Annotated in this window: 52 protein-coding genes, 9 tRNA genes and 1 other annotated feature; of the genes, 41 read left to right on the top strand and 20 right to left on the bottom strand. The window is 34.1% G+C overall.

Translation table 11 applies throughout. The annotated features are described in order from the left end of the window. Positions 1-356 precede the first annotated feature (356 nt). Positions 357-1,454, bottom strand: coding sequence for a M56 family metallopeptidase (locus FYJ55_RS03165; protein WP_154555601.1), 1,098 nt, complete (start codon positions 1,452-1,454; stop codon positions 357-359). Further along, on the bottom strand, positions 1,454-1,819 hold the full coding sequence (locus tag FYJ55_RS03160; protein WP_229771059.1) for a BlaI/MecI/CopY family transcriptional regulator: 366 nt from the start codon (positions 1,817-1,819) through the stop codon (positions 1,454-1,456). The genes FYJ55_RS03165 and FYJ55_RS03160 overlap by 1 nt, the downstream gene beginning before the upstream one ends. Positions 1,820-2,603: 784 nt before the next feature. Here FYJ55_RS03160 and FYJ55_RS03155 point away from each other — a divergent pair. Next, the gene (locus tag FYJ55_RS03155; RefSeq protein WP_229771058.1) at positions 2,604-2,768 is read left to right on the top strand and encodes a hypothetical protein; all 165 of its coding nucleotides are present in this window, start codon (positions 2,604-2,606) and stop codon (positions 2,766-2,768) included. Positions 2,769-3,799: 1,031 nt separating this feature from the next. Beyond that, positions 3,800-4,462: a hypothetical protein gene (locus FYJ55_RS03150; RefSeq protein WP_195836645.1), complete on the top strand. Its 663-nt coding sequence runs from the start codon at positions 3,800-3,802 to the stop codon at positions 4,460-4,462. A 431-nt stretch (positions 4,463-4,893) separates the two neighbouring features. Here FYJ55_RS03150 and FYJ55_RS03145 read toward each other — a convergent pair. The 7 genes from FYJ55_RS03145 to FYJ55_RS03115 all read right to left on the bottom strand — a co-directional run bounded on the left by FYJ55_RS03145 (position 4,894) and on the right by FYJ55_RS03115 (position 5,527). Beyond that, a tRNA-Phe gene (locus FYJ55_RS03145) sits at positions 4,894-4,969 on the bottom strand. 3 nt (positions 4,970-4,972) lie between these two features. Continuing rightward, a tRNA-Met gene (locus tag FYJ55_RS03140) sits at positions 4,973-5,049 on the bottom strand. Positions 5,050-5,066: 17 nt separating this feature from the next. Continuing rightward, positions 5,067-5,157, bottom strand: a tRNA-Ser gene (locus tag FYJ55_RS03135). A gap of 11 nt (positions 5,158-5,168) precedes the next feature. After that, a tRNA-Ile gene (locus tag FYJ55_RS03130) sits at positions 5,169-5,245 on the bottom strand. A 13-nt stretch (positions 5,246-5,258) separates the two neighbouring features. Beyond that, positions 5,259-5,335, bottom strand: a tRNA-Met gene (locus FYJ55_RS03125). A 16-nt stretch (positions 5,336-5,351) separates the two neighbouring features. Next, positions 5,352-5,428, bottom strand: a tRNA-Pro gene (locus tag FYJ55_RS03120). Between the two features lie 22 nt (positions 5,429-5,450). Continuing rightward, positions 5,451-5,527 (bottom strand) — tRNA-Arg (locus FYJ55_RS03115). 174 nt (positions 5,528-5,701) lie between these two features. Between FYJ55_RS03115 and FYJ55_RS03110 the strand changes: the two genes are divergently transcribed. Genes FYJ55_RS03110 through FYJ55_RS03090 form a run of 5 tightly spaced genes read left to right on the top strand, consistent with a single transcriptional unit; the run spans position 5,702 to position 11,228 of the window. After that, positions 5,702-6,391, top strand: a complete 690-nt coding sequence (locus FYJ55_RS03110; RefSeq protein ID WP_003866240.1) for an N-acetylmannosamine-6-phosphate 2-epimerase — start codon at positions 5,702-5,704, stop codon at positions 6,389-6,391. Positions 6,392-6,393: 2 nt separating this feature from the next. Beyond that, on the top strand, positions 6,394-7,782 hold the full coding sequence (locus FYJ55_RS03105) for a TldD/PmbA family protein (protein ID WP_154555597.1): 1,389 nt from the start codon (positions 6,394-6,396) through the stop codon (positions 7,780-7,782). Then, entirely contained in the window at positions 7,775-9,100 is a 1,326-nt protein-coding gene (locus FYJ55_RS03100; protein ID WP_154555596.1) for a TldD/PmbA family protein, read from the top strand. The genes FYJ55_RS03105 and FYJ55_RS03100 overlap by 8 nt, the downstream gene beginning before the upstream one ends. 2 nt (positions 9,101-9,102) lie before the next feature. Further along, complete coding sequence (locus FYJ55_RS03095; RefSeq protein WP_154555595.1) at positions 9,103-9,876, top strand: enhanced serine sensitivity protein SseB C-terminal domain-containing protein; 774 nt, start codon at positions 9,103-9,105, stop codon at positions 9,874-9,876. Between the two features lie 41 nt (positions 9,877-9,917). Then, positions 9,918-11,228, top strand: a complete 1,311-nt coding sequence (locus FYJ55_RS03090; RefSeq protein WP_154555594.1) for a CCA tRNA nucleotidyltransferase — start codon at positions 9,918-9,920, stop codon at positions 11,226-11,228. Here FYJ55_RS03090 and FYJ55_RS03085 read toward each other — a convergent pair. Beyond that, a complete protein-coding gene (locus tag FYJ55_RS03085; protein ID WP_154555593.1) occupies positions 11,223-12,602 on the bottom strand; it encodes an MATE family efflux transporter in 1,380 nt (459 codons plus the stop codon). The two genes, FYJ55_RS03090 and FYJ55_RS03085, sit on opposite strands and share 6 nt — an antisense overlap. Position 12,603: 1 nt before the next feature. After that, a complete protein-coding gene (locus FYJ55_RS03080; RefSeq protein ID WP_154555592.1) occupies positions 12,604-13,035 on the bottom strand; it encodes a MarR family winged helix-turn-helix transcriptional regulator in 432 nt (143 codons plus the stop codon). A 258-nt stretch (positions 13,036-13,293) separates the two neighbouring features. Here FYJ55_RS03080 and licT point away from each other — a divergent pair, with 258 nt between their 5' ends. The 9 genes from licT to FYJ55_RS03035 all read left to right on the top strand — a co-directional run bounded on the left by licT (position 13,294) and on the right by FYJ55_RS03035 (position 24,014). Further along, positions 13,294-14,136 (top strand): BglG family transcription antiterminator LicT, encoded by an 843-nt coding sequence (gene licT / locus FYJ55_RS03075; protein ID WP_154555591.1) that lies wholly within the window; start codon positions 13,294-13,296, stop codon positions 14,134-14,136. 187 nt (positions 14,137-14,323) lie between these two features. After that, positions 14,324-16,180 carry a beta-glucoside-specific PTS transporter subunit IIABC gene (locus tag FYJ55_RS03070; protein WP_154555590.1) on the top strand — a complete coding sequence of 619 codons (1,857 nt, stop codon included), beginning with the start codon at positions 14,324-14,326 and terminating at the stop codon, positions 16,178-16,180. 23 nt (positions 16,181-16,203) lie between these two features. After that, positions 16,204-17,613: a glycoside hydrolase family 1 protein gene (locus FYJ55_RS03065; protein WP_154555589.1), complete on the top strand. Its 1,410-nt coding sequence runs from the start codon at positions 16,204-16,206 to the stop codon at positions 17,611-17,613. A 114-nt stretch (positions 17,614-17,727) separates the two neighbouring features. Beyond that, entirely contained in the window at positions 17,728-20,064 is a 2,337-nt protein-coding gene (feoB, locus tag FYJ55_RS03060; protein WP_154555588.1) for a ferrous iron transport protein B, read from the top strand. 75 nt (positions 20,065-20,139) lie between these two features. Beyond that, positions 20,140-20,958, top strand: coding sequence for a Cof-type HAD-IIB family hydrolase (locus FYJ55_RS03055; protein WP_154555587.1), 819 nt, complete (start codon positions 20,140-20,142; stop codon positions 20,956-20,958). 1 nt (position 20,959) lies between these two features. Continuing rightward, on the top strand, positions 20,960-21,508 hold the full coding sequence (locus tag FYJ55_RS03050; protein WP_154555586.1) for a chromate transporter: 549 nt from the start codon (positions 20,960-20,962) through the stop codon (positions 21,506-21,508). After that, a complete protein-coding gene (locus FYJ55_RS03045) occupies positions 21,501-22,049 on the top strand; it encodes a chromate transporter (protein WP_154555585.1) in 549 nt (182 codons plus the stop codon). The genes FYJ55_RS03050 and FYJ55_RS03045 overlap by 8 nt, the downstream gene beginning before the upstream one ends. A 291-nt stretch (positions 22,050-22,340) precedes the next feature. After that, the gene (gene bsh / locus FYJ55_RS03040) at positions 22,341-23,291 is read left to right on the top strand and encodes a choloylglycine hydrolase (protein ID WP_154555584.1); all 951 of its coding nucleotides are present in this window, start codon (positions 22,341-22,343) and stop codon (positions 23,289-23,291) included. 30 nt (positions 23,292-23,321) lie between these two features. Next, on the top strand, positions 23,322-24,014 hold the full coding sequence (locus tag FYJ55_RS03035; protein WP_154555583.1) for a MupG family TIM beta-alpha barrel fold protein: 693 nt from the start codon (positions 23,322-23,324) through the stop codon (positions 24,012-24,014). A gap of 355 nt (positions 24,015-24,369) precedes the next feature. On the opposite strand, the gene FYJ55_RS03030 is transcribed toward FYJ55_RS03035, so the two are convergent. The 3 genes from FYJ55_RS03030 to FYJ55_RS03020 are packed head-to-tail and all read right to left on the bottom strand — an operon-like array spanning position 24,370 to position 26,176. Further along, positions 24,370-25,275, bottom strand: a complete 906-nt coding sequence (locus tag FYJ55_RS03030; protein WP_154555582.1) for a GNAT family N-acetyltransferase — start codon at positions 25,273-25,275, stop codon at positions 24,370-24,372. Next, entirely contained in the window at positions 25,272-25,529 is a 258-nt protein-coding gene (locus FYJ55_RS03025; RefSeq protein WP_154555581.1) for a hypothetical protein, read from the bottom strand. The genes FYJ55_RS03030 and FYJ55_RS03025 overlap by 4 nt, the downstream gene beginning before the upstream one ends. 47 nt (positions 25,530-25,576) lie before the next feature. Next, positions 25,577-26,176: a YigZ family protein gene (locus FYJ55_RS03020; RefSeq protein ID WP_154555580.1), complete on the bottom strand. Its 600-nt coding sequence runs from the start codon at positions 26,174-26,176 to the stop codon at positions 25,577-25,579. Between the two features lie 339 nt (positions 26,177-26,515). Between FYJ55_RS03020 and FYJ55_RS03015 the strand changes: the two genes are divergently transcribed. The 20 genes from FYJ55_RS03015 to FYJ55_RS02935 all read left to right on the top strand — a co-directional run bounded on the left by FYJ55_RS03015 (position 26,516) and on the right by FYJ55_RS02935 (position 40,514). Then, a complete protein-coding gene (locus tag FYJ55_RS03015; protein ID WP_154555579.1) occupies positions 26,516-27,025 on the top strand; it encodes an Rpn family recombination-promoting nuclease/putative transposase in 510 nt (169 codons plus the stop codon). Positions 27,026-27,088: 63 nt separating this feature from the next. Further along, positions 27,089-27,385 (top strand): hypothetical protein, encoded by a 297-nt coding sequence (locus FYJ55_RS03010; RefSeq protein WP_154555578.1) that lies wholly within the window; start codon positions 27,089-27,091, stop codon positions 27,383-27,385. A gap of 65 nt (positions 27,386-27,450) precedes the next feature. Next, positions 27,451-27,744, top strand: coding sequence for a hypothetical protein (locus FYJ55_RS10990; RefSeq protein ID WP_229771057.1), 294 nt, complete (start codon positions 27,451-27,453; stop codon positions 27,742-27,744). Positions 27,745-27,890: 146 nt separating this feature from the next. Then, on the top strand, positions 27,891-28,334 hold the full coding sequence (locus FYJ55_RS10985) for an iron-containing alcohol dehydrogenase (RefSeq protein WP_229771056.1): 444 nt from the start codon (positions 27,891-27,893) through the stop codon (positions 28,332-28,334). Next, positions 28,280-28,483: a hypothetical protein gene (locus FYJ55_RS11540; protein ID WP_456152215.1), complete on the top strand. Its 204-nt coding sequence runs from the start codon at positions 28,280-28,282 to the stop codon at positions 28,481-28,483. The genes FYJ55_RS10985 and FYJ55_RS11540 overlap by 55 nt, the downstream gene beginning before the upstream one ends. Beyond that, positions 28,483-28,650, top strand: coding sequence for a hypothetical protein (locus FYJ55_RS10980; RefSeq protein ID WP_229771055.1), 168 nt, complete (start codon positions 28,483-28,485; stop codon positions 28,648-28,650). The genes FYJ55_RS11540 and FYJ55_RS10980 overlap by 1 nt, the downstream gene beginning before the upstream one ends. A gap of 2 nt (positions 28,651-28,652) precedes the next feature. After that, a complete protein-coding gene (locus FYJ55_RS03000) occupies positions 28,653-29,999 on the top strand; it encodes an aldehyde dehydrogenase (protein WP_154555577.1) in 1,347 nt (448 codons plus the stop codon). Between the two features lie 16 nt (positions 30,000-30,015). Further along, a complete protein-coding gene (locus tag FYJ55_RS02995) occupies positions 30,016-30,501 on the top strand; it encodes a hypothetical protein (RefSeq protein ID WP_117925530.1) in 486 nt (161 codons plus the stop codon). A gap of 11 nt (positions 30,502-30,512) precedes the next feature. After that, positions 30,513-30,782, top strand: a complete 270-nt coding sequence (locus FYJ55_RS02990; protein WP_117925531.1) for an ACT domain-containing protein — start codon at positions 30,513-30,515, stop codon at positions 30,780-30,782. 12 nt (positions 30,783-30,794) lie between these two features. Next, positions 30,795-32,150 (top strand): PFL family protein, encoded by a 1,356-nt coding sequence (locus tag FYJ55_RS02985; RefSeq protein WP_154555576.1) that lies wholly within the window; start codon positions 30,795-30,797, stop codon positions 32,148-32,150. Positions 32,151-32,277: 127 nt separating this feature from the next. Continuing rightward, positions 32,278-32,637 carry an Hpt domain-containing protein gene (locus FYJ55_RS02980; protein ID WP_154555575.1) on the top strand — a complete coding sequence of 120 codons (360 nt, stop codon included), beginning with the start codon at positions 32,278-32,280 and terminating at the stop codon, positions 32,635-32,637. Positions 32,638-32,728: 91 nt separating this feature from the next. Beyond that, positions 32,729-32,935: a binding site (T-box leader), on the top strand. A 104-nt stretch (positions 32,936-33,039) separates the two neighbouring features. After that, positions 33,040-33,801 carry a transporter substrate-binding domain-containing protein gene (locus tag FYJ55_RS02975; RefSeq protein WP_154555574.1) on the top strand — a complete coding sequence of 254 codons (762 nt, stop codon included), beginning with the start codon at positions 33,040-33,042 and terminating at the stop codon, positions 33,799-33,801. A 20-nt stretch (positions 33,802-33,821) separates the two neighbouring features. After that, positions 33,822-34,505: an amino acid ABC transporter permease gene (locus tag FYJ55_RS02970; protein ID WP_154555573.1), complete on the top strand. Its 684-nt coding sequence runs from the start codon at positions 33,822-33,824 to the stop codon at positions 34,503-34,505. Continuing rightward, positions 34,498-35,229 carry an amino acid ABC transporter ATP-binding protein gene (locus FYJ55_RS02965; RefSeq protein WP_279143191.1) on the top strand — a complete coding sequence of 244 codons (732 nt, stop codon included), beginning with the start codon at positions 34,498-34,500 and terminating at the stop codon, positions 35,227-35,229. The genes FYJ55_RS02970 and FYJ55_RS02965 overlap by 8 nt, the downstream gene beginning before the upstream one ends. Beyond that, the gene (locus FYJ55_RS02960; protein WP_154555572.1) at positions 35,226-36,317 is read left to right on the top strand and encodes an aminotransferase class I/II-fold pyridoxal phosphate-dependent enzyme; all 1,092 of its coding nucleotides are present in this window, start codon (positions 35,226-35,228) and stop codon (positions 36,315-36,317) included. The genes FYJ55_RS02965 and FYJ55_RS02960 overlap by 4 nt, the downstream gene beginning before the upstream one ends. 29 nt (positions 36,318-36,346) lie before the next feature. Next, the gene (locus FYJ55_RS02955) at positions 36,347-36,859 is read left to right on the top strand and encodes a DUF1307 domain-containing protein (RefSeq protein WP_195836644.1); all 513 of its coding nucleotides are present in this window, start codon (positions 36,347-36,349) and stop codon (positions 36,857-36,859) included. A 42-nt stretch (positions 36,860-36,901) separates the two neighbouring features. Further along, positions 36,902-37,522, top strand: a complete 621-nt coding sequence (locus FYJ55_RS02950; RefSeq protein ID WP_154555570.1) for a metallophosphoesterase — start codon at positions 36,902-36,904, stop codon at positions 37,520-37,522. 32 nt (positions 37,523-37,554) lie between these two features. Then, on the top strand, positions 37,555-38,277 hold the full coding sequence (locus FYJ55_RS02945; protein WP_154555569.1) for a GntR family transcriptional regulator: 723 nt from the start codon (positions 37,555-37,557) through the stop codon (positions 38,275-38,277). After that, positions 38,274-39,113 carry an ROK family protein gene (locus tag FYJ55_RS02940; protein ID WP_154555568.1) on the top strand — a complete coding sequence of 280 codons (840 nt, stop codon included), beginning with the start codon at positions 38,274-38,276 and terminating at the stop codon, positions 39,111-39,113. Before FYJ55_RS02945 ends, FYJ55_RS02940 begins: the two co-directional genes overlap by 4 nt. Positions 39,114-39,149: 36 nt before the next feature. Continuing rightward, a complete protein-coding gene (locus tag FYJ55_RS02935) occupies positions 39,150-40,514 on the top strand; it encodes an MATE family efflux transporter (protein WP_154555567.1) in 1,365 nt (454 codons plus the stop codon). 70 nt (positions 40,515-40,584) lie between these two features. Here the strand turns inward: FYJ55_RS02935 and FYJ55_RS02930 are convergent. Then, positions 40,585-40,660 (bottom strand) — tRNA-Glu (locus tag FYJ55_RS02930). Between the two features lie 347 nt (positions 40,661-41,007). Then, a complete protein-coding gene (pfkB, locus tag FYJ55_RS02925) occupies positions 41,008-41,919 on the bottom strand; it encodes a 1-phosphofructokinase (protein ID WP_118116101.1) in 912 nt (303 codons plus the stop codon). 158 nt (positions 41,920-42,077) lie between these two features. Between pfkB and FYJ55_RS02920 the strand changes: the two genes are divergently transcribed. The 3 genes from FYJ55_RS02920 to FYJ55_RS02910 are packed head-to-tail and all read left to right on the top strand — an operon-like array spanning position 42,078 to position 46,037. Continuing rightward, complete coding sequence (locus tag FYJ55_RS02920; protein ID WP_154555566.1) at positions 42,078-43,340, top strand: zinc-binding dehydrogenase; 1,263 nt, start codon at positions 42,078-42,080, stop codon at positions 43,338-43,340. 58 nt (positions 43,341-43,398) lie between these two features. Beyond that, positions 43,399-44,160, top strand: a complete 762-nt coding sequence (locus tag FYJ55_RS02915) for a DeoR/GlpR family DNA-binding transcription regulator (RefSeq protein WP_154555565.1) — start codon at positions 43,399-43,401, stop codon at positions 44,158-44,160. Between the two features lie 23 nt (positions 44,161-44,183). Continuing rightward, the gene (locus FYJ55_RS02910; RefSeq protein ID WP_154555564.1) at positions 44,184-46,037 is read left to right on the top strand and encodes a PTS mannitol transporter subunit IICBA; all 1,854 of its coding nucleotides are present in this window, start codon (positions 44,184-44,186) and stop codon (positions 46,035-46,037) included. 19 nt (positions 46,038-46,056) lie between these two features. Here FYJ55_RS02910 and FYJ55_RS02905 read toward each other — a convergent pair whose 3' ends face one another. From FYJ55_RS02905 to FYJ55_RS02895, 4 genes are all read right to left on the bottom strand, one after another. Then, positions 46,057-46,593, bottom strand: coding sequence for an LOG family protein (locus tag FYJ55_RS02905; protein WP_154555563.1), 537 nt, complete (start codon positions 46,591-46,593; stop codon positions 46,057-46,059). A gap of 65 nt (positions 46,594-46,658) precedes the next feature. Then, entirely contained in the window at positions 46,659-47,519 is an 861-nt protein-coding gene (locus FYJ55_RS10975) for a sodium-dependent transporter (protein WP_229771054.1), read from the bottom strand. 219 nt (positions 47,520-47,738) lie between these two features. Then, complete coding sequence (locus tag FYJ55_RS10970; protein ID WP_229771053.1) at positions 47,739-48,011, bottom strand: SLC5/6 family protein; 273 nt, start codon at positions 48,009-48,011, stop codon at positions 47,739-47,741. 151 nt (positions 48,012-48,162) lie between these two features. Then, positions 48,163-48,238, bottom strand: a tRNA-Glu gene (locus tag FYJ55_RS02895). Between the two features lie 148 nt (positions 48,239-48,386). Between FYJ55_RS02895 and FYJ55_RS02890 the strand changes: the two genes are divergently transcribed. Both FYJ55_RS02890 and FYJ55_RS02885 read left to right on the top strand, forming a co-directional pair. Continuing rightward, on the top strand, positions 48,387-49,211 hold the full coding sequence (locus tag FYJ55_RS02890) for a DegV family protein (protein ID WP_154555562.1): 825 nt from the start codon (positions 48,387-48,389) through the stop codon (positions 49,209-49,211). A gap of 69 nt (positions 49,212-49,280) precedes the next feature. After that, a complete protein-coding gene (locus tag FYJ55_RS02885) occupies positions 49,281-50,195 on the top strand; it encodes a nucleotidyltransferase family protein (RefSeq protein ID WP_154555561.1) in 915 nt (304 codons plus the stop codon). Positions 50,196-50,466 lie beyond the last annotated feature (271 nt).

The raw sequence follows: 50,466 nt of genomic DNA, 5'->3' as shown, positions 1-50,466 counted from the left end.
ATAATACAACACGAATTCACTCACATTGTGAATATGAATCTCCACAAAATTTTGAAAAACAATATTTGAAACATAAACATTAAAAAAACAGATATTTAAGTTGTCTTAAATCTTGACATAGTACCAACTATTTTAAATTTATTAATAAGGAATCCAATGGTCTCCAACCCATTTATTCAATGTTTGATTCCATAATCTTTTATACAATCTTCCGTTTTTATCTTTGAATTAACAGACTAGTTTCTCTTTGTATGGAAATATCTGTAGTGACTTCAGTTTCATTTGCTAAAACAGGTGTTACTATATTCATAGATGCGATCAACACTAACATAATCATTATTTTTTTCATAAATTATTTACTCCTCTATAAACGGAACAGCCTTAAAACATTCATCTTTTGGATTTGATATTTTAACACGTATTTTGTCTAATACTAATTCATATGTTCCATCTTTATGTTTAATAATATATCCCTTATCTATATCTGATTGATCATACATATCTTCATTGTTTGGAGGTTCAAATGCAGACTCCAAAATAATGCTGTTTGTAAGTAATGGAAGAGCTAATACGGCGATCATTAGAATTTTGCTCGTTTTTTTTCGATACATTCCATCCATTAAATAATTTATACGATATTCTAATACATGTACATTATCTTGAATCATAAAATGTGTAGATTGTCCCTTGAATTCATTTTTACTTTGAATGTTTTTTTGGATTTTTATAAGTGTATACATATATTTCATTACTTCCTCTTTAGAAAATGGACTTGTTGTTTGATGGTCTACACGCATTTCCAAAAATAAATCAATTTTATCTCTTAATCTATATACTGGAATAAACCACCAATACATGATAACTAACAGATTGATAATCTGTTTAGTGCACACATCATGGTTTTTAATGTGCCATGTTTCATGAAGCAATATATTTTTTAAATTTTCTTGTGAAAGGTATACGTCTGGTATCAATATAGTTTTATTAAAGCCCATGACCATAGGGGAAGAAACATAGTTCGTTCTTAACACCACATGATTTTCTTCTTGATAATTATCAATAAAATCGCTTATATGATAATGTTCTGAATGATTTTCAATACGTTTGTACATGTCTTTGGTAATTTGAATTGCGCGAATCCATTTAATCAGGTTCCATATAATACCTAATACCCAAACTAATAATAAGAATTGATATACTTGCACATTTGCATAAATTTTATATTGCAACAGTACAATGATTGGATTCATGATTGTGGGCACTATAATGGTTTTAGTAAATTTGAATTCAAGTGGCACAAACATTCTTACTACGACAACAACGATTAGTACTGTTATAAAATCTGTCCGAAATAATTTATAACTTTTTTTATATGAAAGTAAAATGTCTAACAGAAGAATCAACAAAAAACTGATACACAAAGTAATGAAAAGAGATGATGCAGAAAATCGCATTATTTTAACTCTTTCTCTTTTTCTTGAATCAAATTCTTTAATTGTTCAATCATCTCTAAATCATCTGTGTGCTCAACAAAATAAGCTGAAATTTTTGCTCGTGTATCTTCACCAATAAATGAATTCACATATTCTGCTTCGGATATAACGGGTCTATATAATCTTGTGATTGCCTTCTTGTTCTGTCCGATTCCTGCAACCTTGATATATTTTATCTCCAATAATTTTTGTAACGTTTGCTGAATCGTATTGATACTCATATTTTTGGAAGCTAATTTAATATCATTTGCAGACATTGCAATATCATGCTTCCATAAAATATCCATGATCTCATTTTCTTTTTTAGTAAATTGAATGTATTTCATGTAAGTTCCTCCGTCTAAATTCATTATAGCAACTCGTATGTATTTACACAAAGACTTTCATAAATATTATCGTTTATTCATTTTAACACTCTTTATAAAAATAACGATTGTATTTTTCTAAATTCTATATTATATTTGAATTAGAGATAGCGCTATCCTTGAAAAGAACAAAATATATGAAAATAGTAATTAGTTATTTTGCTTACTTGTTACTTTACATGCATGTTATTCCAATATATACAAAAGAATCCATATTTAAAATGAAATACTAAATCAGATTATAGGAGGATGTTCTAAAGATGAGATGCGAAAATTTATCGAAAAGACTAAATAGATATACAATATTATTTTTAATAATGGATTTGATTATACTTTTAATTGATTTATTCAGTTGTCATAATCATACTAAATTTTTGTTTCTCATATTGACAATATTCATTATTAATTGTTTATTTTTCGATTTCTGTAAAAAACATATTGCTTATACCAAAATATCAATATTTTATATTTGGCAATTTACGGATGAAAATGCGATTTTTGGATATATAAAGTTATTGCTCTTGATTCTGATTAGTATTTGTTACTTTGTTTTTTATGATTATAGTGTTGTACCGATGATAATCTTAGCGCTTAGTGGTATTGGTATTATGTTAATTGCGATGAAGAGAAGATTAAAATTTAGAAAGTCATGACTTCAATAAATAATTCGAGCAGTTATATTTACAAAATCGTAATTAGTTTGTTTTTGCTGATGTAATTACGATAATGAATGGAGGTGTGGTATATGACAGACGAGCAGAAAAAGATGATTGAAAAATTGAATGAAGACAATCGAAAGTTAAATGATGTGAATAAAGGGATGAAAGAGTATGCTAAATACAAATTAGTTGTTGGTATTCTCGTAGTTACTATAATAATTGTCTTATTTTTTGTTCAGCATAATACCTGATTTAATGATGGGAAAAACAGTAGAAACAGATGGAGAAGCGAATAATTTGGAGGTTGTAGTATAGCAATGTAACTATTCAAGCGAGATAATATTATTTATAATAAGAAAAAGGGTGTCTTAAATAAAAAAATATGTGGATACATTTTTAGTAATCATAGGATTATTGATTATTGTTGGGACAGTAATCTGTTGTTTATTCTATAATTTAAATCCAACTACAATGTATGCCATCTGTGGAATTGTTTTAGTGATAATGGTTTTATTACTATATATCAGAAACTATAAAAACAATCATTATGGTGGCAAATTCAAAAATGATTTTCCTGATGCACATTAATCCAATTATTATTGATTCTATGTGTGAATTAAGTTTTCTCAATAAAAGAGTATCACTTGTTTATGGAGCACAATAAATTTGGATGGGGTCAAGTGAATTTGCTCTCCAAGAATTTTAGGGGCGGCATATACACCAAAACGGTTTATAGCTAATATTGGGCTCGAATAACAAATAAAAAGGGAGGGATTGCTGATACAACCCTCTTTTAGATATCAAAAAATATAAGTTTTATAAGACTTATATTTTTAAAAAAATGATGTAAATAAAAACTATAGAGAAGTGAACAATATTATCTATTATTGAACTGTGATAGCATTAATAGCATTGAATTTTGATTTATAATCTATAAAAAACACATAAGGAGATTGATACCCATGGGAACCAATAATTTTTAATCTTAGCAGGTATATTAGAGGATAATGATCATAATAATGTGAACAAATTTTAATTCGAACGAGTATTTTGATTATAACGGAAAGGGATGATGGATAATATGAAAGATAAATTTGCACAGTTTTCTGTGATATCTATTATCTTAGTAAGCGAAAGTATGACGCTATTTACACGTTTGGTTGATGGTTATTATGAATTAAAAAATGTATTAAGTATTATTATAACTCTTTATATCTGTATAAATTTAGTCATAGTGATTTATCTTTATTGTAAAGATTAGAACAGAGAATAGGAGAATAATATGATGAATAAAATTAAAAAGATATTTTCGTGTATGTGTGCGTTCATTTTATCTATTACTTTGATTAACGTTGATGCTAGGGCATATGAGACTAAAACTGATGAACAAATTTTAGCTGAAATGCAACAAATGCAAGATCGAATAACAGAAACTTTAATTATAGAAGATAATAAATATATTTATGATTATGATACAATCAAAGAAATAGTTGATGTTTATGACTTTGATGAATTTAATCAAGTAGCAGGAACGAATTATACGAAAGAAAGTTTCTTAAATATTGCAATTGATTCTATTGAAAATACAGATTTAACTCCACAAGTTATACCTACGGGAATATGTGGTCAGACTTGGAAAATCGAAGGTTGGAATTATGTAAGAACTGCTCAAACCAAAGCTGTATCAAATGCTTTAGTTAACGATGCAAAAAATTATGCAGAAATTTTACGTGCTGGTGGAGCCATTGGTGGTGCAGCAACTTCAGCTGTTCCAGCAGTTGCTGTAGTTTTGGTTGCAGCTTCAGCATTGGGTGTTGCATATTATAATACGTTTGCAAATAATTTATCATATCAAAATTCATTGTCAAAATGTGGAACTGTAATTGATATCAATAAATTTTATTTTCATTATCAAATTTGGAATCAGGCTAACTACAATGGATAAAAAATTGTAGAAAAAAGTGCGCAATAAATTTGGATGTGGTAAGGTGAATCTGCTCTTCAAGATTTTAAGGGGCGGCATATACCCCAAAACGGTTTATAGCTGATATTGGACTTGGACAGCATTTAGTTGTCCGGGTCTTTTTTTCAATTATTTTAATGCTTGTTGATTGCCAAATTATTTGAATATGAAAGTTAATAATCTAATCACATTAAATAAAAAAGTCATAGCACAAGTTTGAATAAAATCTATTCAAATTATGTGTTATGACTTTTATAATATTCTTTATAGAAAGTGAGAAAAAGAAAAGAGAGTAAAACCAACGCACGCCAATGAGTTCTTTTTACTCTCCGCTCTTACAAACAAGATTATGATAACTGTTTATAAGGCATAAAAAAAGCACCTGGCAAATGCTAGGTGCAATCTTTGACAAATGGTGGTCTCAGTCGGAATCGAACCAACGACACAAGGATTTTCAGTCCTTTGCTCTACCAACTGAGCTATGAGACCACATGGTTGCGGGAGAAGGATTTGAACCAACGACCTCCGGGTTATGAGCCCGACGAGCTACCAGACTGCTCTATCCCGCGATGTGAATTAATTAAGATGGCGCAGAAGCTGGGATTCGAACCCAGGCGCCGCTCGCACGACCTACCGGTTTTCAAGACCGGACCCTTCAGCCACTTGGGTACTTCTGCATATGTATAATTGGTGGACCCTGTAGGACTCGAACCTACGACCCGCCGGTTATGAGCCGGATGCTCTGACCAACTGAGCTAAGGGTCCAAGTTAAACTCGTTGGTGGCTGGAGTGAGACTCGAACTCACGACCTTCCGGGTATGAACCGGATGCTCTAGCCAACTAAGCTACCCAGCCGAATTAAATAAAATAATGGTCGGGATGACAGGATTTGAACCTGCGACCCCTTGATCCCAAATCAAGTGCACTACCAAGCTGTGCTACATCCCGATATTTTTAGAAAAAAAATAAATGGCGCGCCCAGCAGGAATCGAACCCACAACCTTTTGATCCGTAGTCAAACGCTCTATCCAGTTGAGCTATGGGCGCATTTATTTCAACTGAGCTTTTGTGTCTCGCTCAGTGCCCATTAAATATACCATTACTTTAAAATGATTGCAAGCACTTTTTTTAATTTTTTTAATTTTTTTTATTTTCGTGTTTTTACACCTATATACGTAGTATAATTACCTATATATAAGTAAGAAGAAGGAGATTTATATCATGAGTAACATTGAATCAGTAAAAGGACACTTAATCGTATCTTGTCAAGCACTTCCAGATGAACCTTTACATTCATCTTTTATTATGGGACGTATGGCTAGAGCGGCTAAATGGGGAGGCGCAAAAGGTATTCGTGCTAATACTGTAGAGGATATTAATGAAATTCAAAAAGAAGTTGATTTACCAGTTATTGGAATTATTAAACGAGTATATGGGGACTGTCCAGTATTTATTACACCTACAATGAAAGAAATCGATGAATTGATTGAAGGGGCACATCCAGAAATCGTTGCCTTAGATGCAACTTGTCGTGTTCGTCCAGATGGAAGAACTTTAGATGAATTGTATGCAGATATTCGTGCTAAGTATCCAGAACAAAAATTAATGGCAGACTGCTCTACATTAGAAGAGTGTCTTCATGCCGCTCAATTAGGCTTTGATTTTGTAGGAACAACATTAGTTGGATATACAGAAGAAAGTAAGGGCGACAAAGTTGAAACAAATGATTTTGAGTTAATGCGTAAATATTTAGAACAATCAAACGTACCGATGATTGCTGAAGGAAATATTGATACACCAGAAAAAGCACGCCGTGTATTAGAACTTGGATGCTTTAGTGTTGTAGTAGGATCTATTATTACTCGTCCTCAATTAATCACAAAACGATTTGTAGATTGCATTGAGGGATAAGTATGTTAAAGAAGGAACAATTAGAAAAATTATTAGAGCGTTGTATGGCTTCTTCTTGTGATTTTGCCGAAATCTTTGAAGAAGAAGGTACAACTGAATCTTTATCCATGTTAAATGGAAAATTAGAAGATACAAATGTATTGATTCGCGCTGGTATTGGAATTCGTCTATATAAAGGTGTGCAATCTGTATATGGATACACAAATGAAACAAGTGAAGAATCATTAAATGCCTTAGTGGATGATTTGCGTGGAGGTTTTGGCATAGAATCTAAATCTGTATCGATCTCTTTGGTTGAAGAAACTCATGAAAATCTTCATCCCATCAAGGAAAATCCTGTAGAAGCTTCATTAGAATCTAAAGTTGCCTTAATGGTACGTGCAAGTGATGCGGCTAAGGCATATTCAGATCAAATTCAAAAAGTATCTGTAGGGTTGGCAAGTGTATGCCAAAATGTTCAGATTTCAAATAGTGAAGGAAGACTTGTACATGATACAAGAATTCGTTGTCGTATGTCTGTATCCTCTTTTGCCCAAGATGGCCAAAACTTACAATCTGGTTATGAAGCACCAGGTGCAAGTAAAGGCTTAGAATTCTTTGAAGAAAGAACTCCAGAATCTATTGGACAAGAAGCAAGTCGTATTGCATTAGTATTATTAGAAGCGAAAGATTGTCCATCGGGGAAAATGCCAGTCATTATTGATAATGGCTTTGGTGGTGTTATTTTCCATGAAGCTTGTGGACATGCTCTAGAAGCAAGTTCAGTCAGTAAAAATCAGAGTGTATTCTGTAATAAATTAGGTCAAAAAGTCGCAAGTGATAAAGTCACAGCTATTGATGATGGCACAATTCCAAATGCGTGGGGTTCACAAAACGTCGATGATGAGGGTAATCCCCAACAAAAACGTGTATTGATTGAGAATGGTATTTTAAAGAGTTATATGATAGACCGCTTGAATGGTCGAAGAATGGGTCTTGAATCGACTTCAAGTTCGCGTCGTCAGTCTTATAAATTTGAAACAACTTCGCGTATGACAAATACATATATTGCGGCTGGAAATGATGATTTTGATGAAATGTTTGAAGGAATCAAGCGAGGACTATACGCAAAGAAAATGGGTGGTGGAAGTGTAAATCCACAAACCGGAGAATTTAATTTTGCCGTATTAGAAGGTTATTTAATTGAAGATGGCAAGATTTCCTATCCAGTAAAAGGAGCTTCTTTAATTGGTAATGGTGCAGATATCCTATTTAATATTGATCGTGTGGGTAAAAACTTAGAGCGCGGACAAGGTATGTGTGGCTCTAGTTCGGGTTCAATTCCTACAGATGTAGGTCAACCGGCCATTCGTGTTTCACAAATTACAGTAGGAGGTACGGCCAATGAATAAACAAGTATGGATTGAAAAAGCAATTGGCCTAGGTATTCAGGAATTTGAAATCTATCAATCTACAACGGTTGAAAAAGAAATGACTTGGTTTCAAGGACAAATGGATACTTTAGTATCCAGTAAAGTGACAGGTACAAGTATTCGTGGAATTGTAGATGGAAAAATGGCCAATATGGCATTGGAAGAAATAGATGATTCTATGTGTGAAACTGTTTTAAAATCATTGATTGAACAAGCACATATTATTTCAAATGAAGAAACCGATTCATTAAGAAAACCAGAACCAATTGAGTACGTAAAAAAAGATGTGACTTGGAATATGGCTAGTACAGAATATGTGAAGAATATTCTTCAAAGCTTAGAAGCTAAGATTCTAGCCTATGATCCACGTGTCATTCAAGTTGGATATTTAGGATATAGCCAAGGCAGTGGAAGTCGCAGTATTGTGAATAGCTTGGGCATGGATGTACAAGATGCAGATGAAATGCAGTACATTGTTGCCAGTGTTGTCGTTAAAGAAGAGGAAGAAGTCAAGGATGCAAGTTTAGTTGAAGTTGTATATGACTTTGAACAATATGATTTAGATTCATTTGTTTCTCGTGTTTGCGATAAAGCTTTAAATAAGTTGAAGGCCACACCAATTCCAAGCTGTACATGTCCAGTCATCTTTGAAAAGGATGCGATGACATCTTTATTTGCTGCCTTTACTGGTTTATTTAATGGGGAATTAATGTATAAGGGAATTTCACCTTTAAAAGATAAGTTTAACGAACAAATTTTCTCTGAACAAATCACAATTATTGATAATCCAAAGAATATGGATTGTTTAAGTATTGCCAATTTTGATGATGAGGGGTGTCCAACTTCTTCAAAAACTTTGGTGGACCATGGAAAATATGTTATGATGCTTCATGACACAAGAAGTGCCAATCGAATGCATACAAATAGTACAGGAAATGGCTTTAAATCGGGCTATGCATCTAGCGTAAGTGTACAGCCAATGAATTGTTACATTGTACCGGGAAATGATAGTTTTGAGGATTTGTGTACAAAAATTAAGGATGGCTTTGTCGTACAGAATTTAGCGGGCCTTCATGCTGGACTTGATTTTGTATCTACAAACTTCTCACTACAATGCTCAGGCTTCTGGATAAAGGATGGTAAAAGAGATAAGAATGTTACTTTGGTTACCGTCGCAAATAATTTCTTAAATATGATGAAACACGTAATTAGTGTGGGTAACGATTTAGATTGGAGTTATCACCAGGTTATAAGTCCAAGTATCGCATTTGAAGAGTGTACAATTTCAGGGGAATAAATATGGTAAATGAATTTAAAAATGAAAGACTACTAGAAACATTAATTGTATTTAATAGAGAAAAAACAGATTCAGCATTTAGAAACTTGTTGGATGCGTTTATTTCGACTAATTTTCTAATTCCAGCACAATGGGATAAAGATCCTTCTCGCGATGAAAAGGGAGTCTTAGTCTTTGAACCAAATACACAATTCCAATTGTCTTTGATTCAAAATGATAAGGGAGATAGTTTCTTTCCTGTCTTCTCAAGTATGGATCAATTGAAAAAGTGGGATCAGGATAGTGAAATCCATTCCTTGGTTATGACATATAATCAATATATGCCATTTGTGAAGATGGCATTAAACCAGATTCATGGCATTGTGATCGATCCATTTGGAGCGAATGTTTTATTAGACTGCAACTTATTGGTTGAACTTGATAAAAGTCGTGGTTCACAAGTGAGTGAAAATCCAATTCATAAAGGAGATAGTTTAAAGCTTCGTGATCCTATTTCAAGTGTAACAGAACTTCAAAGAGCTATCTGTGAATTTGGTGACTCTCACCCAGACATTCTTTCTATTTATTTGAAAGAAAGAATTGTCAAAGATCAGCCTAGCCACTGGTTCTTAGTTGTGGATATGATTAATGATGATAAACAAACAATTCAAGATTTAGGAAACTTCTGTACGCCTGTAAGTTATGGAAAAGGTTTTGAATTCATGTTTGGAAGTATGGAGCTTGCCAAGAAAATTATGGCGGATACAATTCCAACATATGTAAAGGTTACAAAGTAATTAAGGTGCAATTCAGCACCTTTTTCTAATATAATAGAAGTATGAAATTGCCTGAATATATATTAGAAATCATTCAAAAAATAAATGATATTGGATATGAAGCGTATGTGGTAGGTGGATGTGTACGTGACTATTTACTAGATCGACCAATTCATGATTATGATATTTGTACAAGCGCCAAACCTGAAGTGATATTAAATCTATTTGATCGAAGTGTGGGAACAGGACTCAAACATGGAACGGTAACGGTTTTATCGAATTCACCCGTTGAAATCACAACCTTTCGTTTAGAGAGTGAATACAAGGATCATCGTCATCCAGATAGTGTGAAATATGTTTCAACAATTGAAGAAGATTTATCAAGACGTGATTTTACTGTGAATGCGATGGCATATCATCCAAGTCGTGGTTTGATTGATCCGTATGGAGGTCAATTTGATCTTAAAGCTAAAGTCATTCGATGTGTGGGTAATCCAGATCGAAGATTTAATGAAGATGCTCTAAGAATGTTGCGTGCCTATCGTTTTTGTGCAAAACTAGGCTTTTCGATGGATGAAACAGTAAAAAAATCCATCGATACAAATGCATCTTTGATTCAATATGTATCTATAGAAAGAATCATACATGAATTAAAACAAATCATGGAAACAAATCCACAAGTATTGGCCGATATGACACTTCTTTTAAAGCCTGTATTTAATGAGTTGGATTTGGCATTGAGGTGTAGTCAAAACTCAATCTATCACTATACCGATGTCTTGCATCATACTTTAGATGCGATGTGCTATTTAAAACCATATGATGAAACTTTGGCCTTTGCGCTATTATTCCACGACCTAGGCAAAATACAAGTAAAGACAACCGATTCGAATGGAAAGGATCATTTTAAGCATCATGCGAAGGTAGGAAGTGAATTATCTAAAGAGCTTTGTCGACGCTTTAAACTTACAAATGAACAAAGAAAGTGGATACCATTCTATGTCTTACATCATGACGATAAATTTACCTGTGATTTAGATTGTATTTATAAGTATCGTGTTACATATCATTTGGATGAAGAACACTTGTTGAACTTACTTCAAATTCGTTATTGTGATGCGATGGCCCATTCTGAATTGGGACAAAAATCAGCTAAAAATGTAGAACTTTTCTATGCGTATTACATTCAAAATAGAAATCGCTGTATGAGTATATCTCAACTTGCGTTGAATGGAAAAGATATTATAGAAGCTACAAATTTAAGAGGAAAACAGATTCAAGAAGCTTTGAATATGTGTTTAAAATACGCTTTTTATCATCCGGAAAAGAATAGGAAAGAAGAATTATTAAATATATTAAAAAATGAGTTATGAACGTTCATAACTCATTTGTGCTAATGTCTTTTTAAAGTTTTTAATAAACAATGTTACTGTTGTGCTTACCGCAATAAAGTCTGCGATTGGTTCTGCAACAAATACCGCAAAGATATGATTGGATAAGATGTTTGGTAAGATAAAAATCAATGGAATTAAGACAATGATCTTTCTAAAGATAGCTAAAAATACTGAAATCTTGGCGTTTCCAAACGCAATGAAGGTTTGTTGGCAAGAAATCTGAAGTCCCATCAATAATACGCATGCCATATAGATACGAATGGCCCAGCTTGCCATTGACATTAAGTCTGGATCGTTTGTGAAAATAGAAATAAATACTTGAGGGAATAATTCCACTAGAATCCAGATGATACTTGCGTATGTGAAACAACATAGTGTTTGAAGTAAAAAGCCTTTTTTAACGCGCTGGCCATTTTTAGCACCAAAGTTGTAACTGATGATGGGTTGTCCACCTTGCGTTAATCCTTGTATTGGCATCATCGCAAACTGCATAACACTCGTTAGAATGGTCATACTTCCAATCGCAACGTCCCCACCAAATTTAGAGAGTTGCATATTGAAACATAAAGAAATCAAGCTTTCTGTTGACTGCATCACAAAAGGTGCGACACCTAAAGCTAAACTAGGAAATAATAGGCTTGGAACAATTTTAAAATTTTCTTTTTTTAACTTAAGAACTGTCTGTTTACCACTCAAGAAATGAATGACCCAGATTGCACTGATAGCTTGCGAAATAATGGTAGCTAGTGCAGCCCCTTTTACGCCCATATTGAATCCAAAGATAAAGATAGGGTCTAAAATAATGTTTAAGATAGCCCCAATTAAAACGGTCATCATACTTGTTTTAGAGAATCCCTGACAAGAAATAAAGGCATTCATCCCAAGTGTCATTTGGACAAAAATGGTTCCTAAGGCATAAATACCCATATATTGTTTGGCATATACAATTGTTGTCGAACTTGCCTGGAATAATTGTAGTAATGGTGTTTGAAAAGCTAATAAACATACAGTTAGAGTTAATGAAATCATAATCAATGCGATAAAACAATTTCCCATGATTTTTTCAGCTGTCGGATTATCTTGTTTACCCATATATATACTAGCTCTTGGGGCACCTCCCATACCGACTAAACACGCAAAGGCGGATACAATCATTATAATTGGTAAACAAACGCCTACGCCTGTTAGGGCGATGGCCCCTACATCTTGAATGTGACCAATGTACATGCGGTCAACTACATTATAGAGTAAGTTAACAATTTGACTTAAGATGGCAGGAACTGCCAACATAAAGAGTAACTTACCAACTTTTTCATGTCCTAAATCCACTTCGGACGCTGTTGTGAATTTCATATTATTTTGCTCCTTCTATTTTTTCATTCATTTTATTCATTGTATCAATCATACATTGAATATCTTTTGTGGGAATATCCTTGAATAAAACTTGATTGATTTTATCAATCTCAATAGAGATTTTTTCTAATATAGGAATCGCTTCTTCTGTTAATTCAATATAAGAAATCCTTCTATTTTCTGAAACTTTCTTCATTGTGATCAATCCCTTTTGTTCCAAACTTGTTACACTTCGAGAAACCAAAGCTTTTGAAACACCGAGTACAACACGAAGCTGTGTGCTTGTTGTAATGGATGTGTTGTTTTGTAGTAAAATCAGAATTGAGATTTCGTTGGGGGAAAACGTGTATTCTGAAAATCGATCTTTGATTTGTTTACCGTAATATTCACGCAATCGATTGGATAAACGTAAAAATTCTTCTATAGTTAACATATATCCTCCTAATGTTTACTTGTGAACAGTTCAATTGTAAACAAGTAAGCAAAATATGTCAAATATATTGTATGCAAAATTATTGTATTTTTTAATTGACACAACAAAAACATCGTGTTAATATGTAAACGCATTCAGTGAGGATTGTAACTGGTTGGCAGGCAACACCTTGATGATATTAATAAATAAATATGGGATGATATTTGTTTTTTGATATGATTGAGGTGTTTTTTTATTTATTGGTAAGCAGGTGAGAGAATGAGATTAAAAAAAGCATTTAATAACAATGCCCTTTTAGCATTAGATGACAATGATGAAGAAGTCATTGTGATGGGTAAGGGAATCGCTTTTGGAAAAAAGAGTGGAGATTTGATTGATGAGTCATTGATTCAAAAAAAGTTTGTTTTTGATAAAAGTGAATTAAATGAAAAGTTTTCTCAATTGTTTGATGAAATTCCACAGCAATACGTCGAATTAACTGTATCAATAGTTGAAATGGTGCAAAAAGAATTAGGCATAAGATTTGATTCAAGTATATATTTAGCTTTATCTGACCATATTACATATGCTGTTCGTCGTTATAAAAAGAATGAGAATTTAAAAAATGCATTATTATTTGAGGTGAAAAAGTTTTATCCAAATGAATTTAAAGCTGCTTTAAAATCTTTAGATATGATTCAATATGAAACGGGATGTATTATGGCCGAAGATGAGGCTGGATATATAGCAATGCATTTTGTGAATGCACAACAAAGTGGAGAGGAAATGTCACAAACAGTTAAAGTGACAAAAATGGTAGAAGATATTTTGCACATAGTTGAATATCATTATCAAATAAAATTGGATGAAAATTCCTTGAATTATACTCGTTTTGTTACACATATTCGGTATTTTGCGCGTAGATTGTTTGCGAAAGAATTGAATCAAGATACAGATGATATTCTTTATCAACAAATTAAAGAGCGTTATCCGGATGCTTATCGTTGTGCTTTAAAAGTAAAGAAGTATATTAAAGAGAGCTGTGACATAGAATTAACAAACGAAGAAATGACGTATTTTATGTTACATATTAATCGTGTTTGTTCTAGAATTAAAAGTTAGCATTCAGGCTTGTAACTGTTAGGCAGGCAATAACCTGAGCTTATGAATGATTTCGAAGGGATTCGTTGTCTTTTTCATATGCTCAGGTTTTTATTTTTGGTAGTAACTGTGTAATCAGTCTACATATATTAGAAATTGAAAGATTATGGTACCAATCTTAAAATTTATCAAAAATCAGGAGGAAATTATGAATAAGTATGAAACTATAGCCAATGAAGTTGTAAAAAATATTGGTGGAACAGAAAATATAGAATCTGTTACAAATTGTATGACTCGTTTAAGATTTACATTAAAAAACGTGTCAAAGGTAGATGTAGAATCTTTAGAAAAAGTAAAAGGTGTACAAGGTGTTGTCAATAAAAATGGCCAATTCCAAGTAATTATTGGATCAGATGTATCTCATGTATGCGATGAAATCAAAAAAATGGGTAGTTTTTCTGAAACTGTAAATGTAAACAGTGAGGAAAATGTATCTTTAGTAAATCGTGTATTAGGTGCAATTACAGCGATTTTCCAACCAGTAATTCCTGCTATTTGTGGTGCAGGTATGATTAAAGCTGTATTAGCTTTATTGACAGCATTTCATGTAGTAGAAGCTACTTCACAAACTTATGTTTTATTAGCGATGGTAGCTGATTCAGCATTCTATTTCTTACCTATTTTCTTGGCTGTATCTAGTGCTAAAAGATTTGGATGTAATACATTTATTGCTGCAGTTTTAGGAGCTATGTTGATTCATCCAACATATGCAGGAATTGTATCCGCTGGAGAAGCTTTTAAATTTATTGGTTTACCAATTAAACTAGTATCGTATGGAAGTAGTGTAGTGCCAGCAATTCTAATCGTTTGGGCTCAATCTTATGTTGAAAAGTTTGCAAAGAAAATTAGCCCTAATGCAGTTAAAGTATTCTTAGTTCCTTTAATTGTATTCTTGATTATGACACCATTGGCATTTGCTATAATTGGTCCTTTAGGTTCATTTGTTGGTGATATCTTATGTAATATTTTTGATTTCTTAAATAATCAAGCTCGTTGGGTAATTCCGGTATTAATGGGTGCTTTCTGTCCGTTGTTTGTTATGACTGGTATGCATTATAGTTTTATGCCAGTGCAACTAGCACAATATGCAACATTAGGATATGGAACATTGTTAGGTCCTGGGATGTTAGCAAGTAATATTTCACAGGCAGGTGCATGTTTTGCGGTGGCATTAAGAACGAAAGATAAAGAAATGAAATCAACAGCATTATCTAGCGCAACAACTGCTTTATTTGGAATTACTGAACCAGCTCTTTATGGTGTTACTATGAAATTGAAAAAGCCTCTTTGGACTGTTATGATCAGCGGTGGTATTGCAGGTCTTTGGGGTGGACTTACAAATATGCGTACATATGCAAGCGCAACTGCAGGGGTAACAGCATTACCAGTATACATTTGTGATGATTTATCAAATGTTAGAAATGCATTTATTTGTATTGTGATCGCATTAGTTAGTTCTTTCGTATTAACTTTATTGTTTGGTGTGCCAAAAAACGAAGATACTTCATCTAGTAACGAAGTTGTTGCAGAAGATAACAAAAAATTGAATAAATATACTGAAATTTCATCTTGTATGAATGGTAAAGTTGTTCCTTTAGAAAACGTTGAAGATGACGTTTTTTCTAAAAAAATCATGGGTCCAGGTGTAGCAATTCTTCCAAGTGAAGGAAAAGTATATGCTCCTTTTGATGGAGTTGTAAATACTGTTTTCCCTACAAAACATGCATACGGTTTAACTAGTGTAGATGGAATTGAAGCAATTATTCATTTGGGATTAGATACAGTAAATTTAGAGGGTAAATATTTTGAGGCTAAAGTAAAGAGTGGTCAAAGCGTAAAAAAGGGTGATTTGTTAGCTGAATTTGATTTAGAGGCATTACAAAAAGAAGGTTTCGATATGGTAACGCCAGTTATTATCACGAATAGTGATCAATTTATTGATGTAATTGAAACACAAAAATCAGATGTAAAAGTAGGCGAAGAATTAGTGAAAGTCTTTCGTTAAAAAATAGAAAGTTAGGTGTTAAAATGAAATTTCCTAAGGAGTTTTTATGGGGAGGCGCTACGGCAGCCAATCAATGTGAGGGTGCATGGAATGAAGATGGCAAAGGTGCTAGTATTCAAGATTATATGCCACATGGAATCATGCAAGGACCTAGTGAAGTTATTGATAAACACAATTTAAAATTAGAAGGAATCGATTTATATCATCATTATAAAGAGGACATTGCTTTATTTGCTGAAATGGGTTTTAAGGTGTATCGAATGAGCATAGCATGGTCTAGAATTTTCCCAAATGGCGATGATGAAAAACCTAACGAAAAAGGACTAGAATTTTACGACAATGTATTTGATGAATGCAAAAAGTACGGAATTGAGCCATTGGTTACTTTGTCTCATTATGAAACGCCTTATCATTTGGCAAAAAAGTATGATGGATGGAGAAGTAGAGATTTAATAGGATTTTATGAAAAGTACGTTCGTACAGTATTTACTCGTTATAAAGGAAAAGTTCACTATTGGATAACATTTAATGAAATTAATAGTATTTGGCATTTTCCTTTGATGGGTGCGGGTATTTTAACACAAAAAAACCTATTGAAAGCACAGGACTTATATCAAGCAGCACATCATGAATTAGTTGCAAGTGCGTTGGCAACTAAAATTGGGCACGAAATTGATTCTGAGAATAAAATTGGATGTATGGTTTTAGGTCTTACAAGTTATCCAAGAACATGTAATCCAGATGATGTAATTGCAACTATGGAAGAGAGTAAACGTGGATATTTCTTTACAGACATTCATATGCGTGGATATTATCCTTCTTATGCATTAAAAATGATGGAAAAAGAAGGCGTGGTACTTGATGCTACTGATGAAGATTTAGAAATGTTAAAAAATACATGTGACTTTTTATCATTTAGTTACTATATGTCGAAATGTATTGCTTCAAATCCTGAACAGTATGAAAAAGGTAAAGGAAATTTAACTACAGGAGTAAAAAATCCTTACTTACAGGAAAGTCAATGGGGATGGCAAATTGATCCAAAAGGGTTAAGATATTTGTTGAATACATATTATGATCGTTACCAAAAACCATTGTTTATTGTAGAAAATGGCTTGGGTGCAAAAGATACATTGCTTTCAGAAGAAAAAGATGGTTATTGGGTAGAGGACGATTATAGAATTCAGTATATGAATGATCATTTAGCACAAGTTTCAAAGGCAATCGAAGATGATGGTGTAGAAGTTATGGGATATACATCATGGGGATGTATTGATTTAATAAGTGCATCAACTGCTGAAATGAAAAAAAGATATGGCTTTATTTATGTAGACCGAAATAATGATGGTACAGGCACATTTAAACGATATAAAAAGAAAAGTTTTTATTGGTATAAAAATGTTATAGAAACAAATGGAAAAATTATTAGCTAAGTGAATGAATTTTCATTTAGCTTTTTTTATGAAGAAATTGAAAATAATATGATGTACGATAATTGACTACACAAATAATGTGGATATAATTAGACTGATTAGGGAGGGATATGCATGACGTTAAAAGAGTTAAAAATAGGACAGAGTGCATTGATTAAGGCTGTTGGAGGAACGGGTGCATTAAGACAACACTTTCTAGATATGGGAGTTATACCTGGAGCCGAGGTTACAGTTGTAAAGTTTGCGCCTATGGGCGATCCAATGGAACTACAGATTCATGGTTATGAATTATCGCTTCGTTTAGATGAAGCTGAAAAAATATTGGTTGAATTAATTGATGAGAGAACACGAAAGCATGAGAGTGCAGAAAATATAAATAACACCGTTCACCCTGGTTTAGGTGAAGATGGTAAATATCATGTAAAGGCAGATGAACATCCTTTGCCGGAAGGGACTTGTTTAACATATGCCTTGGTAGGAAATCAAAACTGTGGAAAAACCACTTTGTTTAATCAATTAACAGGATCGAATCAACATGTTGGAAATTTTCCGGGTGTAACCGTCGATCGAAAGGATGGTCCAATCAAAGGGTATCCAAATACAATGGTGACAGATTTACCGGGTATTTATTCGATGTCACCTTATACGAGCGAAGAAATTGTATCGCGTAATTTTGTGTTAAATGATAAGCCTAAGGCTATCATTAATATTGTAGATGCCACAAATATTGAGCGAAATCTATATTTGACTATGCAACTTTTAGAAATGAATATTCCGATGGTTATTGCACTTAATATGATGGATGAAGTTGCCAACAATCAAGGTTCGATTGATATCAATGGTATGGAGACTATGCTTGGTGTACCAGTTATACCTATTTCTGCAGCCAAAAACCAAGGTGTAGATGAATTGATTGAACATGCGATTCATATCGCAAAATATCAAGAAAGACCAGGCCGTTTAGATTTTTGTGGAGAAGATGATTTTGGTGGAGCTGTTCACCGTTGTATTCACTCCATCTGTCATTTGATTGAAGATCATGCCAAAAAGGTAGATATTCCTTTGCGGTTTGCGGCCAGTAAGATTATTGAAGGCGATAATTTGATTCTTGATCGTTTGGATTTAGATGATAACGAAAAAGAAATGATTGAGCACATTGTGCTTCAAATGGAAAAAGAGCGTGGACTCGATCATAGTGCGGCCATTGCGGATATGCGTTTTTCCTTTATTGAAAAGGTTTGTGAACAAACCGTTGTTAAGCCTAAAGAAAGTAAAGAGCGTGTTCGAAGTGAAAAAATTGACCGTATTTTAACGGGTAAATATACCGCAATTCCTATGTTTATTGGAATAATGCTGCTTGTATTCTATCTAACATTTAATGTGGTTGGTGCATGGCTTCAAGGCTTATTAGAACTAGGTATTGATTGGATCACACAAGTAGTGGATGCATGGATGACAAGTGCTCACGTAAGCTATGCTGTACATAGTTTGGTGATTGATGGTATCTTTGCAGGTGTTGGTTCTGTCTTATCTTTCTTACCAATCATTGTGACACTATTCTTCTTTTTATCTATGATGGAAGATAGTGGATATATTGCGCGTGTAGCCTTCTTTATGGATAAACTATTAAGAAAGATTGGGCTGTCAGGAAGAAGTATCGTTCCTTTATTGATTGGATTTGGTTGTACGGTACCAGCCGTTATGTCGACACGTACTTTACCAAGTGAAAGAGATCGTAAGATGACGATTTTATTGACGCCATTTATGTCTTGTACCGCAAAATTACCTATTTATGCCTTCTTTGTGAATGCATTCTTTCCAAAACAAGGCGGCCTAGTTATGACAGGACTTTATGTTTTGGGCATTGTCGTAGGTATTTTAATCGCATACTTATTTAAAAATACTTTATTTAAAGGTGAAGCTGTTCCATTTGTGATGGAACTTCCAAACTATCGGTTGCCTGGATTAAAGAATGTGAGTCAATTGCTGTGGGAAAAGGCGAAGGATTTCTTACAAAAAGCCTTTACAGTTATTTTTGTGGCAACTGTACTTGTGTGGTTCCTACAAAGCTTTAATCTACAATTCGATATGGTCAAAGATTCAAGCCAAAGTATTTTGGCAATGGTAGCCGGATGGATTGCTCCTATATTTGCACCATTAGGACTTCAAGATTGGCGTATTGTGACATCTTTAATTAGTGGATTTATGGCTAAGGAAAGTGTTGTTTCTACACTACAAGTATTATTTGTAGGTGGTTTACATAGTGCATTAACTACACTATCAGCTGCTTCTTTACTTGTATTCTGCTTGATTTATTCACCATGTGTGGCGGCTATCGCATCTATTAAACGAGAACTAGGCGCAAGATGGGCAATCGGTGTAGTTGCATGGCAATGTGTACTTGCATGGATTTTAGCTTTTGTAGTTCATGTGATTGGCTCTGTATTATAAGTAGCTTTAATGCTACTTTTTTTTTGAAAACATATGGTTTATAATTTTTCCATATCTAAGGGAGGGTGTTTACTTATGTATAAGTTAATTGCGTGTGATTTAGATGAAACTTTGATCAAACCCGATCGAACAATTGATTCTAGAGATATTGAGGCCATTAAGAAATTGAAAGATTTAGGTGTTAAATTTGTGTTGGCTACAGGAAGAGGCTATAACACAGTTCAGGGTACATTAAAGGAATTGGATCTTTTTGATGAAGCCAATCAATATGTGATTTCATATAATGGTGGGGCTATTACGGAAAATAAAGACAATCGACTTTTGCATTTTGAAGGTATTTCTTTTGAGAAAGCTGAAGAATTATATAAGCGCGGATTAAAGTATGATGTAGTCATTCATGTATATACGCCTGATGCAGTATATGCATATAATTTAACGGAAGATGAAAAAAGATATGTGCAGAATCGTCAGGAAATGATTGAGGTATTTGATCAAAATTTGGATTTTTTAAAGGGGCAGGAAATTGTAAAAGTATTATATACAAATACGGATTTTGACTATCTTCAAAATATTGATCGTGATCTAAAGGATATTACATTTGATATGGATGTTTCATATTCAAGTAATCGTTACATTGAATTTAACCATAAGGGTGTAAATAAGGGGGCTGGACTAAAAAAACTAGCCGATCTGTTACATATTGACATTCAGGATACGATTGCGATTGGGGATAACTATAACGATTTATCTATGATCAAGGATGCTGGTTTAGGTGTGGGAGTACAAAATGCTGCACCTGGTATCAAGCCGGATTGCGACTATATCACAACGGCTACTTGTGAAGAAGGAGCTGTTTGTGAAGTCATTGAAAAATTTGTATTAAAAGGAGAGTAAAATGAAGAAACTCATTCAATTATATGTTTCTTGGTTTAAGATGGGTCTATTTACTTTTGGTGGTGGATATGCCATGTTGCCAATGATTCAAAAGGAAGTGATTGAAAAATATCATTGGGCTACAGAAGATGAAGTCATGGACTATTATGCGATTGGTCAATGTACACCCGGTGTTATTGCGGTCAATACATCCACTTTTATTGGATACTATCAAGCCGGAGTTCCAGGAGCTATCGCCGCTACTCTAGGTGTAGTTACTCCATCCATCATCATTATTAGTATAATTGCAGGTTTGATCACAAACTTTTCAAGTTTAGCCATTGTTCAACATGCCCTAAATGGAATTCGTGTAGCTGTATGTATGTTGATGATCAATGCCGTATTAAAATTAGGGAAGGGCAATATTAAAAATAAGATTGGTTTCTTGATTTTTGCGGTAGCTCTTATTTTTGCGATGTTTACTAAAGTATCTACGGTGTTACTTGTGATTGGTGCTGGTATTGCGGGTGTTGTCTTTTCTAGAATAGGGTGGTTAAAGAAAAATGCCTAAATTGTTGTTGATGTTTTTAGAATTTTTTAAAACAGGCCTATTTGCGGTAGGAGGAGGTCTAGCGACCATTCCTTTTTTAAGAGAGATTGGGGTTCGTTATGGCTGGTATACTATGAGTGATCTATCCACAATGATTGCGGTTAGTGAATCTACACCAGGTCCAATGGGTGTCAATATGGCTAGTTATGTAGGTTTTAGTCAATATGGTGTATTAGGTTCGATTGTGGTAACACTCGGTTTGGTTTTACCAAGTCTGATTATTATTTGTATCATTGCCAATTTCTTAGAGAAATTTAAAGAGGCGAAGCTTGTTCAACAAATCTTTGCCGGATTAAAACCTGCCGTAGTTGCTTTTATTGCCGTGGCTACCATTGATATTTTGGTGACAACTTTATTTGGTGATTATACTTTCTCAACATTTCATTGGAAGCAATTTATTTGTCTATTCGTATTGTTGGCATTGAGTAAGTATAAACCTAAATTACATCCAATCTGGTTTATTGTAGCTAGTGCGGTTGTAGGAATTGTATTCGCATTTTAAGTCATAGGGAAACTTATGGCTTTTTTCTTTTAGGTAAAATAAAAAGCAATGTCCGGGCTTGACATTGCTTTAGGGAGAGGAAAATTATTAAGATAAAAATGTATCTTGAGTTTATAGGGTTGAATAATTTTCCAAAGGGTTAATCATAAGATAAGGCATTTCTTATGACACTTAAAATATATAGTTTTTTTGAATGTCACGCAATGAACACATATTTTGATTTGTACATTATTATGTGTGTAATCTTTTTGTGGTTTGTGTTAAGCTATTAAGTAGAAGGAGATGATTTTAATGTGTACCGCATTAAGCTTTAATCAGTTTTTTGGAAGGAATTTAGATTATGAATTTTCATATGGAGAACGAGTAGCTGTTACGCCACGCAATTATGATTTTCATTTTAGACATTTAGATAAACATGAAAGTCATTATGCTCTGATTGGAATGGCCCATGTATTTGAAGAGTATCCATTATATTATGATGCCATGAATGAGAAAGGCTTGGGAATGGCTGGATTAAACTTTGTTGGGAATGCAAAGTTTTATGAAGCAAAAGAAGGTAAAAACAATGTGGCTGCCTTTGAATTTATTTCTTGGATCTTATCGCAATGTGCAAGTGTCAAAGAGGCAAGAGTCGTATTAGAAAATACAAATGTTTGTGCCACACCATTTAATGAACACTTCCCAGTAGCTGAATTACACTATATGATCAGTGATGAAAATGAAAGCATTGTCGTGGAGTGTATGGAAGATGGTATGCATGTATATGATAATCCTACGCATGTTTTGACAAACAATCCGCCATTACCTATGCAGTTGTTCCGTTTGAATGACTATATGTATTTATCAAACAAACAGCCTGAAAATAACTTTGGATTGGATTTAACTGCTTATTCACGTGGTTTTGGAGCTATGGGACTTCCGGGTGATTTATCGAGTGGATCAAGATTTGTGCGTGTTGCCTATACAAGAGCCAATGCGACGAGTGATAAGAATGATTTAAGCCAATATTTCCACATTATTGGTAGTGTGGAACAACAAAAAGGTCTTTGTGAAGTGGAACCAGGAAAGTATGAATATACAATTTATACGTCTTGTTGCGACTTAAGAAATGGAATTTACTATTATACGACATACAATAATCGTCAGATCAGTGGTGTGAATATGTTTAATGAGGATTTAGATGGTGAAACACTTATTTCTTATCCAACGATTGAAGAAGAAATGGTTCACATGCAAAATTAGTTTAAAAGGAGAAAATAATGGGATTTTTAGGTGAAACAAAACCAGTTAAAAAAACCAATTTTAGGAGTTTCTTTATATTCGGAACAAGAAACCATGAAGGAAATTGAAGGCTATCTAACAATGGCAAGCCATTATGGCTTCACAAAAATCTTTACAAGTATGTTTAGTGTTCCGGGCACAAAAGAAGAAGTGTTTGATTATTTTAAAAACTTTTGTGATTTAGCACATAAACATGGAGTGAAGGTATCTGGTGACTGTAACACCGCATTCTTTAAGAAAATGGGTGCTAGCGAAAGTGATATCTCCATCTTTAAAGAAATGGAAATAAATATCATTCGTATGGACCTACCATATTTTGATCAAAGAGATGTGACTTTAATCAACAACCCTTATAACATTACAATCGAATTATCAAGTTGTATGATTCAAGCTATTCGTATGGCTTTAGAAAATGGGGCAAATCCAAAGAATTTCTCAACTTGCCACAATTTCTATCCAGAACGCTATACGGCATCCGACTTAGAAAGTATTCGCTCCATCAATAAAGAATTGGCAACTTTGGGTATTCCTAGTGCTGTCTTTATTTCTAGTAATGAAGACAATACACATGGATCATGGCCAGTACATGATGGACTTCCAACTGTTGAAGATCACCATTGGATTCCAGAAGACGATCATATTTTATTGAATGGAGTAAAAGCTGGCAGAAGTTTTGTTTCATGAATTAGTAAATAGAGCCTACTGGAAATATTCTGCGTAGACTTTTATGATAATTCATAAGTTGTTTTTACGTTTTTATCATTGGAATTACGGGGATGGTGGCAATGATTTATAGATCTTGTCGATGTTTGAATATTCGTATGCGCCATGCACAGCTTTGGAAGAGGTCCTTATTATGAGTACAGTGTGGCTCGAAATATGTTGGAGGCTTTGGCAAAACAAAAATAATTTGTTTCATTTCATTTAAAACGTGTTAAGATAATGGAGGATGCTTGTTGAAAGTATCTAAATCCATTATTCTTAGCAGAAAGGGAGGTTTTTAGCGATGCCTCCTTTTTTGCGTTTCATAATAAAAAGCCTACTGGAAATGGTTCCATGTAGGCTTTTCTAATAGTTCATAAGCTGTTTTTGCGTTTCTAACGTTTGTGTTAGAGAATTTATCGAATAATTTATAATTGTTGAGTCTGACCATTAATTTTTTATCGGTTCTAGGAAAATGAAGCGGGAATAATTTATCAAATCTTTCGCTTTCACTGATTAGAATGGATGTTACTTCATTGTTGATAGATAAATAACTTAGAAGATCTTGAATGGCTTGTGAGTCAAAGTAAACTAAAACTTCTACATGAGCCTGATTGTCTTTTGTGGAATATATCGCAAATCCTTTCGGTTGTTTATCTTCATTAACCATTGTGACAATGGATTTTTTTAAGCTTTTATGAAATTGAATAAGGTTGTTGAATTCATCTTCACTTAATAGAATACTGCCATCAAAATACTGCATGAATTGGAAATATAATGTGTATAAGTTCTCTGCTTTTTGTTTTACATGATAAGGATTACCACTTCTGCATAATGGAGCTCCAATCCAATATTCTTTTGTGTTTGAAATGTGTTGAAAGCTTTTTGCCTCAAATAATTTAGGCATGTTTGTATATGTTATGGTTAATAAATCGTTATAGGTAGCTTGCGAAATGGCAGCATCTAATAAGTTAGAAAATTGTTTTCTTTGTCTATAATCTGGTAAAGTTGCAGCCATACCAATTACAGATACGCGCATTTGTCGATCTAAAAACATCATAGTTCTTTTTGTGACTTGAAGACAAGAAGTAATCTTATCGTCTTGCCAGAAACAGAACATGTGTTGTGGATCATATTGATATTTTATCCAGGCATCGATTTCTTTTTTATCCATATTAAATGCGGATTTAATCAACAAGTCTTTGATTTGTGCATCATATCCAACACTATTGTGACAAATCATTGGTTATCTCCATCTTCTTCGTGTTCCGTATATTCAACATCAATAGCTCCATGTTTTGGAGTTGATTTTGGTTGTTCATTTTGGCTTTGTGTACTGCGATAAGTGTGAACGTGTACATGCCTTCTTCCTGTAAATAGGGAAATAATCCAGAAGAAAATGATGATTGGTAAAATAAATGGAAGTAGCCAGCTTGCTAGGGTTCCAAATATAAAGATAATCACAAAAAAGGCAATAAGAGTAAGAATACTATCCATAAAGGCACCTCGCTTTTCTAAAGTATATCATATTCATAGTATGCGGATTAAATAACGCATTCGGTTTCAATGTCTTGTATGTATTGAATTTTTATTTTTCCATTTGTGAGTTCCATTAAATCTTTAGAAATATCTTCTAGAACAAGGAAATGATAGACAACATCTTCTTCATATTGTTGTTCAATAACTTCAATGTTTTGTGTTCTAAAGTAATGGTCAATTTTTCCGATGAGATCATAAGAAAAATGAATTTGAAATTCTTTAAGTGTAGTTACAGTTGTCAGTGTTGCCACTTGTAAAGCTTGGGAAATACTCGAACTATAGGCTCTTACAAGTCCTCCAGTTCCAAGCTTGATTCCTCCAAAATAGCGTACTACAATGGCTAGAATATCTTGCATATCATTATGCATCAACACATCTAACATAGGGTGACCTGCTGTCTGACTTGGTTCTCCATCGTCGTTAGATCGCATAATGTTTCCTATTATCATAGCTGTACAATGATGATTGGCATTGGGATGTTCTTTTTTTATAGCTTTTAAAAAGTCTTTTGCCTCTTGTTCATCCTGTGTTCTATGAAGGTAGGTAATAAATTTACTTTTCTTAATTTCTATTGTATTTATACAATCATTTTGAATTCTTGGCATAGTTGTATTGTAGCAAAGAATAGCTATATTCTACAAGTTTAGTAGAAAAGAAACCATTCTAGTGTTGGCGCCTAGAATGGTTTCTTTTGTTTATTATTATTTTTGGGAGAGAGATATGAATATTGGTTTATTTTCTATATTCATTGCCTTATCTTTAAGGCACTTATAGAATAACATTCCATGTTGTCATAATTTTAGTATAACTTTGGTAAATCTTGTGAAATCAAAATGAATTATGTGAAATTATCAAAATGTGCGTCTTTTTTGGAAAAGCCTCAATGTATTTCGTATATAAGATAGGGGTGATGAAATCACAAGAATAAATCAAAAGACAAAATTATGGAGGAGTTTTTAGAAAACAATGCCTATTTTGTCGACTTCTTTAATGCGTACTTCTTTGATGGAGAAAGAGTTCTTAAACCTGAAAACTGTATGGAACTCGATTCAAAGATGAATGATTCGAATATGGATCTAGAAAAGCATGTGGATGTGATTCGTAAGTACAATGATGGAAATCTTTATAGTGCATTCATTATTGAGAATCAAAGTTATGTGGATATGTCCATGGTTGTAAGAGCGGCCGTATATGAATATGTAGCGTATGAGCGAATGTTAAAGAAGTCAAAGAAGAATAAGTCGAAAGAAAAACTACCAATGGTGCACATTCTAGTATTCTATACAGGCGAAAGGCCTTGGAATGCAGCAAGACAGCTTTCTGAGCTAGTCGAGGTGGATGAAAGATTTGAATCCTATTTCCATGACTACAAAATGAATCTGATTGAAATCACAGGAAATACTTCATATAATTTTAATGAAGAAGACGTGTATAATCTATTCTACATATGTTGAAGTATTTATGATCAGTCTATTTATGAAGGAACGAGTAATCATTTTGGACTTGTGAAAAGCAGTGTGTTAAAAGTCGTCAAGACATTAACGGATGTAGAATGGTTGGATTTAGAAGAATTAGAGGAAAAGGAGGAAATTGAAATGTGTGAAGCTGAAAAGAGATGGCTGGAAGTAAAGTCAAAGGAATGGGAAGCTGAAGGAATAAAAAAAGGCATTGAACAGGGTATCGAACAAGGCAGCGAGAATAATCGTAAAGAAATGTATAGAACAATGGTAGACAAAGGATTCAGTATTTCAAGTATCGCATCGATCTTCTCAGTAAGTGAAGAATCAATCCGAAAGCTATTGATGAAAGCATAAAGGTATGGACATGAACGTGTCCATATTTTTTGTAGTTGATAAAGTTAACTAAACGGAGGTGCTTTATGAATACATTCAAGAAAATATATTGTCGAATTTTTCAGAATTGTTTTAAACTAGTGATTCCTATTTTACTTTATCGAACTCCTGAAACATTAAAGAGTACATCTTTAATTTCTCATATTTGCATGGATAATCATATATCTAAAGTGATGGTGATTACTGATTTTACTGTGCATCAATTAGCAATATTAAATCGTATGTGTGAACACTTGGATCATCATTCTATTTCATATGTAATTTATGATAAGACAGTCGTAACTCCTACAAGTGATAATGTAGAAGAAGCAAAAAACTAATATTTATCTTCTAATTGTCAGACTTTAATTGGTTTTGGGGGAGAATCTAGCATGGATTGTGCTAAGGCCATTGGTGCTAGACTTGCTCGTCCTAAGAAACCACTATCAAAGATGGAGGAATTTTAAAGATATGGAAGAAACTACCATTGTTGATTTGTGTACCTACCACAGTTGGAACAGGAAGTGAAACAACTCTTGCGGCTGTCATTGTAGATTCAAAAACACGTCATAAATATACGATCAATGATTTTAATTTGATTCCTGATTATGCCGTTTTAGATCCAAAACCCACTTTATCCTTGCCTCCATTTATTACGGCATGTACTGGTATGGATGCTTTAAGCCATGCGATTGAGGCTTATATTGGTAATTCGACCACAAAGAAGACGCGTGCATATGCATTAAAGGTTACAAAACTAATTTTTGAGAATATATATAAGGTGTATGAAGACGGAAATGATTTAGAAGCTAGAAGTAATATGTTTGATGCTGCCTTCTATGCTGGACATGCCTTTACAGTATCCTATGTAGATATGTGCAGGCGATTGCTCATTCATTGGGTGAAAAATATAATATTGCGCATGGACTAACTAACGCAACATTACTTGATGTTGTATTGAAACAATATGGAGAAAGTGTGTATAAGAAACTCTATGAAATGGCCTGTATTGTGGCATCTGTAATGCGAATGATTCCTATAAGGTTGGATCTGAGCGTTTTATTGAACAAATCACTTTAATGAAAAAGTATTTTGGCATCTCATCTACATTTAGTGAATTAAAGAAATCGGATATACACGAATTGGCTATTTACGCAGATCATGAAGTCAATCCATTATATCCAGTTCCAGTTTTGTGGGGTGTAAAAGAGTTAGAAAAAGTGTATGATTTTGTAGTGGAGGATTAAGTATGGATCCAATCGTTTTAAAACAAAGAGAATTTTATAAGCAACATAAAACTTTAGATATTAATTTTAGAATAAATGCCTTAAAAACTTTAAAAAAGTCGATTTTAGCTTACGAAGACAGAATTAATGAAGCTATTAAAATGGATGTCGGAAAATCAAATTTTGAAACTTATATGTGCGAAGTTGGGTTAGCTTTAAATGAATTGACTTATATGGAAAAACACATTCGTAAGTTCGCTAAAGAAAGGAATGTATATACACCATTGTCTCAATTTTTGTCGCGTAGTTTTGAAAAACCGAGTCCTTATGGCCAGGTGTTAGTTATTAGTCCTTGGAATTATCCATTTTTACTTTCTATTGACCCCTTGATTGATGCACTTGCAGCTGGAAATACGGTGGTATTAAAACCTAGTGAATTTAGTCCATACACATCACAAGTAATCAAAGATATGATTGAAGAATCTTTCGATCCAGAATATGTGGCTTGTGTACTTGGAGATAGTGAAGTGAGTTCTAAATTGTTGGATTCAAAATTTGACTATATTTTCTATACAGGATCAAGACGTGTAGGAAAAATTGTGATGAATAAGGCGAGTCAATATTTAACGCCAGTCACTCTAGAATTGGGAGGAAAAAGTCCTTGTATCGTAGATAAAGATGCAGATATTAAATTGGCTGCACGAAGAATTGTGTTTGGAAAATATTTGAATTGTGGACAAACCTGTGTAGCTCCAGATTATATGTTGGTACATGAATCTATAAAAGACCAATTTATCGAATTCGTGATATCCGAAATTGAGCGTCAATATGCGAACTTAGATGATTATGGTCATATTATTAATGAAAAGCACTATAAGAGGATTTTAGGGTTGATTGATATGGATAAGGTTGTCTATGGTGGAAAACATCATAATCTACAAATTGAACCAACGGTAATGGATCGTGTGGATTTTTCAGATCCTATTATGCAGGAAGAGATATTTGGTCCGGTTATGCCAATATTGACATATTCAAATTTAGATGTTGTTATAAATAAAATCAATTCGATGCCTAGTCCACTAGCTTTATATATTTTCACAAATAATAAAGAGGTATCGAAGAAAGTAACGAGTGAAGTATCCTTTGGTGGTGGCTGCATCAATGATGTTGTGATTCATTTAGCTACTAGTCATATGGGTTTTGGTGGTGTTGGCGAAAGTGGTATGGGTTCTTACCATGGAAAGCGTGGTTTTGATACGTTTAGTCATACAAAGAGTATTGTGGATAAAAAAAGAATCATTGATTTACCTATGCGTTATCAGCCTTATACAAAATTGAATGAGAAATTGATTCGCTTTTTTTTAAGATAATCTTTATAATGAATGTATGAATAAAAAAGAAAAATTTGCGTATGACATCGATTTTGGTGCCATTATGGACTATGTAGAAAACCGTTTTATGTTAGTAATAAAAGATGAGGATTGGACACAGGAGGAAATTGATATGTTGAATAGTGGTATCGATCTTCATTTTTGTTACACAAACGATATTGCCGTATTTGTGCTTGAAGGTGGCGATATTGATTCCAGTGATTTTTATTTCAATGTTCAAGAGTGTGATTGGAAAGAGCATTTGTTTAAAAGTGATTGTCTAGATGTAGAAATTGTATTGGTTGATAAGGCAAATGACATTTGTTTCAAGAAGTCACATACTTTAACAAAAGAACAAAGCCAAAGTATTAAGGATTGTCTAAATCAACAAAATGAGGTATCCTTTATGCCAAGTGAATATGATGTGAATGTGCAAGGAATCCAGAGTGCATATGAACCATATGAGCTTATACGCTTTGAAAAATGCGAAATCAAATTTTAAGGAGAAAGATGATGAAGGCTGTTATTAGTGTAATTGGAAAAGACAAAGTAGGAATCTTGGCTATGATTGCCAATGAATGCGCAAACTACAATCTAAATGTATTGGATGTAACTCAAACAATCGTAGATTCTATGTTTACTATGACTATGATGGTTGCGATTGATGAAATGAGTATTCCATTAAATGAATTTGCGGAAAAAATGGAAAACTTAGGAAAAGAAAAGAATCTAGTCATTCGTTGTATGCATCAGGATATTTTCAATTCTATGCACAAAATTTAATGAGGTATTCCTATGCAGACAAATGAAATTTTAGAAACAATAAAGATGATTGACGAAGAATATTTGGATATTCGTACGATTACAATGGGTATTAGTTTATTGGATTGTATGGATCCAGACATTCAAGTGTCATGTCAAAAAGTAGAAGAAAAGATTTGCCGCTTAGCCAAAGACTTAGTAAAAGTTGGAAACGATTTTAGTAAGATTTATGGTATTCCCGTTGTAAATAAACGAATTAGTGTAACTCCAATTGCGATGTTAGTGGCTTGTTCAGGGGGAAATCCAGTAGAATACGCATTAACTTTAGAGCGTTGTGCTCAAAAATTAGGGGTTGATTTTATTGGTGGATATTCTGCACTAGTACAAAAAGGATATGCAGCAGGGGATAATGAATTGATTGAATCCATTCCTGAAGCCTTGGCAAAGACGCAGCATGTGTGTGCTAGTGTCAATGTAGGTAGTACAAAAGCAGGTATCAATATGGATGCCGTTGCGCAGATGGGGCGTATTGTGAAGCGTTGTGCTGAATATACAAAGGATGACAATTGTTTAGGAGCTGCTAAACTTGTTGTATTCTGTAATGCGCCTGAAGACAATCCATTTATGGCTGGTGCCTTCCATGGTGTAGGTGAAGCCGATTGTGTAATTAATGTGGGTGTATCTGGACCAGGTGTTGTGCGTGCTGTATTAAGTAAAGCCGATAAATCATTGCGTATGGATCAGATTGCAGATCTAATTAAGCGCACAGCCTTCAAGATTACGCGTATGGGACAATTGGTTGGAACGGTAGCGAGTGAAAAATTGGGCGTTCCATTTGGGATTGTGGACTTGTCTTTAGCTCCAACTCCAGCTATTGGTGATAGTGTTGCCTATATTCTAGAGGAAATGGGATTGGAAACTTGTGGTGCTTATGGAACAACGGCTTGTTTAGCCATGTTGAATGATGCTGTTAAAAAAGGTGGCGTTATGGCAACAAGTAATGTTGGTGGATTATCCGGTGCTTTTATTCCTGTAAGTGAAGATGCAGGTATGATTCATGCGGCAAGAACAGGTGCATTAAAATTAGAAAAATTAGAAGCAATGACTGCAGTATGTAGTGTTGGATTGGACATGATCGTAATTCCAGGAGAAACAAGTGCAAGTGTTATTTCAGGAATTATTGCGGATGAAGCTGCAATCGGTATGGTTAATACAAAGACGACAGCCGTACGTGTGATTCCTGCGATTGGAAAAGATGTTGGTGATGAACTAGACTTTGGTGGTTTATTAGGAGCAGGTCCTGTCATGCCAATTTCTCAGATTTCAAATGATGTCATGATCAATCGTGGAGGAAGAATTCCTGCACCATTACAAGCATTAAAGAACTAATCATTTAGAGAGCTTCCTTTTTATATTGCATTTTATTTGGTTAGATTATAAAATATATATAATTTAAAAAAGCTTTAATTAAAATATTAATTTAATATTCAGTTATATTTTAAAGAGGGAAAATGGAATGACAATCGAAGAATGTTATGTAAAAATGGGAGCAAACTATCAAGATGTTATTAAGCGTTTGCCAAGTGCTAAAATGATTGAAAAGTTCGCTTTGAAATTTAAAGATGATACTAGTTTTCAAGAATTAGAAACGGCTTTGAATGAAAAGCAAGTGGAATTGGCTTTTAGAGCCGCTCATACTTTAAAAGGAGTATGCATGAACTTAGGTTTTGATCATTTGTATAAGCCTAGTTTTGAAATTACAGAGAGTTTGCGTGCAGGAAACTTGGAATTAGGTTTACAACAGTTTGGTGCAGTCAAAGAGCAATATACTAAAACGATTGATGCTTTAAATGAATTTGCTTTAGAAAATGAATAGAATCTCTTAAGGGATTCTATTTTTTTGTAAGCAAATGTAAAATAATTTCATTTTTAACTTGCAAGTTTTCAGAAAATGGATATAATAGTTTACATAAACGAAGAAGAGAAGAGTACAAAAGTAATTTTTCTTAAGAGAGATAACGGTAGGTGTAAGTTATTGTGAAAACTTTTGGAACGTGTCTTGGAGTTATTTAGTCGAAGATTTGAGGCTAAATCGTGAATTCGCGTTAAGAATGAGGTGTCATCTGTATAGGCAGATGGAATTTTGGTGGTACCGCGTATATAACGTCCAATATATATTTGGGCGTTTTTTTTATTAGAAAGGGTGTGTGTGAATGGAAAGTGATCGACGATATAGAATAATTTTTGATTTACACATGAAGAAAGGTAGGAATATAAAATGAAAAAAATTATTAAATTAGGTATGGTAGCTTTAACCGCATTAACAATGGCAGGATGTTCAAGCGAATCAAAGGATGTAAAAACAATTACTGTGGGGATTTCTCCAGATTATGCTCCTTATGAATCGGAAAATAAAAAGGGAGATATCGTCGGATTTGATCCAGATATGATGAAGTGTTTTGAAGAATATTTAAGTGATGAAGAAGGTGTTACTTACAAGTTAGAAATGAAGAAGATGGATTTTGATAATATCATTACACAGCTTCAAGGTGATCAAATTGATGTGGGAATTTCAGGGTTTACGTATGATTCAAAACGTAAAGTAGAATGGTCAGATCCATATTTAGGATCAAGCCAGGTTGCAGTGATCCCAAAAGATTCTGATATCGCATCGACTGCTGATTTAGAAGGTAAATCTCTAGTTGCTCAAACAGGAGCTACTGGTGAGGCTGCCGCAAAAGAAGTTAAGGATGCCAAAGTAACTGGATTAAAGAATGTGCAAGACATTATGAATGCATTGAGTGCAAATCAATATGATGCGGCTATCGTTGACTTGGGCGTAGCGAAAAACTATGTGAAGAGTGACGAGTTTAAAATGTTAGATGAATCTTTAATGGATGAACAAAACTACATCATTGCGAAAAAAGGCAACACAGATATGATTGAGAAGATGAATATATGTATTAAAAAATTCTTGGCGAGTGATGATTATGCTAAGTTATGCAAAAAATACGATTTGTCTCCATTAGAAACAAAGTAAAGGAAAAGTGAGGAAAGTGTATGTTTGTTGCGATTGATCAGGTATTTACATTAGAGAATATACTCTATTTGGCAAAGGGTGCGCTGTTGTCGGTTGCGATTGCAGCGCTTTCCCTTTTAATTGGTTTAGTCCTTGGAATTCTTGGAGCTAGTGGCAGAAGAAGTAAACATAAGGTGCCTAGAGCTATAGCGTTTGTGTATGTCACAATCATTCGTGGAACCCCATTGCTTCTACAGATTTTGATTATTTTCTCTGTTATTCCATCGATTTATACGGCATTTACAGGCAATGTATTAAGAATCAATCCTATCGTAATTGGTATGATTGCGTTAAGTATTAACTCCGGCGCTTATCAGACTGAACTTTTGCGTTCAGGCATTAATGGGGTTGATAAAGGACAATGGGAAGCTTGTGAAACATTGGGATTATCAAGTTGGAAGACAATGAAACTTGTTATTTTACCCCAAGCATTTAAGCGTGTAGTACCACCATTGATTAGTGAGTTTATCACATTGATCAAAGATAGTTCTTTGATTAGTTGTATCGGTGCAGTGGAACTTTTAAAGGGAGCACAAGTCATTGGGGCTGAATATTATGATGTTATGTCGCCATATATGTTAGCAGCAATATTCTATTTAATTTTGACATGTATCGTTTCTTGTATTGGAAATAAAGTGGAAAAGAGGTTGGCTGTAAGTGATTAGAGTAGAGAATGTTTCAAAACAATTTAATAAAACACGTGCCCTAAAAAATGTAAGCTTAGAAGTCAATAAAGGGGATATTATCTCGTTGATTGGTCCGAGTGGTTCAGGGAAAAGTACATTATTACGTTGTATTCATGGCTTGGAGCATGTGGATTCAGGAAAAATTTATATGGATGATGAATGGATGAATCCGGATGATGAAAAGAAATTTCGTGCACAAAGAAATCGTATGGGATTTGTATTCCAGCATTTTAATTTGTTTCCAAATATGTCGGTTTTACAAAATTGTAAGTTAGCGCAGGTAGAAGTTTTAAATAAAACGGATGAAGAAGCTGAAAAAACAGCTTTAGAGTATTTGGATAAAGTTGGATTATTAGAAAAGAAGGATGCGTATCCTAATAACTTGTCTGGTGGACAAAAACAGCGTGTAGCGATTGCCAGAGCCTTATGCATGAATCCAGATATTATGTTATTTGATGAACCTACGAGTGCATTAGATCCAGAAATGATCAAGGAAGTGCTTGAAGTAATGAAGGATCTAGGTAAGCAAGGTATGACAATGGTTGTGGTTACACATGAAATGAGCTTTGCAAGAAAGGTAGGCACTCGAGTTGTTTTCTTGGATCAAGGTGAAATTGTAGAAGAGAATACGAGTGAAAAGTTTTTTGAAAATCCTCAGTCTGAACGTGCAAAGGATTTCTTGAGTAAGGTATTCTACGAATGAGATTGCCAGATTTTAAAGTCGAACAATGGATGAATGACTATGAAAATGATGCCATCTACAATATGACGGATACATGTGTTAAATCTCTTACATTGCAGGAATTGTTAGACTTGGAAGACTTTGATTTTTCAAATCTAATATTAGATTATGGTCAAATCACTGGGGATATTGAATTAAAAAAGGAAATCCTATCTTTATATGAGCATGGAACAATTGATAATATCACAACAGCACAAGGTTGCTTGCAGGCAAATGAATTGGTGATGAATACTTTATTAGAAAAAGGAGATGAAGTCATTAGCGTGATTCCTGGGTATCAGCAGTTTGTGGATGTTCCAAAATCAATTGGTTGTAAAGTGCACTTGGTTGAATTGGACGAAGTGGATTGGCAGGTTAGTGTGGAAAAGTTTAGAGGTGTTTTAAATTCATCAACGAAAATGATTGTTTTAAATAATCCTTCAAATCCAACGGGAACACAATATTCAAGGTGTTTTTTAAATGCGTTGATTGAATTGTGTAAACCCTATAATACATATATTCTTTGTGATGAAGTATATCGTGGTTTAAATGAGGAAGTATCTATAAGTGATTTATATAAGAATGGTATTTCAACTTCGAGTTTAAGTAAGATTTTCTCACTAGCTGGATTACGTCTTGGATGGATCAAAGCTAATGAGTATGTGATTCATAAAATCAATGTAAGAAGAGATTATTCTATGATTTCTACAGGTCCTTTAGTGGACAAATTGGGATGGATTGCCCTTAAGCATAAGGATGAATTGATTTTAAGGGCTAAAAATATTATTTCAACAAATAAACATATCGTTCATGAATGGCTTAAAGATAATCCTTCGTTTGAATGTGTATTACCAAGTGGTGGTACGGTTTGTTTTTTGAAGTATTATTTTGATTTAAAAAGTGAGACGTTTGCGAAATTATTATTGGCAGAAAAAGGCGTTTTCTTTGTGCCGGGATCTTGTTTTGACAAAGAATATTATTTCCGTTTAGGCTTAGCGCAAGATAGTAAGTTATTTAAGGCTGGCTTGAATGAACTTTCGAACTTTGTGGATGAACATTTGATTTCATGATAAAATGATTTGCGTAAGGGGGAATGCTTATGCGAGTTCAATATTTCTTGTGTGCATGTTTATTGCTTTGTGGCTGTACAAAAGTGAGTGATCTTACGCATCAAAAGAGTAAGTCAATCGAAAAGGCGCCGGTTACAGTGAAAAAGGCAAATAAAATAAAGGTAATTGATTGTAAGAATGATTCTTCGCAACAAGTTACTTTTGAAGCTAAGGGGGATAAGATTCAAAAGATGACACAGAAGTTTGCGATGAGCTTTTCAGATTTAGGTATAACAGAAGATATGAATTCTGAACAGATACAATTTAAGATCAATTCTTCATTGGATGATAAATATAATTCGATTGAAGGCGTTCATGTATCTACTGAATTAAATGAACAGCAGGTTGAAGTGACGTTGGAAATGGATTTTAAAACAGCAAATATAGATACGATGATTGAAAGGGGCTTATTAGATAAGGGTGAAGCTCAATCGGATTATGTAAGTTTGAAAAAGACGCAAAGTGCTTATAAACAAGAAGGATTTGCGTGTATGATAAAATAGCGGGTCTTCCGCTATTTTCTATTTGAAAGGATGAGTTAAAAGATGCGTTATTATATTGCAGATACACATTTTTTTCATCGTTCGTTGAATGAAAAGATGGATCAAAGAGGTTTCGAAGACATTGAACAAATGAATGAATATATGATTGATCAATGGAATAGTAAAGTTCGAAAGAATGATGAAGTTGTTGTTTTGGGAGATTTTTCATGGGGGAACGCAAGTCAAACAACAGAGATTTTGGATGAATTAAAGGGGAAAATTTATTTGATTCGTGGAAATCATGATCGTTTCTTGGATGATAAAAACTTTGATGCTTCGCGATTTGTTTGGATCAAAGATTATGCGGAATTAAATGAGAATAAACGAAAAGTAGTTTTATCTCATTATCCAATTGCGTGCTATAACGGACAATATCGAAGAGATGAGGATGGAAACCCAAAAACATTTATGTTGCATGGGCATATTCATGCGACGCAAGATCAGCAATTTTTAGATGCTTATCAAGAGTATATTCATCAACAAAAACACCCAAGAATCAGTGATGGCCAATTAGAGGGTGTGCCTTGTCAGTTAATCAATTGTTTCTGTATGTACAGTGATTATGTTCCAATGACATTAGATGAATGGATTGAAATTGACAAGCGAAGAAGAAATACCCTATAATTGTTATAACAAATATATAAGGAGATCAAATTATGCATAAGTTGGATACAACGTCGGGTCATCTTCCTTACTATAAGCAAATAAAGGAGTTCTACAAAAAAGATATCCTAGATGGAGTCTTGGCTGTAGGGGATCGCGTTGACAGTGAAATGGAAATTCAAGAGATGTACGATGTTTCAAGAATTACAGCAAGACAAGCTATTCTTGAATTAGAACAGGAAGGTATGGTAAAGCGTGGACGTGGCAAGGGTACGTTTGTGACATACAGGCCTAAAATCAAAGAGGAGTTGTCGCATATCCGTAGTTTTACAGACGAAATGATGGCTTTAGGAAGAACGCCGGGAACTAAGTCTTTTCACATCACAAAAGAAATTCCGGATGAAGCTACAAGAGAATTGTTTGGCTTGGACGAAGAAATGATGTATTGCGTTCGAAGAGTTCGTACCGCAGATGATGTGTTATTGGTGTATTTTGTGTCTTATTTTCCTTTAAGTTTGAATATACCTTTGAATATGGAAGAACAAACACAGTCTATTTATGAAGTGATTGGCGCACCGACAAGAATAGATGAAGAGTTTTCTGCGATTAATCCGAGTGAAGAAATCTGTTTGGCTCTGAAAATACGTAAGGATCAGCCGGTTTTAGCTCGTAAGCGTATCTCTTATGATAAAAAGAAGAAAAAGATAGAGTATACAATGTGTTACTATCGTGGTGATTTATATAGTTACACAATTTCAACGTCGCAAAAATTATGATTTTAACTATCGACATTGGGGGTACCAATATTAAATATGGATTATGCGATGCGTCAGGGAATATCCAACAAAAAGGGGGATATCCTACTTTAGATACGGCAGATAAAATCGTTCAATCCATTTGTGATTTACCATTTGAATATACTGGAATTGCGATCAGTATGCCTGGAATCTTGAATGAAGATCATTCAAAGGCGTTTATTACTGGTAAACTGGCTTTTCTGTCGAACTACCCTTTAAAGGAGCGGTTGGAAGAAATTAAAGGTTGTAAAGTGACAATTGAAAATGATGGTCGTTGTGCAACGTGGGCTGAACTTGGATTTGGAAATTTGATACATTCAAAGAATGCTTTGGTTGTGGTTCTAGGTACATATATTGGGATGGGTATAGTGATTGATCATAAGGTATATGAAGGTTCACATTTATTGGCAGGTGAATATTCAGATGCGCATATGGATACAGAAAAGACTTTCAAGAATACCATGGCTGCATGCTTTGGAAAAGATGGTCTTGAAAGAGTGACGGGTTTAACGGGTAAAGAACTTTTTGATCATTTAGATGATGAAAAAGTATATGCAGGTTTTAACAAATATTGCCAAAATTTGGCTTGGATGTTAAACAATCTTCAGTTGCTGTTAGATGTGGATACAATTCTGATTGGTGGAGGTATATCGGCACAGCCTAAACTCATTGCGTGTATCGAAGAAAATATGATAGGATTGACACAATGGTTTACAACATTAGAGAAACCTGTTATCAAAGCTTGTAAATTTAACAATGATGCAAATTTATTAGGTGCATTGTGTTACTACAAAAGAAATGTCGAGAATCATTAAGCGTTCTCGGCATTTCTTACATAGAGGGGGAAGGACATGAAATCGTTAATTGGAGATAAGAAGTTTTATCGAATGGTTTTGATTGTATGTATTCCGATTGTGATACAGAACGGGTTTACCAATCTTGCCAGTTTATTAGACAACATTATGATTGGACAATTAGGAACACTATCTATGAGTGGTGTATCTATTTCAAATCAGTTATTTCAAGTATTTAATGTGAGCGTCTTTGGCGCAATGTCAGGAGCTGGAATATTTCTGGCACAATTTTATGGACGTGGAAACAGGGGCGGTGTACACAATTGTTTCCGAATTAAAATGTTGCTTGGCATTTTAATTTCAATATTGGCCATATGCATTTTTAAAGTATTGGGGCCTTCATTGATTTCATTATATCTAAATGATGATCCGACAGATAGTTTGACAACTTTGAACTTTGGTAAGCAGTATATGGATGTTATGCTGATTGGACTCATTCCTTTTGCGATTGCACAAGCATATTCTTCTTCATTAAGAGAAACGGGGAATACAGTTTTACCGATGAAAGCAAGTGTGATTGCAGTTATCGTGAATTTTTGTATCAACTATATTTTAATTTTTGGAAATTTTGGATTCCCTAGACTTGGCGTTATTGGTGCTGCCATTGGTACGGTTATTTCAAGAGTTGTAGAGATGGGAATAAATGTAGCGGCAGGCTATAATAACAAATATTTAAGAGATGCGATGCGTTTAGATAAGATATCGGGTGATATATTTAAGAATGTTGTTAAAAGAGGAATTCCACTATTGTGTAATGAAATATTGTGGTCGATATCCATTGCGCTTATTTCTCAATGTTATTCAACAAGAGGACTTGAGGCTGTGGCGGCCATCAATATTACAACAACAGTAACCAATTTCTTTATGATTATTTGTTATGCAATGGGAAATTCGATTTCAATTATAGTAGGTCAAAGACTGGGTGCTGGTGAAATTGAATATGCCAAAGACTATGATTTGAAGATGGTATTTATGAATTTTATGATGTGTTTAGGTATTGGTGTGGCATTGTTTGGATGTTCATCCTTTATTCCTCAAATCTATAATACGTCTATAGAAGTAAAGTCATTAGCAACATCTTTATTAAGAGTCTCGGCTTGTATGCTTCCAATTATTTCTTTGTATTACAGTAGCTATTTTACAATGCGTGCAGGAGGAAAAACATTGCTTACCTTCTTCTTCGATAGTGGATATACGTTCATGTTTTCGTTTATGGTTGCACTATGTTTAACTCGTTTTACGAATTTACCTATATTCAATGTGTACTTATTGGTGCAATGTGTAGATATTCCTAAGGCAGTATTAGGAATCACATTGGTTAAAAAAGGAATATGGGTACATAATATAGTCAATGAACTTTAGCCTTCTTGTAGGAAGGCTTTTCCATTTAAAAAGCAAAAAAAAGAAGTCCTTTCGGACTTAGTTTGAAAGATGGTGACGCGTACGGGATTCGAACCCGTGAATGCATGCGTGAAAGGCATGTGAGTTAACCGTTTCTCCAACGCGCCATGTATATTAAACTTGTCTTCCTTGACAAGTGCTAGTAAATGATACTATAAGTTTATATTAATTGCAAGCAAAAAAAATAAAAAAATCAAAAATATTTTTTGCATTTCTTAAATGAGTCAAAATAATAAGATGAAATTATTTGTTAACATCGTGATTATAAAGCTTTTAAATAGGCAGTGGTAGTAACGATTTGTGTATATAATGGGCAGATGTTATTAAAGTTACAGAGTGATTTTGTAGACAATAATACATACGAATTTGATAGGAATATAATTATATTTTATACAATCATCGGATTGTCAATTGCAGCGTCAGCTGTTGGATTACTATAATAAAGAAAAAACTCTTAGTTTTCGCTAAGAGTTTTCTTTATGTTTTCTACATCTTCTTTAGTCGCAAGACCAACTTGGAAGGCACTTGCACTACCGCAACACAAACCATTGATAAAAGCTTTTGAGTAATCATTTGTTTCTAAATATCCTGCAAGGAAACCTGCAACCATCGAATCACCAGCACCAACAGAATTCACTACTTCTCCTTTTGGTGCTTTACTTTGAATCACTTCATTATTATCACTTACAAGCACTGCACCTTGTCCTGCCATAGAAATCAATACGTTTTGAGCACCCATCTCCTGTAGCTTTTTGGCGTAAGGAATGACTTCATCTCGAGTGTTTAATTCGACATTAAAGATTTCACCTAATTCATGATTGTTTGGTTTAATTAAGAAAGGCTTATATTTTAATACTTTTAATAATAGGTTGTTTGTCGCATCGACAACAACTTTTATTTTCTTTTTCTGAACACGTTCCATGATCTGTTCATACATTGTATCTGGTAAAGTACTTGGGATGCTTCCTGAAATAACGAGAATATCTTTTTCTGTTAGATCATCTAATTGATTGAATAATTCTTGAATGTCTTCTGGCTGAATATCAGGTCCCATACCATTGATTTCTGTTTCTTCATCTGATTTCATTTTTACGTTGATTCTAGATAATCCTTTCTTTACATGAATGAAATCTGTTTTAGCTCCATAACTCTCTAATCGATGTTCAATTTCTTCCCCTGTAAAACCTGCCATAAAACCTAGGGCTGTACTTTCGTGTCCAAGATTGGATAGGACAATTGAAACATTAATGCCTTTTCCTCCGGGAAGGATTTCTTCGAATTTTGTTTTATTAATGATGCCTGGCTTAAAATGATCGACTTGTATTACATAGTCTAAAGATGGGTTAAAAGTAATTGTATAAATCATAATGATCTCCTTTTCTTTAACTGATTATAGGATACTCCTTTTATTGTTGTTTCGCAAGTTAAATATTTTTGAAATAACAGTTGACAATGAAAATAATTCGGTTATTATGTAGATGTAGCTTTTGAAACAACAATTTATAGAGAGAGGAGACTTTTGAAATGAAAGCAAAGGCAGTGAGATTACATGGAGCTAATGATTTAAGATTAGACGAATTTGAATTACCAGAAATTAAGGAAGATGAGATTTTAGTAAAGGTTGTCTCAGACAGTGTCTGTATGTCAACTTACAAATGTGCCATCTTAGGGGTGAATCATAAACGTGTTCATGAAGATGTTGCGGACCATCCAGCTATTATGGGACATGAAATGGCGGGTGATATTATTAAGGTTGGTGCTAAGCATCAAGACAAATTTAAACCGGGAATGAAGTTTACTTTACAACCAGCATTAAACTATAAAGGAACGATGTGGTCACCTGGTTATTCTTATGAATTTTTTGGTGGAGATACCACTTACTGCATTATTCCAGCTGAAGTAATGGAGCTAGGATGCTTACTCGAATATAAAGGTAAAGCGTATTATGAAGCTAGTTTAGCTGAACCAATGTCATGTTCGATTGGAGCGTTTAATGCAGCTTATCATACACATATGGGTGTGTATAAACATGAAATGGGAATTAAAAAAGATGGAAAACTTGCGATTCTTGCAGGAGCAGGCCCTATGGGACTTGGCGCATTAACATATGCGTTGCATAGAGATATTCGCCCTAAAATGGTAGTGGTTGCGGACGTAAATCAAGAAAGATTAGATCGAGCAGCTCACTTATTCCCAGTTGAAGAAGCGGCAGCTGATGGAATTGAATTGCATTTCGTGAATACAGGAAAGATGGAAGATCCTGCAGCCGGCTTAAAAGAAATTACAGGTGGAACTGGTTTTGATGATGTATTCTGTTATGCACCGGTTGAAGCGGTTGTGGAATTGTCAAGCGCTGTATTAGGTCGTGATGGATGTTTAAATTTCTTTGCGGGACCTACGGACAAACAGTTTAGTGCAAGAATGAATTTTTACGATGTTCACTATAATTCGACACATGTAATGGGAACTACAGGTGGAAATACAGATGATATGATTGAATCTTTACGCTTAACAGCAGAAAATCGTATTGATCCAGCTGTTATGGTTACGCATATTGGTGGTTTGAATGCAGCGGCAGAAACAACATTAAATTTACCTAAGATTCCAGGCGGAAAGAAGTTGATTTATACGCATTTAAATATGCCATTGATTGCATTAACAGATTTAAGAGAAATGGGAGAAAAAGATGATCGATATACTGCGTTGGCAGATATTGTAGATGCTCATAAGGGATTGTGGTGTCCTGAAGCCGAAGAATATTTATTAGCTCATTTTGAACAAGAATAGATTTTATTAAACCGAGAATCTTGTGTATACTAAATACAGTAAATACAGGAGGTATTGTATGGAAGTAATGGATCAAAGAAGAAACAAAATTGTAGCGTTTGTGAATGAAAACCAAACGGTAACTTTTACACAATTAAAAGAAAAATTTCCTTCTGTGTCTGAAATGACATTGCGTACAGATTTAAAATATTTAGATCAAGCTAAAAGAATTGTTCGAATTCATGGGGGAGCCAAATCTATGGATGTGGTTTCTGGAAATGATGATGTATTAAAACTTCGTTACGGACGGAATGTAAACGAAAAGAAAGAGATAGCGCAAAAGGCATTATCATTTGTAGAACCAGCTAAGACAATTTTTGTGGATTCAGGCAGTACGACTACAATGCTGGCGCATGTTTTAAATAATCAAAATAATATTTTTTATACAAGTGGCTTAACGTGTGCTATAGAGATGGCAAAACTCTCTAAATCGAAAGTTTTTGTGACAGGTGGAAATCTAAATATGCGCAGTTTTAGCGTCAACGGAATGGATGGACTTCGCTGCTTAGAGAAGGTCAACTTCGATGTTGCGTTTATTGGTGTAACTCGTTATGCGAAAGATACGGGGTTTACATGCGAATCTTTAGAGGATTGTGAGTTAAAGCGAAAGGCAATTGAAAGATCTAAAAAAGTGATTGTGTTAATGGATTCTAGCAAAGTGGAAAGAAAGGGTACATATACAATTTGTGATTTAGATCAAGTGGATGTATTGATCAGTGATTCGTTACTTTCAGATAGTTTTAAACAAGAATGTGAAAAACGAGGACTATCTGTATATTAAAGAAGTCCTAAGAAAGGACAATTATGAAAACAACTCTTCAAAAGCTTGGTAAAAGCTTATCTGCGATGGTTATGCCTAATATTGGCGCTTTTATCGCTTGGGGATTTATAACAGCTTTATTTATTGCGGACGGATGGTTACCAAATGAACAATTGGCATCGATTCAACCATATATGTTGACTTATTTATTACCAGTATTAATTGCGGCAACCGGAGGAAGAATGGTTGGCGGTGATCGTGGACTTGTGATGGGATCGATTACGATTATTGGATGTATTGCCGGTGTTGGTGGAACCCAAGGTCAACCTATGTTGATGGCAGCCATGGTTATGGGACCATTTTCTGGCTGGGTAATTAAAAAATTTGATCAAATGATGGATGGACATATGCCTGCTGGTTTTGAAATGTTGATCAATAATTTCTCTGTCGGTATTTTAGGTATGTTGATTGCGATATTCGGATACTATATTATTGGCCCTTTTATGACAGGTGTTTTGACTGTGTTAACATATGGAGTTGATGTACTTGTAAATAAGGGATTAATTCCTTTGGTAGCAATCTTTATTGAACCGGCCAAGGTTTTGTTCTTAAACAATGCGATCAACCATGGAATATTTACACCAATTGGAGCTGAACAAGCTGCACAAACAGGCAAATCCATAATGTATATGTTGGAAGCTAATCCAGGCCCTGGTTTAGGTGTACTATTAGCTTATTGGTTATTTGCGAAAGATAAAGCAACGAAAGATTCTGCACCCGGAGCTATTATTATCCATTTCTTAGGTGGAATTCATGAAATTTATTTTCCATATATTTTGATGAATCCAGTTGTGATCGTTGCTCCAATTTTAGGGAATATTTGTGCAATTGCCTTTTACTCTATTTTCCATATTGGATTGAAGGGTCCATCAAGTCCAGGTTCAATTATTGCTTTCTTGTCTATGGCAGAAAAAGACTCTGTGTTCATGACAGCATTAGGTGTTTTGATTGCGGCTGGCGTATCATTCTTGGTGGCAAGCCCAATTGTTAAGCTTGCTGGGGAAAAGAATTTGGATGAAGCTAGTAAAAAGATGCAGTCTATGAAAGCTGAAAGTAAAGGAAGAAGCGAAGCTTTATTAGATGTTTCTTTGGTTCGTAAGATCGTATTCGCATGTGATGCAGGTATGGGATCTAGTGCAATGGGAGCTACTAAATTTAGAAACCGTTTAAAAGGTGTGCGACCAGACTTAACTGTAATTAATACTTCTGTGGATAATATTCCAGTGGATTGTGATATTGCGGTCGTACAAGAAACTTTGGTAGAGCGTGCAAAAAAATCTGCACCTTTTGCGAAAGTAGTTACAATATCAAACTTCTTGGCAGATCCAGCTTTAGATAATTTGTTCTTCCAGTTGTCGACTGGAGATTCGATTATGACAGAAGCAGTTAAGAAAGAGGACGAAATAAAACCGGTTCAAGAAGATGTTATTCAATTGGATGGAATTAAATTAAACCTTCCTTCTGTATCCAAAGAAGAAGCGATTACAGAGGCTGGTAAGTTGTTAAGAGAATTAGGCTATGTGGATGGCGCTTATATACCGGCTATGTTAGAACGTGAAGAATTAGTAACTACATATATTGGTATGGGATTGGCTATTCCTCATGGCACTACACATGGTGATGATGTGATTCATAAAACAGGTATTGTATTGCTTCAATATCCGGATGGAATTCAGTTTGGGGATGAAAAAGCACAGCTTGTGATTGGTATTGCAGGTAAGGGTGGAGAACATATGGAAGTGTTATCTAAAATATGTTTGGCGCTTGAAGATGAGACCGTACTTAATAAAATGAAGACAACGAATGATAAAGAGTGGATATTAAAACAATTATCATAATAAAGAAGGACGAGAAAATTTACTCGTCCTTTAATTTGTTTGCGATTTCATCGATTGAATCTAAGAAATAGATGTTTTGTTGCTGCTTTGGTGTGGATAATTCACAATCAATCATGTGTTGTAGGAATGCTTTAAAATGATCGTAATATCCATTCACATTATAGAAAATGCATGGGCATTCAAGTTGGTACAGTGAAAGTTTTGATAAGATTTCACTGACTTCTTCTAATGTTCCAGTTGCACCTGGAAAGGCAATGAAAGCATCACCAAGTTCAATCATTCTTGTTCTTCGATCGGCAATATCTTTTTCAATGTATAACTTGGTAAGATTATCCATGTGGACACCTTCATCCACAAACATTTGTGCTTCTACACCAATAACTTTGCCACCCGCATTTAATGTGCTATTGGCTAGTTCTCCCATTAATCCGGTTTTAGATCCACCGAACACCAATGTATGATTGTTTTTGGCAATCCATGTTCCTAATTCTATTATTTTTGTCTTAAAGTCTGGATCATTTCCATAGGTCGATCCTAAATATACTGTAATGTTCATAAACTACCTCCTGCAATTAGTTTACATTAAAATTGTGCACAAAAAAAGCTTAGCACAAGCTAAGCTTACATGGAAATAAATCCAAATTCGTTCGCAATTGAACTTAATAAAATAATGAATGCGAAAATTGGACATAAGTATTGAATCATGAAATTGAATATTTTCTTACGTTTGAATGAATTTCCATCTTTTGTGATTTCTACTTCGACTTTTTCTAATCCAACAACTATTGAAACAAAGATACAAATCGCAATGGCAGCGATTGGCATCATGACTGAGTTTTTCAAGAAATCAAAGAAGTCTAAAAATTGCATTCCGATGATTGTTACGTTTGACAATGGACCATAACCTAAACATGATAGTGTTCCTAACCCAATCATAATAATGCCTAAAATGATTGTAGATTTTTTTCTATACCAATGTAATTCATCTTGGAATGTGGATACAGCACTTTCGGTTAGCACAATAGAGCTTGTGATAGCTGCAAATAACACCAACAAGAAGAATATGATACCAATGCCTGTACCTAGTCTCATACTTGCGAATACTTTAGGGATTGTGATGAACATTAAGGATGGTCCAGCTTTTAATATTTCCATATCTTCACCTGAAAAAGAGAATACAGCTAAAATAATCATCAATCCTGCCATAATCAAAATGGCTGTATCGAAAATTTCTACGTTTTCTTTTGAATCTTTAATGGAAACTTCTTTTTTCATATAAGAACCAAATGTGATCAAGATACCCATCGCAATGGATAAGGAATAGAATATTTGTCCCGTAGCACTTACTACGGTCATCCATGAAAAATTATCAAAATTAGGAATTAAGAAACATTTAACACCTTCAAATGCACCAGGTCGACTGATTGAATATCCTGCAATGATTACAGATAATACGACACATAAATTTGGATACTCTTTCAATTCCGTTTTGAACACCTGCATAAATGATGGCGAGTGTAAATAAAGTAAAGAGTATAAAACATATTTTTGTAGATACTCCGTTTGAAATGAAGTTTGAAAATATGTATCTGTGGCAAGTAATTTTGCATCACCTTTTAAATACTCGAATAAGTACTTGATGACCCAACCTCCGATTACAGAATAATGGGGTACGATCAAAATTGGAATAATGGCATTGATCTATCCGGAAAATGATGCAAACTTTGGCTTTGCGAAAGTATGAAAAGCTTCCACTGGACTTTTCTTTTTCATTCTACCTAGTGTTGTTTCGGCTATGATCATTGTATAACCAAAAGTTAAGGCCAGAACAATGTAAACAAGTAGGAAGATTCCTCCTCCGTATTTTGCGGCTAAATTAGGAAATCGCCAAATGTTACCAAGGCCAACACTGGCTCCTGCGGCAGACAAGACAAATCCTAATTTGCCAGAAAATGTACTATGTTTATTGTGCATAATATAAACACCCTTTCACAATGATTTAGATTAAATCATCTATGAAAGGGTTTACACAATTTTATGAAAAAATAAATGTTGAATTTCTTAACATTTCTGAAAAATGTGTTTTGAATAAAAAAAGAAGTCCTTACGGACTTTATTTTAACAATGGTGACGCGTACGGGATTCGAACCCGTGAATGCATGCGTGAAAGGCATGTGAGTTAACCGTTTCTCCAACGCGCCATGTATATGAAACTCGTCTTTCTTGACAAGTGCTCACTTATATTACTACATGATTTTAATTAATGCAAGTATTTTTTTAAAATATTTGACAGAAAGTTTTAATAGTATATAATGTGAACAGTTAATTAAGTTAACTAAGGAGAAAAATATGATTCGATTATTAGTAGATTCAGCAAGTGATTATACGCAAGAAGAGATTAGAAATAAAAATTTATATTTTGTGCCATTACAAATTCAGATTGAAGGAAAGAATTATTTGGATGGTGTTGATATTGATAAGGAAACGTTTTATGAGAAGATGATGAATTCAAAAGAATTTTTTAAAACATCACAACCATCACCACAAGAATTTTTAGATATCTTTGAAGAAGTGAAGAAGAAACAAGAGACATTGATTTGTTTATCTTTATCGAGTAAGCTAAGTGGAACATATCAAAGTGCTTGTCTGGCAAAAGACATGGTGGATTATGAAAATATCTATATTGTAGATACATTAACTGCGGTTGCTGGAATTCGCTTACTATGTGAAGTGGCAATAAAATGGATTGATGAAAATAGAAGTGTTGAAAATATTGTATCTGGCTTAGAAGAATTAAAAGAGCATGTGCATATTTATGCGGGTTTAGATACATTGGAATATTTGGCTAAGGGTGGAAGAATTTCTAAGACAGCAGCAGCTATTGGAACTTTAGCAAGTATTAAACCAATTATTTGTGTAGACCATGGAGAAGTTGTGGTTGCCGGTAAGACACGTGGTGTAAATAAGGCAACGAGTGTTGTATGTGAAAAGATGCATTCAGATATTGTTGATACATTGTATCCAGTTTATACATTGTATTCATATGGTTTAGAGAATGTTGAAAAATTAGAATCAAAACTGGATTTAGATGTGAATCGTGTTCGTATTGGTTCAACAATTGGAGTTCATATTGGACCAAATGCATTTGGTGTTTGTTTCGTATCTAAACTATAGTCAACTTGTGAAGGTGTATACATTTTAGTATAATGGATATACGGATTGACAAGGAGAGTTTTTGATAATATGAAAACAACATTAATTATTATGGCTGCTGGAATTGGTTCTCGTTTTGGTGGTGGAATCAAACAGTTAGCTAAAATGGGTCCAAATGGAGAAATCATTATGGATTACTCAATTTATGATGCGAAAGAAGCTGGCTTTGATAAAGTCGTGTTTATTATTCGTAAGGATATTGAAGAGGAATTTAAAGAAGTAATAGGTAATCGTATCCAAAATTATATGGATGTAGAATATGTATTCCAAGATATTAATGATTTACCAGAAGGATTTACTTGTCCTGAAGGTCGTACAAAACCTTGGGGAACAGGGCAGGCTGTACTATGTGCGAAAAGTGTTGTGGATACACCATATGTGATTATTAATGCGGATGATTATTATGGAAAAGAAGCATTTGTGAAGTTACATGATTTCTTGGTTGAACATGCGAAAATGGGAAAAGAATTTGACATGGGCATGGCTGGATTCATTTTAAAGAACACTTTAAGTGAGAATGGAACTGTAACTCGTGGTGTATGTAAAGTAGATGATAATAATTTATTAAAAGAAGTTTATGAAACAACTGGAATCAAGGCTGAAGGGGATAAAATCGTATGTGATAATCCGGAAGTGGAGGCTTGGGCAAAACCAGAAAGTAATGTTTCTATGAATATGTGGGCTGGTTATCCAGATTTCTTAGACTATTTAGAAAAGGATTTTAGTACGTTCTTATCCAATATTTCAGATAATCCGATGAAGAAGGAGTATTTGCTTCCAAATATTGTGGCTGAATTATTGAGGGAAGATCGTATCAATGTGAAGGTACTTGAAACGCATGATAAATGGTTTGGTGTAACATATGCTGAAGATAAGGAATATGTACAAAATGCCTTTAAACAGTTAATTGAAGATGGTGTATATCCTGAAAAATTATGGAAATAGGACGATTTGTCCTATTTCAGATTGTTGACAAAAGCCTATACCTTTTCGTAAGGACATAGGCTTTTTATTGTATATAGGCAATTTTCAAAATGAAATTGTCTTTTTTTGTATATTTTGAAGGATATATTGAATTTTTTTGATGGCTTTCTTCTATATTTTCCTCTCCAAAGGGACATTTTCTTCAGATTATGGCACGCAAAAATCAACCAAGCATTCTGTTGGTTTTTCTTCAAGCCTTTTAACCTTGTGAAACGTAGTCCATTGTTTTCTT

This window comes from Holdemanella porci, from assembly GCF_009696075.1.
GTDB lineage: Bacteria > Bacillota_I > Bacilli_A > Erysipelotrichales > Erysipelotrichaceae > Holdemanella > Holdemanella porci.
Note: the sequence above shows the minus strand (reverse complement) of the source record. Positions and strands in the feature narration are given on the sequence as shown.

Bases quoted from the DNA above. Each gene is read 5' to 3' on its own strand.
- FYJ55_RS03165 (WP_154555601.1), bottom strand. From the start codon at position 1,454: ATGCGATTTTCTGCATCATCTCTTTTCATTACTTTGTGTATCAGTTTT.
- FYJ55_RS03160 (WP_229771059.1), bottom strand. From the start codon at position 1,819: ATGAAATACATTCAATTTACTAAAAAAGAAAATGAGATCATGGATATT.
- FYJ55_RS03155 (WP_229771058.1), top strand. From the start codon at position 2,604: ATGACAGACGAGCAGAAAAAGATGATTGAAAAATTGAATGAAGACAAT.
- FYJ55_RS03150 (WP_195836645.1), top strand. From the start codon at position 3,800: ATGATGAATAAAATTAAAAAGATATTTTCGTGTATGTGTGCGTTCATT.
- FYJ55_RS03110 (WP_003866240.1), top strand. From the start codon at position 5,702: ATGAGTAACATTGAATCAGTAAAAGGACACTTAATCGTATCTTGTCAA.
- FYJ55_RS03105 (WP_154555597.1), top strand. From the start codon at position 6,394: ATGTTAAAGAAGGAACAATTAGAAAAATTATTAGAGCGTTGTATGGCT.
- FYJ55_RS03100 (WP_154555596.1), top strand. From the start codon at position 7,775: ATGAATAAACAAGTATGGATTGAAAAAGCAATTGGCCTAGGTATTCAG.
- FYJ55_RS03095 (WP_154555595.1), top strand. From the start codon at position 9,103: ATGGTAAATGAATTTAAAAATGAAAGACTACTAGAAACATTAATTGTA.
- FYJ55_RS03090 (WP_154555594.1), top strand. From the start codon at position 9,918: ATGAAATTGCCTGAATATATATTAGAAATCATTCAAAAAATAAATGAT.
- FYJ55_RS03085 (WP_154555593.1), bottom strand. From the start codon at position 12,602: ATGAAATTCACAACAGCGTCCGAAGTGGATTTAGGACATGAAAAAGTT.
- FYJ55_RS03080 (WP_154555592.1), bottom strand. From the start codon at position 13,035: ATGTTAACTATAGAAGAATTTTTACGTTTATCCAATCGATTGCGTGAA.
- licT (WP_154555591.1), top strand. From the start codon at position 13,294: ATGAGATTAAAAAAAGCATTTAATAACAATGCCCTTTTAGCATTAGAT.
- FYJ55_RS03070 (WP_154555590.1), top strand. From the start codon at position 14,324: ATGAATAAGTATGAAACTATAGCCAATGAAGTTGTAAAAAATATTGGT.
- FYJ55_RS03065 (WP_154555589.1), top strand. From the start codon at position 16,204: ATGAAATTTCCTAAGGAGTTTTTATGGGGAGGCGCTACGGCAGCCAAT.
- feoB (WP_154555588.1), top strand. From the start codon at position 17,728: ATGACGTTAAAAGAGTTAAAAATAGGACAGAGTGCATTGATTAAGGCT.
- FYJ55_RS03055 (WP_154555587.1), top strand. From the start codon at position 20,140: ATGTATAAGTTAATTGCGTGTGATTTAGATGAAACTTTGATCAAACCC.
- FYJ55_RS03050 (WP_154555586.1), top strand. From the start codon at position 20,960: ATGAAGAAACTCATTCAATTATATGTTTCTTGGTTTAAGATGGGTCTA.
- FYJ55_RS03045 (WP_154555585.1), top strand. From the start codon at position 21,501: ATGCCTAAATTGTTGTTGATGTTTTTAGAATTTTTTAAAACAGGCCTA.
- bsh (WP_154555584.1), top strand. From the start codon at position 22,341: ATGTGTACCGCATTAAGCTTTAATCAGTTTTTTGGAAGGAATTTAGAT.
- FYJ55_RS03030 (WP_154555582.1), bottom strand. From the start codon at position 25,275: ATGATTTGTCACAATAGTGTTGGATATGATGCACAAATCAAAGACTTG.
- FYJ55_RS03025 (WP_154555581.1), bottom strand. From the start codon at position 25,529: ATGGATAGTATTCTTACTCTTATTGCCTTTTTTGTGATTATCTTTATA.
- FYJ55_RS03020 (WP_154555580.1), bottom strand. From the start codon at position 26,176: ATGCCAAGAATTCAAAATGATTGTATAAATACAATAGAAATTAAGAAA.
- FYJ55_RS03015 (WP_154555579.1), top strand. From the start codon at position 26,516: ATGGAGGAGTTTTTAGAAAACAATGCCTATTTTGTCGACTTCTTTAAT.
- FYJ55_RS10990 (WP_229771057.1), top strand. From the start codon at position 27,451: ATGAATACATTCAAGAAAATATATTGTCGAATTTTTCAGAATTGTTTT.
- FYJ55_RS10980 (WP_229771055.1), top strand. From the start codon at position 28,483: ATGAAAAAGTATTTTGGCATCTCATCTACATTTAGTGAATTAAAGAAA.
- FYJ55_RS03000 (WP_154555577.1), top strand. From the start codon at position 28,653: ATGGATCCAATCGTTTTAAAACAAAGAGAATTTTATAAGCAACATAAA.
- FYJ55_RS02995 (WP_117925530.1), top strand. From the start codon at position 30,016: ATGAATAAAAAAGAAAAATTTGCGTATGACATCGATTTTGGTGCCATT.
- FYJ55_RS02990 (WP_117925531.1), top strand. From the start codon at position 30,513: ATGAAGGCTGTTATTAGTGTAATTGGAAAAGACAAAGTAGGAATCTTG.
- FYJ55_RS02985 (WP_154555576.1), top strand. From the start codon at position 30,795: ATGCAGACAAATGAAATTTTAGAAACAATAAAGATGATTGACGAAGAA.
- FYJ55_RS02980 (WP_154555575.1), top strand. From the start codon at position 32,278: ATGACAATCGAAGAATGTTATGTAAAAATGGGAGCAAACTATCAAGAT.
- FYJ55_RS02975 (WP_154555574.1), top strand. From the start codon at position 33,040: ATGAAAAAAATTATTAAATTAGGTATGGTAGCTTTAACCGCATTAACA.
- FYJ55_RS02970 (WP_154555573.1), top strand. From the start codon at position 33,822: ATGTTTGTTGCGATTGATCAGGTATTTACATTAGAGAATATACTCTAT.
- FYJ55_RS02960 (WP_154555572.1), top strand. From the start codon at position 35,226: ATGAGATTGCCAGATTTTAAAGTCGAACAATGGATGAATGACTATGAA.
- FYJ55_RS02955 (WP_195836644.1), top strand. From the start codon at position 36,347: ATGCGAGTTCAATATTTCTTGTGTGCATGTTTATTGCTTTGTGGCTGT.
- FYJ55_RS02950 (WP_154555570.1), top strand. From the start codon at position 36,902: ATGCGTTATTATATTGCAGATACACATTTTTTTCATCGTTCGTTGAAT.
- FYJ55_RS02945 (WP_154555569.1), top strand. From the start codon at position 37,555: ATGCATAAGTTGGATACAACGTCGGGTCATCTTCCTTACTATAAGCAA.
- FYJ55_RS02940 (WP_154555568.1), top strand. From the start codon at position 38,274: ATGATTTTAACTATCGACATTGGGGGTACCAATATTAAATATGGATTA.
- FYJ55_RS02935 (WP_154555567.1), top strand. From the start codon at position 39,150: ATGAAATCGTTAATTGGAGATAAGAAGTTTTATCGAATGGTTTTGATT.
- pfkB (WP_118116101.1), bottom strand. From the start codon at position 41,919: ATGATTTATACAATTACTTTTAACCCATCTTTAGACTATGTAATACAA.
- FYJ55_RS02920 (WP_154555566.1), top strand. From the start codon at position 42,078: ATGAAAGCAAAGGCAGTGAGATTACATGGAGCTAATGATTTAAGATTA.
- FYJ55_RS02915 (WP_154555565.1), top strand. From the start codon at position 43,399: ATGGAAGTAATGGATCAAAGAAGAAACAAAATTGTAGCGTTTGTGAAT.
- FYJ55_RS02910 (WP_154555564.1), top strand. From the start codon at position 44,184: ATGAAAACAACTCTTCAAAAGCTTGGTAAAAGCTTATCTGCGATGGTT.
- FYJ55_RS02905 (WP_154555563.1), bottom strand. From the start codon at position 46,593: ATGAACATTACAGTATATTTAGGATCGACCTATGGAAATGATCCAGAC.
- FYJ55_RS10970 (WP_229771053.1), bottom strand. From the start codon at position 48,011: ATGCACAATAAACATAGTACATTTTCTGGCAAATTAGGATTTGTCTTG.
- FYJ55_RS02890 (WP_154555562.1), top strand. From the start codon at position 48,387: ATGATTCGATTATTAGTAGATTCAGCAAGTGATTATACGCAAGAAGAG.
- FYJ55_RS02885 (WP_154555561.1), top strand. From the start codon at position 49,281: ATGAAAACAACATTAATTATTATGGCTGCTGGAATTGGTTCTCGTTTT.